General features: G+C 33.0%; 59 protein-coding genes and 2 pseudogenes (2 of these 61 running past the window's edge). 41 read left to right on the top strand and 20 right to left on the bottom strand.

Annotation, left to right across the window (positions count from 1 at the left end):
- The 5 genes from ACFO3N_RS10445 to ACFO3N_RS10425 form a co-directional block, all read right to left on the bottom strand.
- On the bottom strand, position 1 holds a 1-nt sliver of the coding sequence (locus ACFO3N_RS10445; RefSeq protein ID WP_379797646.1) for a cupin domain-containing protein. Its footprint begins 350 nt before the window's first position; only 1 of the gene's 351 nt is visible here; the start codon is cut by the window's left edge — 1 of its three bases falls inside, at position 1; its stop codon lies beyond the left edge, outside the window.
- 10 nt (positions 2-11) lie between these two features.
- A complete protein-coding gene (locus ACFO3N_RS10440; protein ID WP_379797514.1) occupies positions 12-917 on the bottom strand; it encodes an archaemetzincin family Zn-dependent metalloprotease in 906 nt (301 codons plus the stop codon).
- Between the two features lie 11 nt (positions 918-928).
- Positions 929-1,801, bottom strand: a complete 873-nt coding sequence (locus ACFO3N_RS10435; RefSeq protein WP_379797513.1) for a sugar phosphate isomerase/epimerase family protein — start codon at positions 1,799-1,801, stop codon at positions 929-931.
- Between the two features lie 31 nt (positions 1,802-1,832).
- The gene (locus ACFO3N_RS10430) at positions 1,833-2,369 is read right to left on the bottom strand and encodes an NADPH-dependent FMN reductase (protein ID WP_379797511.1); all 537 of its coding nucleotides are present in this window, start codon (positions 2,367-2,369) and stop codon (positions 1,833-1,835) included.
- Positions 2,370-2,437: 68 nt separating this feature from the next.
- Positions 2,438-2,776: a hypothetical protein gene (locus ACFO3N_RS10425; protein ID WP_379797509.1), complete on the bottom strand. Its 339-nt coding sequence runs from the start codon at positions 2,774-2,776 to the stop codon at positions 2,438-2,440.
- A 197-nt stretch (positions 2,777-2,973) separates the two neighbouring features.
- Here ACFO3N_RS10425 and trmD point away from each other — a divergent pair, with 197 nt between their 5' ends.
- Complete coding sequence (trmD, locus tag ACFO3N_RS10420; RefSeq protein ID WP_095931371.1) at positions 2,974-3,654, top strand: tRNA (guanosine(37)-N1)-methyltransferase TrmD; 681 nt, start codon at positions 2,974-2,976, stop codon at positions 3,652-3,654.
- Between the two features lie 77 nt (positions 3,655-3,731).
- On the opposite strand, the gene ACFO3N_RS10415 is transcribed toward trmD, so the two are convergent.
- Positions 3,732-4,469: a hypothetical protein gene (locus ACFO3N_RS10415; RefSeq protein ID WP_379797507.1), complete on the bottom strand. Its 738-nt coding sequence runs from the start codon at positions 4,467-4,469 to the stop codon at positions 3,732-3,734.
- Between the two features lie 261 nt (positions 4,470-4,730).
- Here ACFO3N_RS10415 and rplS point away from each other — a divergent pair, with 261 nt between their 5' ends.
- From rplS to ACFO3N_RS10335, 16 genes are all read left to right on the top strand, one after another.
- A complete protein-coding gene (rplS, locus tag ACFO3N_RS10410; protein WP_144214894.1) occupies positions 4,731-5,081 on the top strand; it encodes a 50S ribosomal protein L19 in 351 nt (116 codons plus the stop codon).
- A 280-nt stretch (positions 5,082-5,361) separates the two neighbouring features.
- Positions 5,362-7,581: an NADP-dependent isocitrate dehydrogenase gene (locus ACFO3N_RS10405; protein WP_379797505.1), complete on the top strand. Its 2,220-nt coding sequence runs from the start codon at positions 5,362-5,364 to the stop codon at positions 7,579-7,581.
- A 142-nt stretch (positions 7,582-7,723) separates the two neighbouring features.
- Entirely contained in the window at positions 7,724-10,105 is a 2,382-nt protein-coding gene (locus ACFO3N_RS10400) for a TonB-dependent receptor (protein WP_379797503.1), read from the top strand.
- Between the two features lie 31 nt (positions 10,106-10,136).
- On the top strand, positions 10,137-10,958 hold the full coding sequence (locus ACFO3N_RS10395; protein ID WP_379797501.1) for a DUF4249 domain-containing protein: 822 nt from the start codon (positions 10,137-10,139) through the stop codon (positions 10,956-10,958).
- A gap of 2 nt (positions 10,959-10,960) precedes the next feature.
- Complete coding sequence (locus tag ACFO3N_RS10390) at positions 10,961-11,443, top strand: GyrI-like domain-containing protein (RefSeq protein WP_379797499.1); 483 nt, start codon at positions 10,961-10,963, stop codon at positions 11,441-11,443.
- Between the two features lies 1 nt (position 11,444).
- The gene (locus tag ACFO3N_RS10385) at positions 11,445-11,891 is read left to right on the top strand and encodes a DinB family protein (protein WP_379797497.1); all 447 of its coding nucleotides are present in this window, start codon (positions 11,445-11,447) and stop codon (positions 11,889-11,891) included.
- A 117-nt stretch (positions 11,892-12,008) separates the two neighbouring features.
- Entirely contained in the window at positions 12,009-12,671 is a 663-nt protein-coding gene (locus ACFO3N_RS10380; RefSeq protein ID WP_379797494.1) for a thiamine diphosphokinase, read from the top strand.
- A 213-nt stretch (positions 12,672-12,884) separates the two neighbouring features.
- The gene (rlmF, locus tag ACFO3N_RS10375) at positions 12,885-13,838 is read left to right on the top strand and encodes a 23S rRNA (adenine(1618)-N(6))-methyltransferase RlmF (protein ID WP_379797492.1); all 954 of its coding nucleotides are present in this window, start codon (positions 12,885-12,887) and stop codon (positions 13,836-13,838) included.
- Positions 13,839-13,924: 86 nt separating this feature from the next.
- On the top strand, positions 13,925-14,548 hold the full coding sequence (locus tag ACFO3N_RS10370; protein ID WP_379797490.1) for a hypothetical protein: 624 nt from the start codon (positions 13,925-13,927) through the stop codon (positions 14,546-14,548).
- A gap of 110 nt (positions 14,549-14,658) precedes the next feature.
- On the top strand, positions 14,659-14,895 hold the full coding sequence (locus ACFO3N_RS10365) for a uroporphyrinogen decarboxylase (protein ID WP_111365373.1): 237 nt from the start codon (positions 14,659-14,661) through the stop codon (positions 14,893-14,895).
- 82 nt (positions 14,896-14,977) lie between these two features.
- Positions 14,978-15,919, top strand: coding sequence for an alpha/beta fold hydrolase (locus tag ACFO3N_RS10360; RefSeq protein ID WP_379797488.1), 942 nt, complete (start codon positions 14,978-14,980; stop codon positions 15,917-15,919).
- Positions 15,920-16,044: 125 nt separating this feature from the next.
- A complete protein-coding gene (gene uvrB, locus ACFO3N_RS10355; protein ID WP_250835195.1) occupies positions 16,045-18,036 on the top strand; it encodes an excinuclease ABC subunit UvrB in 1,992 nt (663 codons plus the stop codon).
- A 114-nt stretch (positions 18,037-18,150) separates the two neighbouring features.
- Positions 18,151-19,380: a hypothetical protein gene (locus ACFO3N_RS10350; protein ID WP_379797486.1), complete on the top strand. Its 1,230-nt coding sequence runs from the start codon at positions 18,151-18,153 to the stop codon at positions 19,378-19,380.
- A 41-nt stretch (positions 19,381-19,421) separates the two neighbouring features.
- Positions 19,422-20,432, top strand: coding sequence for a dipeptide epimerase (locus ACFO3N_RS10345; protein ID WP_379797484.1), 1,011 nt, complete (start codon positions 19,422-19,424; stop codon positions 20,430-20,432).
- A 1-nt stretch (position 20,433) separates the two neighbouring features.
- Positions 20,434-21,468 (top strand): aminotransferase class I/II-fold pyridoxal phosphate-dependent enzyme, encoded by a 1,035-nt coding sequence (locus tag ACFO3N_RS10340; RefSeq protein ID WP_379797482.1) that lies wholly within the window; start codon positions 20,434-20,436, stop codon positions 21,466-21,468.
- A gap of 104 nt (positions 21,469-21,572) precedes the next feature.
- Positions 21,573-22,040, top strand: coding sequence for a DUF1456 family protein (locus ACFO3N_RS10335; protein WP_379797479.1), 468 nt, complete (start codon positions 21,573-21,575; stop codon positions 22,038-22,040).
- 305 nt (positions 22,041-22,345) lie between these two features.
- Here ACFO3N_RS10335 and ACFO3N_RS10330 read toward each other — a convergent pair whose 3' ends face one another.
- Together ACFO3N_RS10330 and ACFO3N_RS10325 are read right to left on the bottom strand one after the other, a co-directional pair.
- A complete protein-coding gene (locus ACFO3N_RS10330; protein ID WP_379797477.1) occupies positions 22,346-23,059 on the bottom strand; it encodes a LytR/AlgR family response regulator transcription factor in 714 nt (237 codons plus the stop codon).
- Positions 23,060-23,062: 3 nt separating this feature from the next.
- Positions 23,063-24,103 (bottom strand): sensor histidine kinase, encoded by a 1,041-nt coding sequence (locus ACFO3N_RS10325; RefSeq protein ID WP_379797475.1) that lies wholly within the window; start codon positions 24,101-24,103, stop codon positions 23,063-23,065.
- 221 nt (positions 24,104-24,324) lie between these two features.
- On the opposite strand from ACFO3N_RS10325, the gene ACFO3N_RS10320 reads away from it, so the two are divergent.
- Positions 24,325-25,122: a DUF5694 domain-containing protein gene (locus ACFO3N_RS10320; protein WP_379797473.1), complete on the top strand. Its 798-nt coding sequence runs from the start codon at positions 24,325-24,327 to the stop codon at positions 25,120-25,122.
- An 81-nt stretch (positions 25,123-25,203) separates the two neighbouring features.
- Positions 25,204-26,001, top strand: a complete 798-nt coding sequence (locus tag ACFO3N_RS10315; RefSeq protein WP_379797471.1) for a DUF5694 domain-containing protein — start codon at positions 25,204-25,206, stop codon at positions 25,999-26,001.
- A 270-nt stretch (positions 26,002-26,271) separates the two neighbouring features.
- Here the strand turns inward: ACFO3N_RS10315 and sucC are convergent, their stop codons facing one another.
- Positions 26,272-27,465, bottom strand: a complete 1,194-nt coding sequence (sucC, locus tag ACFO3N_RS10310; protein ID WP_379797469.1) for an ADP-forming succinate--CoA ligase subunit beta — start codon at positions 27,463-27,465, stop codon at positions 26,272-26,274.
- Between the two features lie 416 nt (positions 27,466-27,881).
- On the opposite strand from sucC, the gene gltB reads away from it, so the two are divergent.
- The 20 genes and pseudogenes from gltB (at position 27,882) to ACFO3N_RS10210 (ending at position 47,816) form a co-directional block, all read left to right on the top strand.
- A complete protein-coding gene (gene gltB, locus ACFO3N_RS10305) occupies positions 27,882-32,399 on the top strand; it encodes a glutamate synthase large subunit (RefSeq protein WP_379797467.1) in 4,518 nt (1,505 codons plus the stop codon).
- A 123-nt stretch (positions 32,400-32,522) separates the two neighbouring features.
- A complete protein-coding gene (locus tag ACFO3N_RS10300; protein WP_012024227.1) occupies positions 32,523-33,977 on the top strand; it encodes a glutamate synthase subunit beta in 1,455 nt (484 codons plus the stop codon).
- A gap of 659 nt (positions 33,978-34,636) precedes the next feature.
- Positions 34,637-35,863, top strand: a pseudogene (gene lysA, locus ACFO3N_RS10295) (diaminopimelate decarboxylase); the annotation flags it as partial.
- A 179-nt stretch (positions 35,864-36,042) separates the two neighbouring features.
- Positions 36,043-36,516 carry a DUF6934 family protein gene (locus tag ACFO3N_RS10290; RefSeq protein ID WP_379797465.1) on the top strand — a complete coding sequence of 158 codons (474 nt, stop codon included), beginning with the start codon at positions 36,043-36,045 and terminating at the stop codon, positions 36,514-36,516.
- A complete protein-coding gene (locus ACFO3N_RS10285; RefSeq protein WP_379797463.1) occupies positions 36,513-36,668 on the top strand; it encodes a hypothetical protein in 156 nt (51 codons plus the stop codon). Before ACFO3N_RS10290 ends, ACFO3N_RS10285 begins: the two co-directional genes overlap by 4 nt.
- A gap of 220 nt (positions 36,669-36,888) precedes the next feature.
- Positions 36,889-37,428 (top strand): hypothetical protein, encoded by a 540-nt coding sequence (locus tag ACFO3N_RS10280; RefSeq protein WP_379797461.1) that lies wholly within the window; start codon positions 36,889-36,891, stop codon positions 37,426-37,428.
- A 65-nt stretch (positions 37,429-37,493) separates the two neighbouring features.
- On the top strand, positions 37,494-37,649 hold the full coding sequence (locus ACFO3N_RS10275) for a hypothetical protein (protein ID WP_379797459.1): 156 nt from the start codon (positions 37,494-37,496) through the stop codon (positions 37,647-37,649).
- Positions 37,650-37,885: 236 nt separating this feature from the next.
- Complete coding sequence (locus tag ACFO3N_RS10270; protein ID WP_379797457.1) at positions 37,886-38,419, top strand: hypothetical protein; 534 nt, start codon at positions 37,886-37,888, stop codon at positions 38,417-38,419.
- Positions 38,420-38,508: 89 nt separating this feature from the next.
- The gene (locus ACFO3N_RS10265) at positions 38,509-38,901 is read left to right on the top strand and encodes a helix-turn-helix domain-containing protein (RefSeq protein ID WP_250835182.1); all 393 of its coding nucleotides are present in this window, start codon (positions 38,509-38,511) and stop codon (positions 38,899-38,901) included.
- 915 nt (positions 38,902-39,816) lie between these two features.
- Positions 39,817-40,269 (top strand): hypothetical protein, encoded by a 453-nt coding sequence (locus ACFO3N_RS10260; protein ID WP_379797454.1) that lies wholly within the window; start codon positions 39,817-39,819, stop codon positions 40,267-40,269.
- A gap of 266 nt (positions 40,270-40,535) precedes the next feature.
- Positions 40,536-40,901: a hypothetical protein gene (locus ACFO3N_RS10255; protein WP_095931341.1), complete on the top strand. Its 366-nt coding sequence runs from the start codon at positions 40,536-40,538 to the stop codon at positions 40,899-40,901.
- 218 nt (positions 40,902-41,119) lie between these two features.
- Positions 41,120-42,280, top strand: coding sequence for an acetyltransferase domain-containing protein (locus tag ACFO3N_RS10250; protein ID WP_379797452.1), 1,161 nt, complete (start codon positions 41,120-41,122; stop codon positions 42,278-42,280).
- 124 nt (positions 42,281-42,404) lie between these two features.
- Positions 42,405-42,968, top strand: a complete 564-nt coding sequence (locus ACFO3N_RS10245) for a hypothetical protein (protein ID WP_379797450.1) — start codon at positions 42,405-42,407, stop codon at positions 42,966-42,968.
- A gap of 32 nt (positions 42,969-43,000) precedes the next feature.
- The gene (locus tag ACFO3N_RS10240; protein ID WP_379797448.1) at positions 43,001-43,474 is read left to right on the top strand and encodes a DUF1572 domain-containing protein; all 474 of its coding nucleotides are present in this window, start codon (positions 43,001-43,003) and stop codon (positions 43,472-43,474) included.
- Between the two features lie 59 nt (positions 43,475-43,533).
- Positions 43,534-43,899: a hypothetical protein gene (locus ACFO3N_RS10235; RefSeq protein ID WP_379797446.1), complete on the top strand. Its 366-nt coding sequence runs from the start codon at positions 43,534-43,536 to the stop codon at positions 43,897-43,899.
- Positions 43,900-44,142: 243 nt separating this feature from the next.
- On the top strand, positions 44,143-45,330 hold the full coding sequence (locus ACFO3N_RS10230) for a hypothetical protein (RefSeq protein WP_379797444.1): 1,188 nt from the start codon (positions 44,143-44,145) through the stop codon (positions 45,328-45,330).
- A gap of 155 nt (positions 45,331-45,485) precedes the next feature.
- Positions 45,486-45,812 carry an ArsR/SmtB family transcription factor gene (locus tag ACFO3N_RS10225; RefSeq protein WP_095931335.1) on the top strand — a complete coding sequence of 109 codons (327 nt, stop codon included), beginning with the start codon at positions 45,486-45,488 and terminating at the stop codon, positions 45,810-45,812.
- A complete protein-coding gene (locus tag ACFO3N_RS10220) occupies positions 45,802-46,299 on the top strand; it encodes an SRPBCC family protein (RefSeq protein WP_379797442.1) in 498 nt (165 codons plus the stop codon). Before ACFO3N_RS10225 ends, ACFO3N_RS10220 begins: the two co-directional genes overlap by 11 nt.
- A gap of 47 nt (positions 46,300-46,346) precedes the next feature.
- On the top strand, positions 46,347-46,850 hold the full coding sequence (locus ACFO3N_RS10215; protein WP_379797440.1) for an SRPBCC family protein: 504 nt from the start codon (positions 46,347-46,349) through the stop codon (positions 46,848-46,850).
- Between the two features lie 96 nt (positions 46,851-46,946).
- Positions 46,947-47,816 (top strand): alpha/beta hydrolase, encoded by an 870-nt coding sequence (locus ACFO3N_RS10210; protein WP_379797438.1) that lies wholly within the window; start codon positions 46,947-46,949, stop codon positions 47,814-47,816.
- A 105-nt stretch (positions 47,817-47,921) separates the two neighbouring features.
- Here ACFO3N_RS10210 and ACFO3N_RS10205 read toward each other — a convergent pair.
- Positions 47,922-48,635: pseudogene (locus ACFO3N_RS10205) on the bottom strand (YifB family Mg chelatase-like AAA ATPase); the annotation flags it as partial.
- 78 nt (positions 48,636-48,713) lie between these two features.
- Here ACFO3N_RS10205 and ACFO3N_RS10200 point away from each other — a divergent pair.
- Positions 48,714-48,914 carry a hypothetical protein gene (locus tag ACFO3N_RS10200; protein ID WP_379797436.1) on the top strand — a complete coding sequence of 67 codons (201 nt, stop codon included), beginning with the start codon at positions 48,714-48,716 and terminating at the stop codon, positions 48,912-48,914.
- Positions 48,915-48,947: 33 nt separating this feature from the next.
- Positions 48,948-49,700 carry a hypothetical protein gene (locus ACFO3N_RS10195; RefSeq protein ID WP_379797434.1) on the top strand — a complete coding sequence of 251 codons (753 nt, stop codon included), beginning with the start codon at positions 48,948-48,950 and terminating at the stop codon, positions 49,698-49,700.
- Here ACFO3N_RS10195 and ACFO3N_RS10190 read toward each other — a convergent pair.
- From ACFO3N_RS10190 to ACFO3N_RS10145, 10 genes are all read right to left on the bottom strand, one after another.
- On the bottom strand, positions 49,697-50,194 hold the full coding sequence (locus ACFO3N_RS10190; RefSeq protein WP_379797432.1) for a M15 family metallopeptidase: 498 nt from the start codon (positions 50,192-50,194) through the stop codon (positions 49,697-49,699). The genes ACFO3N_RS10195 and ACFO3N_RS10190 overlap by 4 nt on opposite strands.
- A 30-nt stretch (positions 50,195-50,224) precedes the next feature.
- A complete protein-coding gene (locus tag ACFO3N_RS10185; protein ID WP_379797430.1) occupies positions 50,225-50,878 on the bottom strand; it encodes a hypothetical protein in 654 nt (217 codons plus the stop codon).
- Between the two features lie 76 nt (positions 50,879-50,954).
- On the bottom strand, positions 50,955-51,173 hold the full coding sequence (locus ACFO3N_RS10180) for a hypothetical protein (RefSeq protein ID WP_379797428.1): 219 nt from the start codon (positions 51,171-51,173) through the stop codon (positions 50,955-50,957).
- Positions 51,166-51,597, bottom strand: a complete 432-nt coding sequence (locus tag ACFO3N_RS10175; RefSeq protein ID WP_379797426.1) for a phage holin family protein — start codon at positions 51,595-51,597, stop codon at positions 51,166-51,168. The genes ACFO3N_RS10180 and ACFO3N_RS10175 overlap by 8 nt, the downstream gene beginning before the upstream one ends.
- A 17-nt stretch (positions 51,598-51,614) precedes the next feature.
- Positions 51,615-54,887, bottom strand: coding sequence for a hypothetical protein (locus ACFO3N_RS10170; RefSeq protein ID WP_379797424.1), 3,273 nt, complete (start codon positions 54,885-54,887; stop codon positions 51,615-51,617).
- A 14-nt stretch (positions 54,888-54,901) separates the two neighbouring features.
- Complete coding sequence (locus ACFO3N_RS10165) at positions 54,902-55,387, bottom strand: DUF6712 family protein (RefSeq protein ID WP_379797422.1); 486 nt, start codon at positions 55,385-55,387, stop codon at positions 54,902-54,904.
- Positions 55,387-56,499: a hypothetical protein gene (locus ACFO3N_RS10160; RefSeq protein ID WP_379797420.1), complete on the bottom strand. Its 1,113-nt coding sequence runs from the start codon at positions 56,497-56,499 to the stop codon at positions 55,387-55,389. The genes ACFO3N_RS10165 and ACFO3N_RS10160 overlap by 1 nt, the downstream gene beginning before the upstream one ends.
- A gap of 17 nt (positions 56,500-56,516) precedes the next feature.
- A complete protein-coding gene (locus ACFO3N_RS10155) occupies positions 56,517-56,681 on the bottom strand; it encodes a hypothetical protein (protein ID WP_379797418.1) in 165 nt (54 codons plus the stop codon).
- Positions 56,682-56,866: 185 nt separating this feature from the next.
- Positions 56,867-57,406, bottom strand: coding sequence for a hypothetical protein (locus ACFO3N_RS10150; protein ID WP_379797416.1), 540 nt, complete (start codon positions 57,404-57,406; stop codon positions 56,867-56,869).
- A gap of 50 nt (positions 57,407-57,456) precedes the next feature.
- A protein-coding gene (locus ACFO3N_RS10145; RefSeq protein WP_379797414.1) for a hypothetical protein crosses the window boundary here: on the bottom strand, positions 57,457-57,671 show its 3' portion. The gene runs 799 nt beyond the window's last position; only the last 215 of its 1,014 coding nucleotides appear in the window; the start codon falls outside the window, past its right edge; its stop codon occupies positions 57,457-57,459.

Here is a 57,671-nt window from a genome sequence, read left to right as displayed (position 1 = left end):
TCTTTTTATTTTTATTGAATGCTTTTAAGGTCTTTTTCCATCAATTCTAAACCTTCATTTAATTTATTTCCCTTGAAGTACTTTTCTAACTCAAGTAACCTTTTTTTATTATCGTATTTTAATCCCGAATTTAGTTTTCTTTGACAAAGAGAACACAATCTAAGGGAATGTCTATCTGTTTCTACCATGCTATTTGTTCCGTTCATAACACAATTCGCTTCAATGCAATGATGCAAACCGAACATATGCCCTATTTCGTGCGAACAAATCTTCAATAATCGATCTAAACTCAAATTAAAGTCTGCTTCTTTTTGCATTCTGTACATAGAACTTACCGCAATTTTATCTCTATAAGATGCTAATCCAAAAACGTAATTCCATTCTGGCTTTGGGTACAAATCTTTTTCTGTTATCGCCATTAAAGCAACTCCTTTATCGGGCTTTTCTTTTTTTAACACATCGGTTAAAATATAACCTGCTAAAAATTGCTCCTGCCCAACATCTCCAATTCTTCTAGCATTATTCGGAATAATATCATTTGAAACCTCTTTTAAAACTTTGGTTTCTAGCTGAAAAAATATTTGCAAATATTGACGTACCAATTCAATTTGTTTGACTTGCAACGAATTAAATGTTCCTATAGGCTGCAGATAAATAATATTTTCTTCTTTGGATGGAACAACATGTTTTGTTTTAATAAACTGCTCATAAGTCTGCCCTTTTTCGTTACGAGAATACAGCCAATCGCCAAAAACTGGCTCAGCAAGCTTAACATCATTAACTTTAATATCTACAAAATAAGGCTCAGGCGGTAATATTTGCTGTAAAGTTGGTTGTGACAACGTACTTGCTTTTTCCTTTTTATCAGATTGACATGAACAAAGAATCACAAAAATCAATAAAAGAAGTTTCTTCATAAATCAATTTACTAGATTAAATTTTTCGAAATAAAATCACAACTCGTCTTAATCGATTCAAAAGAATTTGAAGCAAAATTATTCTCCTGTTCTACAAAAAAATGAACCATTCCCGATTGTTTTGCTTCTTTAAAAATAGGTTTAAAATCGATCGTTCCAGAACCAACTTCGGTATTCAGTTCATTATTTATTTTGTCTTTATCTTTTACATGCCACATTTTAAAGCGGCCGGGATTTTCTTTGAATAATTTTAAAGGATCATTTCCAGAATGAATTACCCAATACAAATCCAATTCAAAAAAGACTAAATCTTTATCGGTTTCCTTTAATAAAATTTCATAACCCGTTACGCCATCGTACTTTTGAAATTCAAAATCATGATTATGATAGGCCAGTTTCAAACCTGCATTTTTACACATTTTTGCAGCTTCATTTACACGAGCGGCTATCTTTTTATAATCTTCAATATTTCTTCTGAAAGGTTCATCAACCCATGGAACAGTTAGAAATTCGCTTTTTAGAATTTTAGCAGCTTCAATTGACGCAATTAGTTCCTCGGTGTTTCCATCGTACAAAAAGCTTCCTAAATTGTAATGTCCGCTAACGGCTTTCAATCCATTATCATCTAAAATCTTTTTAAGTTCTTTTGGCGTTAATCCCCAAAACTGATCTTTTATCGAAAAACCGTATGTTTCGACATTGGTAAAACCTGCTTGGGCAACTTTTTCTAAAGTTCCTTTTACATCTTTCGGAAGTTCTTCACGAAGCGTATACAGTTGTAAGCCTATTTCTTTTTTATTCATAGAAAATGCAAATGATGGTGAAGCCAAAACAGCTGTTGTAGCAAGACCTGTGGTTACGATAAAATTTCTTCTGCTAATCATTTTATGATATAAATTTCAGAAAGTAAATATATTATAAAAATTGATTCTTAAAGTTTTCTGCAAAATTTTGAAGTGCTTCTGCAGTTTGTTCTGATATGATTTCGCCTTCAGCACTAACTTTTCCGCGAACTCCCTGAATTAAAAGCTGTGTCGCATCATCAAATTTTGCTTCAAGCGTTTTCATTATCAGCAAAAGCTGTTCGTGTCCCATTTCTCCAGAAGCTGAAGCTGTAATTAGTCCTGTTATTTTGTTTGAAAAGACAGTTGTTGAAACACACCATTCTAAAGCATTTTTTAAACTTCCCGGAAGGCTAAACACGTATTCGGGCGTGCAAATAATAACGCCATCAGCATCTCTTATTTTATTTCTAAATGAAGTGATTTCTTGCGGAGGATTATCTGTATCTAAATCGGGATTAAAATGAGGAAGGCTTTCTAAATCTTCGAAAATTTTTATTTCAAAATTAGGTTTTAAGTAATTTGAAATGTATTTCAGAATTTTGAAATTACTGGAATTACTTCTCGTACTTCCAGATATGGGAAGGATTTTTATTTTGAGTGAAGTCATTAAATAAACAATTCGTATTTCTAAATGAATCTAAAAATACGAATTGTTCAAAAATATTTCGGATAAACTTATTTAGATGTCAATAAATTTAATCCTTCCATTTTTGCAGAATCAATTGCTTGAGGCGGATAATTCTGTTTCTCTTGTCGTGTTGATGTAACTTTACCTTCTTTACTTATGTATACATAATTGTAACGCCAGTAGTTTGATCCCGCCAATGATGTTGTTCCATCTTGAGTAAAAACTTGATCTGCGTAAACAAGAATTTCACCATTTTGATTATTATCTAAAGTTCTTACTGGATTCCCTAATGTTTTTAGCACTTTCGATTTAGCTTCTCCCACAACGACCGTAGCTGAGCTCGTACTTGCACAAGAGAACACAAAGAGTGCAAGCAGTGGGAACATTAATATTGTTTTTTTCATAATAAGTATTTGAATTTACGTTTGGATTTGGCCGCTATACCATTGATAATTAAGAATGTAATGATAAATAAAGTTACAACATTAACTTTTACACAATTTAATAAGTATGTTATATAATTATTACCAAAAGACTCCATGCAATATTTGTATCTTTGCCGGCAAGAAATTATCGATTAAAGATGCGAATTGACATTATTACACTTTTACCCGAATTATTAAGAAGTCCGTTTGAGGCTTCAATTATGAAACGCGCCATTGATAAAGGTTTGGTCGAAGTGCATTTTCACAATCTTCGTGATTACAGCACAAATAGACAGAAAAGTGTAGATGATTATCCTTTTGGCGGCGGAGCGGGTATGGTAATGACAATTCAGCCCATTGATGATTGCATTACGCATTTGAAAAGTCAGCGAGAATATGACGAAGTAATTTATATGTCTCCTGACGGCGAGACTTTAGACCAAAAAATGGCAAATAAGATGTCAATGTATGAAAACATTATCATTTTATGCGGACATTATAAAGGTGTTGATCAAAGAGTTAGAGATCATTTTATTACAAAAGAAATCTCAATTGGCGATTATGTTTTGTCAGGAGGAGAATTGGGCGCGATAGTTTTATCTGATGCTTTAATTCGATTAATTCCTGGTGTTTTAAGTGACGAAACCTCAGCCTTGACAGATAGTTTTCAGGACAATTTGCTTTCAGGACCAATATATACAAGACCTGCAGATTATAAAGGATGGAAAGTTCCAGAAGTTTTAACCAGCGGACACGCAGCCAAAATCGATAAATGGCGAGAAGACATGGCGTATGAACATACTAAAAATAGACGACCAGATTTATTGGAAGATAAATAGTAAGCAGTGTTCAGTGTTCAGTTTTTAGTGTTCAGTTTTTAGTGACTGAGACCAAAAACTGTGACTGAGACTTAAATCTATCCGTTATAATTCATAGACGTAATTTGATTGCCAGATAGTTCTATGTCCAGCAAATGATCTCGGTAAAAATCATCTCCAGCAGTAACAGATGTGAAAGTACCGTCATCATTAATAATTATTAAAACTCGATATAATTCTAAAGTATCATACCAATCAAGATCTGCCCTAATTTGCGAATCATATTGTTCTTTGTTATAAAAATCAATTAATTCGTTTTTACAATTTGAAAGCCAATTAATGTGCTCAACTATTTTATCAAAATACGCTTCAATATGATTATTTGGTAAGTAAATTGAAAATTTATCTTTTTCAAGAACCTTATTAAATACAACAATATTTTTGTTTTTAATTTTAAATTTCTTTTCGTCTTTTTTTGACTGTGAAAAATCATTCAGAACTAATTGCACTTTTTCTTTTTTCCCTCTAAGTTTCCTAAGATCCTTTATAATAAAATTGTTTTCATGCGATTTCGCTTTCTGCTCCAAAACATACAGTTTAGAAGTATCCTTTGTATTTTTTGAATCTGCAACTTCTTTAAAAGTTTCAAAAGCTGATCTATGAAAACCCAAAAGAATATAAACATTTGAAAGAACTAAACTTTCCTGTTTGTTTTTCTCAATGCTTTCTAATTCATACAAAAGGTCATACATTTTCTCAACACTTTCTTTTGAACCATTCGATTTTCTAAACTCATTAGAAAACTCGATATATTCTTTCATATAATTTTTATCCATCGTATTTTAATCAAAACCTATGCAAATGTAAGATTTCACCTTAAATAACATAACAAAAATACAATTCTCCTGTTCAAACATTCATAACAACAAAAAACCATAAATTAGAACCATAAAACACATTTTATCAAACAGTTAAAATAATTTACAATTTATAATTCATAATTTATAATTATTTTCTACATTTGCACCCGAATTTGACCAACCTCTGGCGAGATCCGTGAATGTTGCTCTAATATAAAAACCATAATTTAAATTATCATGGCAGATTTATTAAAATTCGTTCAAGACGAATTCGTTGCTAAAAAAGATTTCCCAGATTTCGGAGCTGGAGACACAATTACTGTTTTCTACGAAATTAAAGAGGGTGAAAAAACAAGAACTCAGTTTTTTAAAGGAGTTGTAATTCAAAGAAGAGGTTCTGGTAACACAGAAACTTTTACTATCCGTAAAATGTCTGGATCTGTTGGTGTTGAGCGTATCTTCCCAGTAAACTTACCAGCTTTACAAAAAATCGAAGTTAACAAGAAAGGTGCTGTACGTAGAGCTAGAATTTTCTACTTCAGACAACTTACTGGTAAAAAAGCTAAGATTAAAGATAAAAGAAGATAATCATTTATCAAAATGTTATAAAAAACTCGTTTCATATTCTTTGAAACGAGTTTTTTTTATGTTCTATTTCTACCACTAACAAAACCGTAATTTTTTAATACCAAAATCATCGATTTAGCAATTTAACGAGCTCGAAATAACAATCTGTTAATTTCGTCTTTTCTCATCAAAACTCAACCGTTTTCGTTGTGATTTTATTATATTTGCTCCGCTCATTTTGAGCCGAATATATCTTTTACATCGTTAACTCCTGACGATACGATTATAAAAAAAAAAGAAAATGAATAAATCAAAAATTTTTTACACCTTAACTGATGAGGCGCCGTTATTGGCAACTTACTCTTTGTTACCAATTGTTCAAGCTTTTACAGCAACAGCTGGAATTGAAATCGAAACCAGAGATATTTCGCTGGCAGGAAGAATTTTATCAAATTTCCCAGATTCTTTGACAGATGCTCAAAAAACTGGAGATGCATTGGCAGAATTAGGCCAATTAGCAACTCAGCCAGAAGCAAACATTATCAAATTACCAAACATTTCAGCATCTGTACCGCAATTAAAAGCGGCTATTGCTGAATTACAATCGCACGGATACAACGTACCAAATTTCCCAGAAGATCCACAAAACGATACTGAAAAGGAAATTAAAGCTAAATATGCAAAAGTATTAGGTTCTGCTGTAAACCCAGTTTTACGTGAAGGAAACTCTGACCGTAGAGCTCCAAGAGCAGTTAAAAACTTTGCAAAAGCAAACCCGCACTCAATGGGCGCTTGGTCTGCTGACTCAAAAACTAAAGTGGCTTCTATGTCAGGTGGTGATTTTTACGGAAGTGAAAAATCATTAACTGTAAATGAAGCTAATGATGTAAAAATCGAATTTGTTGCTAAAGACGGAACTACAACTATTCTTAAAGCAAGTACTCCATTAAAAGCTGGAGAAATTATTGACAGCTCTGTTTTAAGCGTAAGCAAATTAAAAGCTTTTGCTGCTGATGTAATTGCTGAAGCTAAAGCTGCAGGAGTGTTACTTTCTGTACACTTAAAAGCAACAATGATGAAAGTTTCTGATCCAATTATCTTTGGCGCTATCGTTGAAGTATATTTTGCAGATGTTTTCAAAAAATACGCTTCTTTATTTGCTGAATTAAACGTTGATACAAGAAACGGTTTAGGCGATATCTACGCTAAAATTGCTGGAAGACCTGAGCAAGCAGAAGTTGAAGCTGCTATCGATCAGGCAATCGCAAACGGACCAGCTTTGGCAATGGTTAATTCTGATAAAGGAATTACAAACTTACACGTTCCATCTGACGTAATTGTTGATGCTTCTATGCCAGCAATGATCCGTACTTCTGGACAAATGTGGAACAAAGAAGGTAAAGCACAAGATACATTTGCTGTTATTCCAGATAGATCTTATGCTGGAGTTTATACTGCAACTATCGATTTCTGTAAAAAACATGGTGCTTTTGACCCGAAAACAATGGGAAGTGTTCCTAACGTTGGATTAATGGCTCAAAAAGCTGAAGAATACGGATCTCACGATAAAACTTTCCAAATTAAAGGTGACGGTGTTGTACGTGTGGTTGACCAAAACGGAAATGTTTTAATGGAGCAAAATGTTGAAGCAAATGACATTTTCAGAATGTGTCAGGCAAAAGACGCTCCTATTCAAGACTGGGTTAAATTGGCTGTAAACAGAGCTCGTTTATCTAGTACTCCTGCTGTTTTCTGGTTAGACGAAAACAGAGCACACGATAGAGAATTGATCGTAAAAGTTCAAAAATACCTTAAAGACTACGATACTACAAACTTAGATATTCGTATTTTAAACCCAATTTCTGCTACAGAATTTACTTTAGACAGAATCATTAAAGGTTTAGATACGATCTCTGTGACTGGAAACGTTTTACGTGACTACTTAACAGATTTATTCCCAATCTTAGAGTTAGGAACTTCTGCTAAAATGCTTTCTATCGTTCCTTTAATGAACGGTGGTGGATTGTTTGAAACTGGTGCTGGAGGTTCTGCTCCTAAACACGTTGAGCAATTTACAGAAGAAGGATACTTACGTTGGGATTCATTAGGAGAATTTTTAGCTCTTGGCGCTTCTTTAGAGCATTTAGGACAAACTTTAGACAACTCTAAAGCAATTGTTTTATCTGAAACTTTAGATCAAGCTAATGATAAATTCTTAGCTAACGATAAATCTCCAGCTCGTAAAGTAGGTCAAATTGACAACCGTGGTTCTCACTTCTATTTAGCATTCTATTGGGCTCAAGCTTTGGCTGCTCAAACTAAAGATGCTGAATTGCAAGCTATCTTTACTCCAATTGCTGCTGAATTTGAAGCTAACGAAGCTAAAATCGATGCAGAATTAATTGGTGCTCAAGGAAAAGCTCAGAACATTGGAGGTTACTACCAACCAACTCCTGAGTTAGTAAGCAAAGCAATGCGTCCTAGTGAAACTTTCAACGCTATTGTTGCTAAAATCAAATAATTCAGAATACATCTGTATTTCGAAATAACAAAAAGGACAACCCACAAAGGTTGTCCTTTTTTTATCTTAACTTATGTTTAACAAAAGTTCCGTAAGAATATTTAGTAAGAATTCATTATCTATGTAAATCAAAATCAATATAATGATTACAAAAAATACCTGCACATTTCTTCTTTTCATTTTAACGATCTTTACCTCATTTGCGCAGGAAAAATTTACTTTAAGCGGAACTATCAGCGACAGCAAAAACAACGAAACTTTAATTGGAGTTAATATCTTTATTCCAGCTTTAAAAATTGGAACCACAACCAACGAATACGGCTTTTATTCTCTTTCTGCACCAAAAGGCGAATATGAAATCGAAATTAGCTACGTTGGCTATCAAACCATTCAAAAAAATATTGTTTTAGATCAGAATATAAAAAGCAATTTCTCGATCAAAGAAGGTGGCGAAGAACTTCAAGAAGTCATCATTACAGAAAACAAAAGCAAAGCCAATATCAAATCGCCAGAAATGAGCGTGAACAAACTCTCTATTTCGACCATAAAAAAAATGCCTGTTGTTTTAGGAGAAGTAGACGTCTTGAAATCTATTTTATTACTTCCTGGCGTTACCAATGCAGGCGAAGGAGCTTCCGGATTTAATGTCCGCGGAGGCGGTGCAGACCAAAATCTTATTCTTTTAGATGAAGCAACTATTTTTAATTCATCTCACGTTTTCGGATTCTTTTCTGTTTTTAATCCTGATGCTATCAAAGATTTAAAACTGTATAAAGGGGGAATTCCGGCACGCTATGGCGGAAGAGCTTCTTCGGTTTTAGAAATTTATCAAAAAGACGGGAGCAGTAAAGATTTTCATATGAATGGCGGAATCGGATTAATTTCGAGCCGTTTACTGGCAGAAGGTCCAATAGTAAAAGACAAAGGTTCTTTCTTAATTGGCGGAAGAGCTTCTTATGCGCATCTTTTTCTTAAACTTTCTGAAGACAATAAAGACAATGCTGCTTATTTTTATGATTTAAATACCAAATTAAATTATAAACTTAATGATAATAACAGTTTGTATTTATCTGGATATTTTGGCCGAGACGTTTTCAGACTAAATAAAAGTTTTACCAATACGTACGGAAATTCGACTTTAAATCTGAGATGGAATCATTTGTATTATGATAAATTATTCTCCAATCTATCCTTAATTTACAGTGATTACTATTACGGATTGGATCTTGATTTTGTAGGTTTCAATTGGGATTCAGGAATCAAAAACTATAACATCAAATACGATTTCAAACATTATCTTTCAGACAAATTAAAACTGAATTATGGCGTTAACGGAATTTATTACAACTTTAATCCTGGAACCATAAAGCCAACTGGTGAAGATTCTGGTATTAATCCAGATCAATTGGATAGAAAATATGCTTTTGAACCTTCTATTTATTTAGATGCTGAAAGTCAAATTTCTAAAAGACTTACTGTCGCTTATGGATTGCGTTACAGCTTATTTTACAGATTAGGCGCTTCTACTATTAATTACTACGATAACAATGAAGCCGTAGTTTTTAATACAGACATGCAGATTTACGAAAAAGGCACGCCAACTTCAACACAATATTTTGGCAAAAACAAAGTCATTAAGAGTTACAACAATCTTGAACCACGCTTTTCTATTTCGTACCAATTAAACGAAGAACAAGCTCTAAAAGCGAGTTACAATAGAATGGCGCAATATCTTCAATTAATTTCTAATACCTCATCTCCTACTCCGCTAGATGTCTGGATGCCGAGCGATAATTACATTAAACCTCAACTTGCAGATCAGGTGGCGTTAGGTTATTTTAGAAATATTTATAATGACGCTTATTCGCTAGAAGTAGAAACCTATTACAAAAAAATACAAAACAGACTAGATTATATAGACGGAGCCGATTTAATTGCTAACAATGCCATAGAACAGGTTATTTTAAATGGTCAGATGCGTGCATATGGCTTAGAACTGATGATAAAGAAAAACAAAGGCCGCTTTAATGGCTGGATTTCGTACACACTCTCAAGATCAGAACAACAGACTCCAGGAAGAACTCCAGAAGAAATTGGCATTAACGATGGCAAATGGTACGCATCTGCATATGACAAAACGCATAATTTAGCGATTACATCTGCATACAATTTAAACGAAAAATGGTCATTTGGTGCTAACTTTGCATTGCAGTCAGGACAGCCAGTAACATATCCGAATGGACAATATCAATATCTAGGCATTATAGTTCCAAGTTATGGTTTACGAAACGAAAATCGACTTCCTTCTTATAATCATTTGGATATTTCTGCAACTTTAACGCCACGCAACAACAAAAATAGAAACTGGAAAGGCGAATGGGTTTTCAGTATTTACAATCTTTATAATCGAATGAATGCCGCTTCAATCAACTTTAGGCAAAATGTTGATACAGGAGCAAATGAAGCAGTGAGATTATCCATTTTCGGAATTGTTCCTGCAGTAAGTTATAATTTCAAATTCTAAAAAAATCAGTTCAAAAACTAAAAATAAACTTATGAGAAAATTAGTTTTTTTAATCGTATTTTTTACATCATTGTTTTTCACTAGTTGCGAAGAAGTCGTTGATGTTGACTTAGATACCGCTCCTCCAAAACTGGTGATCGAAGCCGCTATAACTTGGGAAAAGGGTACTTCTGGAAAACAGCAAGTTATCAGATTAACCTCGACAACGGGTTATTTTGAGGATGTAATTCCAGCAGTATCAAACGCTGTTATTTATGTGACAAACAGCAAAAATCAGAAATTTAATTTTATCGAATTTAATAATACAGGGCGTTATATCTGCCCTAATTTCAGACCTGAAATTAATGAAGAATATACCTTAACCGTTATAGACAAAGAAAGCACTTATACAGCATCTGAAGTTTTAAAATCGGTAGCGCCAATTACTCGAATCGAACAAAAAAATGACAGCGGTTTTACAGGAGAAGATATCGAAATAAAAGCTTATTTTACAGATCCTGCAGAAGAAGACAATTTTTATTTATTTAAATATGTTTATTCGAATAAAGTAACTTCAAATTATTATGTTTCTGAAGATAAATTCTATCAGGGAAATGAAATTTTCAGCAGCGCCATTGATGAAGATTTAAAAGCAGGAGATGAAGTCGAGGTAACGCATTACGGGATTTCTAAGCAATATTATAATTACATGAACATCTTGGTAAGTATAGCAGGAAGTAATGTTGGAGGTCCGTTTCAATCGCCGCCAGCCACCGTAAAAGGAAACATCATCAATACAACAGACAAAAATAATTATCCGCTTGGGTATTTCTCTCTAAGCGAAACCAGTACACAGAAATACAAAATTGAGTAATTATGCTACCCATCATCAAAAAATTAACCGAGAAAAAACTCGTTGGACATTCTATCGAAATGTCATTTATCGAGAATAAAACTTTTCAATTATGGAGTGGTTTTATGCCCAATCGAAAAGAAATAAAAAATGCTATTGATGCCAATTTATATTCTCTAGAAGTTTATGCAGAAAACCATTTTGATAATTTTGATCCTAATGACAGTTTCCAGAAATGGGCCGCAGTAGAAGTTTCAGATTATCAAACTATTCCAGAAGGAATGAAAACCTTAATTGTTCCAGATGGTTTATATGCCGTTTTTCTTCATTTAGGCCCAGCAACAGAAGCTCATAAAACATATCATTACATTTTTGCAGAATGGCTCCCAAATTCGGAATACACGGTAGATGACAGACCGCATTTTGCCGTAATGGATCATAAATACAAAAAAGACGATCCAACTTCTGAAGAAGAAATTTGGATACCGATAAAAAACAGAAATTAAAATGGTTATAGAATCACTAAAAATTCTTTTTAATAGAGATCTTAACAAACTAAAATTTGAAATCGAATCTTACGAATTCGAAAAACAAATTTGGGTAATAGATAAAAACATTTCCAATTCAGCAGGAAATTTATGTCTGCATTTAATTGGAAATCTTAATACTTACATTGGCGCAGAAATAGGCAAAACAGGCTATGTGCGAAATCGTCCATTGGAGTTTTCTTTAAAAGATATTCCAAAAGCAGAATTGATTTCTAAAATCGAAGACACGATTGAAGTGATCAATAAAAGTTTAGATTCCCTAACTGAAAAAGATTTAGAACAGATTTATCCCCAGATTGTTTTTGAAAAAGAAATGACAACCGGATTCTTTCTGGTTCATCTTTCAACACATTTAGCGTATCATTTAGGACAAATCAATTACCACAGAAGACTTTTGGATTTCTGATTGCATATTGTAGATTGCAGATTTTAGATTTTACTAAGATTCCAAAAAAATCATAAATCTAAAATCATAAATCTAAAATTCTACCCGTACCTTTACACCACATTCAAAAAAACGCTTATGTCATCACACCATATAGTCCGCGACGATCAAGAACCTGCTTTAATAATTGCAAATGGCGCAGCCTGCGATCCCGAATTATTAGGACAATTATTAGAATGGTCGCCACTGGTTATCGTTTTAGATTCGGCTATTGAAAGAGTGATTGAATTAGGCATAAAAGTCGACGTGCTTTTGGGTGATTTTGACCGTGGTTTTGATCCTGAAATTTATAAAACTTCGCAATTTCCAATCGAAATCGTTCATACGCCAGATCAAGATAAAACAGATTTAGAAAAGGCTTTTGATTATCTTATCGAAAGAAAAATTCCTGCCGTAAATGTGGTTTGGGCAACGGGAAAACGCGCCGATCATACTATTACAAACCTTACACAGATTGTTCGCTACAGAGATTTACTTAAAATTGTAATTCTCGACGATCATTCAAAAATATTTTTGCTTCCAACAAAATTTGAGAAATGGTATACCGCTAAAACACCAATTTCACTTATTCCAATTGGTGTTGTAAACGGAATTTCTTCAGCCAATTTAAAGTACGAATTAAACAACGATACGCTAACAATGGGCTACAGAACCGGAAGCAGCAATTCTGTCGAAAAAGATGGCATTGTAACCATTACACATCGAGAAGGCGATTTGCTTTTAATGGAGTGTTTTGATTAGAAGCATTAGAGAATGAAAAGTCCCAGAGGGACGAAATATTTATAGATCAAAATATCGTGCTCTAATTGAAGCCCCAGCGGGGCGACACACTACACATATGTCGCTCCGCTGGAGCTTTTTATTTAATCTTAAATTGACTGGCTATAAATATTAAGCTCCTCTGGAGCTTTCTTAAAAAAAGGAATATCTATCTTTGCTCTGAAATCAACAAAAATGAAAGTAGAAAACAATTCACAAAAAGACAATTTACACCCAAGAAATCTTCATCGAAACCGATATGATTTTGAAAAACTGATTTCAAATTGCCCAGAATTGAAAGCTTTTATTTCTATAAATAAATACGGAATCGAAACTATTGATTTCAGCAATCCGTCTGCTGTAAAAACATTAAACAAGGCTTTACTTAAAACCTATTACGGCATTCAAAACTGGGATATTCCTAAAAATTATCTTTGCCCGCCAATTCCAGGACGCGCGGATTACATTCATTATATTGCCGATCTATTGGCAGAAAGCAACAATAATCAGATTCCAGAAACTTCGCATGTTTTAGGATTAGATATCGGTACAGGTTCCAATTTAATCTATCCGATATTAGGGAATTCAATTTATAACTGGAGTTTTGTTGGAACAGATATTGACCAAAAAGCAATCGAAAATTGCAGTAAAATTATCGAAGCCAATCCAGAATTAATCGATTCTATCAGTTTGCAACAACAGACTGAAGCGCGATTTATTTTTAAAAATATTATCACGCCCGAAGACCGTTTTACATTCACGATGTGTAATCCGCCTTTTCATGCATCTGCTGAGGAAGCGAATAAAAGTACTTCCCGAAAAGTTTCCAATCTTAATCCGAAAGAAAAAAGAAATACAAATCCCATTTTGAATTTTGGCGGACAAAATGCCGAATTATGGTGCAACGGCGGAGAAATCGGATTCATCACGCAAATGATTTACGAAAGCGCTAAATATCCTTCGCAGGTTTTATGGTTCACAACTTTAGTTTCTAAAAAAGAAAATCTTTCTTCGATCTACAAAACATTGAAAAAAGTAAACGCCGTTTCTGTCCAAACAATCGAAATGTCGCAAGGACAAAAAAATAGCCGAATTGTAGCTTGGAGTTTTACAAAGAAATCACTATCAAATTTCCTTAATAATAAATAAGAAAAATATTATATTTTAGCATTTGGAATTTTTAAAAAATTGATTCTGTTTTACAAGAGTAATTTAAATTTATTAAGAATAGAAAAATGTTTAGAATTAAAAACAAACTGTTTGAAATTAAATACGCTTATTTAGATGCATATATTAGCAATGATAATCACTTAGTATTTGGTTTGCAGATAAAAGCTACAGGTACAGATAAATATCCGCAAGAAGAGAATTATAATAGTGAAGGTATGTTTTTCCCTGACGATGAATTATTCTTTAATTCGGAAATACTTCTAAAAATTAAACCAAATGAAATAAAAAACTGGAATGATATTGTTGGAAAAACTATTGAATGGGATAATTATCCTGAAAATGAAGAAGAACCTCATGCCCTTTTCTATGTTTACGAACATGAACAAATAAGTACTGCAAAAATCGAATTTAAAAATAGAGATAATAAAGTATATGTAACAATAAATGCTCTCTGTAATATTTATGCAGGTGAAAATTTTTCTAGTGATTTACCTTTGCAAATTGATACTGAAATTGATTTTTTTGGAATTCTATGTGGCAAAATTAGTAAAGAGGAGTGTATAAAAGAGATAAAGCCTTTTTTGGATCTTAATAATCTAAAGTATTTCCAAAATAAATATGGTGTTTCTATAATGGCACCTTTAAATACAAACATAAAAACTAATTTATTGATATTAGGAGAATATTAATTTTCAAAATTAGAAATTAGAATTAACTAAAAACTTCAATTTTTAATTCTACCCTTGATTTTATAATTAGCTTTTGCTACATTTATTGTAAACTATTTAAAATCAAGATTATGGCAGAATACATTGGTTATCTCGCGTCTGTATTTATCGTTGGAGGTTTTTTGCTAAAAAACCTTAGAGCAATCCGATTTATTAATATGTTTGGCTGTATCTGTTTTGTCATTTACGGCATTTTTTTAAATGATTATAGAGATTTCAATCAATGGCTTTGGCCTGTAATTATTCCAAACGCTATTTTAGCTTTTGTACAGATTTATTATTTGACCTCCAAAAACGATAAATCTTAAAATTATGATATATTAAAATAAAATTCTGATACCCTTTTCACGTACTCTAATCGTAACTTTAAGCTGAAATTTGAATTTTATTATGATATTAAAACTATATTCCCGCTTAGCAATTGTACTTTTTTTAGTGACAAGTTGTGCCTCAAAAAAAACAAAATTTGACGATTACGTTTTTAAAACCAAAGCCGAAGAAGCAAAATACCAAACTGCTTACGACAAAGCTTTAAAACTTTGGAACATTCCATACACCGAAGAAGACGTAAAAACAAGTTTTGGAACGGCGCACATTGTAATCGCAGGGCCAAGAAACGGGAAAAGCTTAGTCTTACTTCACGGAATGGACGCCAGTTCTACCATGTGGTATCCAAACATTAAAATTCTAGCCAAAAACCGTCGCATTTACGCCATCGATTTTATCATGGAACCCAACAAATCCCATCTAACCGCAAAACCGCTTTCATCTGATGATATTGTTGTTTTCTATAACGAAATTTTCACTCATTATAAATTAAAGAAATTTGATCTAATCGGGGCTTCACGAGGCGGATGGATTGCTACATTATTAGCTACTCAAAAGCCAAATTCGATCGACAAGATTGTTTTATTAAGTCCTGCGCAGACTTTTAAATTTCTTGATAAACCTAGAAAAACGACTTCTGCATTGATGCTAAAACTTTTTCCGAGCGAAAAGAAATTCAGTAAAACATTAAACACCTTTTCAACTCATCCAGAAAACATAAGCCGTATTTACAAAAGACAGTTTTATTTAGCCAATAAATATGCAAAATCCAATTCTAGCATGCTTAAAATGATGCCTTTTTCAGATAAAGAATTAGAATCGATTCAAAATCCTGTTTTGGTTTTAATTGGAGATAAAGACGTTATTAATTCAGAAGAAAGTCTAGAAAGGGCGAAGAAACATTTGTCAAAAAGCGAAACTAGAATCATCAAAGACGCAGGGCATTTTCTAACTATTGATCAGCCTAAGATTGTAAATGACGCTGTTATTAGTTTTTTAGATTAAGCTTTGCATTTACATTGGTTTCATAAACAAAATTAGTGCAAATTAGTACAATTCGGGACAGACATTAAACTGCTTACTTACACAAACTTCGTATCTTTACAAAACCAAATTTTCAGTATACGCAAATGAAATTTCAAGTTTCTTCAGAATATAGTCCAAAAGGAGATCAGCCACAAGCCATACAAAAATTGGCGCAAGGCGTGGTTGACGGAGATAAATACCAAACATTATTAGGAGTTACCGGTTCCGGAAAAACGTTTACTGTTGCCAATGTTATTCAGGAAGTGCAAAGACCCACTTTGGTTTTGGCGCACAACAAAACTTTAGCAGCGCAATTGTATTCGGAGTTCAAACAGTTTTTTCCAAACAATGCGGTCGAGTACTTCGTTTCTTATTACGACTATTATCAGCCAGAAGCTTTTATGCCCGTAACGGGAGTTTTCATTGAAAAAGATTTATCTATCAATGAAGAATTGGAGAAAATGCGTTTAAGCACCACTTCTTCCCTACTTTCAGGAAGACGTGACGTTTTGGTTGTAGCTTCTGTTTCTTGTCTATATGGTATCGGAAACCCTGTTGAATTTCAGAAAAACGTAATTGAAATTAAACGTGATCAGGTTATTTCGAGAACTAAATTATTGCATAGTTTAGTTCAGAGTTTATATGCCAGAACTGAAGCCGATTTTAATCCTGGAACTTTTAGAATTAAAGGAGATACAGTAGAAGTTTATCCAAGTTATGCAGATGATGCGTATCGAATTCATTTCTTTGGAGATGAAATTGAAGAAATCGAGGCATTTGATGCGAAAACTTCTCAAGTTATAGAAAAATTCCAAAGATTAACGATTTATCCTGCCAATATGTTTGTGACTTCTCCAGAAGTTTTACAAGGCGCAATTTGGCAGATTCAGCAGGATTTGGTCAAACAAGTAGATTATTTTAAAGAAATTGGAAAACATCTTGAAGCGAAACGTTTGGAAGAAAGAACCAATTTCGATTTAGAAATGATTCGCGAATTAGGATATTGTTCTGGAATTGAAAATTACTCAAGATATCTTGACGGACGTGAAGCGGGAACGAGACCTTTCTGCTTGTTAGATTATTTTCCAAGTGATTATTTAATGGTTGTTGATGAGAGTCACGTAACCGTTTCGCAAGTTCACGCCATGTATGGAGGTGATCGAAGCCGAAAAGAAAACTTGGTAGAATATGGTTTCCGTCTGCCTGCAGCAATGGACAACCGACCTTTGAAATTTGAAGAATTTGAAGCCTTGCAAAATCAGGTGATTTATGTTTCTGCAACTCCTGCAGATTACGAATTGCAAAAATCGGATGGTATTTATGTTGAGCAAATTATTCGCCCGACCGGATTATTAGACCCCGAAATTGAAGTTCGCCCAAGCTTAAATCAGATTGATGACTTAATTGAAGAAATTCAGGTTCGTTGTGAATTAGACGAAAGAGTTCTCGTTACGACTTTAACCAAAAGAATGGCCGAAGAATTGGCCAAATACTTAACAAAAGTAAGCATTCGATGCCGTTACATACATTCTGAAGTTGATACTTTAGAACGTATCGAAATCATGCAAGACTTGCGAAAAGGTATTTTTGATGTTCTTATTGGAGTAAACTTACTTCGTGAAGGTTTAGATTTACCAGAGGTTTCTCTTGTTGCCATTTTAGATGCCGATAAAGAAGGTTTCTTGCGTAATCATAGATCTTTGACACAAACTATCGGTCGTGCAGCGAGAAACTTAAATGGTAAGGCCATTATGTATGCTGATAAAATTACAGCCAGTATGCAGCGAACAATTGACGAAACCAATTACAGAAGAACCAAACAGATCAATTACAACGTAGAAAATAATATAACTCCTCAAGCTCTTAATAAGAAAATCGAAAGCGCTTTCACCAAAAACCCATTGGTTGAATATGAATTAGGTCATCCAATTCCTGTTGCAGCTGAACCAGAAACTGCCTATTTATCTAAAGCTGAATTGGAAAAAATGATTCGTGAAAAGCGTAAAACAATGGAAAAAGCAGCAAAAGAACTAGACTTTTTGCAAGCTGCTAAGCTACGTGACGAAATTAAAAAATTACAGGAACAGCTGCCTTAAAAAACTTTATTTCAAAACAATTAAAACCATAATAAAGAAATTCATTTTTTAAAAATTAACCAATCTAATCTTTTTAAAATTCATTAGATTTATCAAAATTTTTTAAATTCTAGAATGAAATATTATATACTCTTTTTTGTTTTTTTAATTTTTAGCCGCGTATCAACAGCCCAATCAAATAAAAGTGATTTTTGGAATGAAGAATTAGAAAATTCATCCGACATCATAAAACCTAATACTCTTTCGACTCATCCATTTGGTATCTATATATCAAGACTAAACCATAATTTCAACGTTCGCTCGACCGACAAATATTCATTCGCATTTGAAGTTTCAAGTGGAAACGTGGTGCTTCCTTATGTAAAATCATACGAACTAACTGATCCGAATGACCGCGAAATTTCTAAAAACCAACCTTGGCATACGCGCGAATTTGGATTTGATTTAGACAAAGTACCATCCAAAATTAAGGAATTTGAGGCCGATGGCGTTATTCGATCATATCGCTTTAATTTTACCTTACCGCTTACTGTTAATCACGAACTAAATTTCAGCCTTCGAGCTAACTCGCTCGATCGGGGTAAATATCCGTATTCTATTTTTACTTCAGATGAATCAATCGAATGGTTTCATCGCAATATTGCTGGCGGAAAAGATCCGTTTTCAAGATATCATTACGGAATAAACAAAGCCGGAATCGCTTATAAAGATGAGAATAATAAGGTCTTAACAATGGACAATAACGACTTTCTAATTTCTGGGCTTGATATAAATTATACGTATTACCCTAAACTAGAAATGAATGAAAAACATCATATTTACTTAAATTTTGGCGCTCAGCTGGGTATCAATACTTCAAAATATAATCCTGCTTCAGATTTCGGAATTTCTTCTTCCATCTTAAAAAAAATGATCATTAAGGATAAAAACATTTTAAGTTTTGGATTAAGTTTAGGTGTTTTACGTCAGCACATTTTTGAATATGGATATGGCGTAAATCTTAGCAATCAAGATTTTTTATGCAGTTTTGAAGGTCTTATTAATTACAAAGTAAAACTTAAAAATAACAATCGCATTTCATACGGCATCAATTATAATTTCCAGAATTCTTACAACAAGAAAAAAGATATGGATTATATTGTTCTAACGGGCCAAAGAATAAATACGCACTGGCAAAAGACCATATCTCATTTGTATGAAGATTTAGAAGAATGGAGTGCAATTTGTACTTATTCTATGAAGCGATTTTCTTATTTTGTGTATCTTCGGGAAGATTTAAATCTAGATAATGCACCAGATTTACAAACAGGCATTGGCATAAAAATGTCAATCAAAAAGAGTTAGAATTCTATTTTTTAAACAGAAACACAAAACAAGGATTAGCCATGAAACTAATTTTAAGAGAATACAATCTAAAACTAAAACACACTTTTACGATTTCTAGAGAATCTATAGATTTTCAGCCTTCCTTAATTGTAGAATTACAAAGTGATGGTTTTTCTGGTTTTGGAGAAGCTACTTCAAATCCATATTATCATATTACGGTTCCAATGATGATCACTGATTTGGAGAAAATTAGATCGATAATTGAAAACACAGAAAATGAAACTCCAGAAGCGTTTTGGTCAAAAATTCATCCGTATTTAAAAGAGGATATGTTTGCTTTATGCGCTTTAGATTTAGCTTATAATGATCTATATGCTCGTAAAAAAGGAAAGAAATTATACGAATTATGGAATTACAAAACCGATCATAATCCGTTGACTGATTATACGATTGGAATTGATACGATTGAAAAAATGGTTTTTAAAATGCAAGAACTGCCGTGGCCCATTTATAAAATTAAATTAGGAACAAAGGAAGATATTGCTATTGTAAAAGAACTTAGAAAACATACCAATGCCATTTTTAGAATTGATGCCAATTGTGGATGGACGGTTGACGAAACCATCAATAATGCGGCCGAATTAAAAAAATTGGGTGTTGAATTTCTAGAACAGCCTATGAAAGCAGATAATTGGGAAGGCCACAAAGAAGTTTTCAAACATTCTGTCCTTCCTGTAATTGCTGACGAAAGCTGTATTATTGAAGAAGATGTGGCGAAATGTTTTAACCATTTTCATGGCGTAAATGTAAAACTCGTAAAATGTGGAGGCTTAACTCCAGGAAAACGCATGATCGAAGAAGCCAAAAAACTAGGTTTAAAAACAATGGTGGGCTGTATGACCGAATCTACTGTCGGAATTTCTGCTATTGCACATTTGCTTCCTCAATTGGATTATGTTGATATGGACGGCGCCTTGCTTTTGTCTGAAGACATTGCGACTGGTGTAACAATTGAAGACGGTGTGGTCAATTATTCAAATCTTAACGGAACAGGAGTTACATTACTGTAAAATGATAGTCGAAAAATTTCCAGATCGAATCATTGAAATTGACCAAAAACAATATCTGTATTTTGGGGGAACTGCCTATTTGGGACTTCCAACAAACAAGAAATTTCAAGATTTAGTAGTTCAGAACATTTTAAAATGGGGAACTACTTACGGAAGCTCGAGAACTGCAAACATTCAATTGAGCGCTTATACTGCGGGCGAAAATTTTTTAATTCAACATATTGGTTCTGAAGATGCTGTAACCGTTTCTTCTGGAATGTTGGCTGGAAAATTGGTTCTAGAAAAATTAAAAAAGCAAACCGATTGTTTTTATCATTTGAACGAAATTCATTCGGCTATTCAAATTGAGAATAGTTTTCCTGTTTTTATAAATGAAAAATTGAATGAACGTTTATTAGATCCTAAATCAGAAAAAATAACCATTTTGACCGATGGCGTTCCTTCCTTCCAAACCAAGCCTGTTGATTTATCTTTTTTAAAAGAAATTTCAAATCAAAAAGAAATTACCTTGGTTGTTGATGAATCGCATTCGTTGGGAATTATGGGCAAAAATGGTTCTGGAATCTATTCCTCAATTGATTTTCCAATTAAAAGAAAAATCCTAGTTTCGTCACTAGGAAAAGCTTTCGGATTAACTGGCGGAGTGATTGCTTCAGATTCTGAATTCATCAAAGAAATAAAAGAAATTGAAACTTTTACAAGCGCCGCAGGAATGAATCCCGCTTTTGTACAAACGCTTTCTGATGCTTCTGAAATTTATAAAATACAGCATCAAAAACTGAAAGATAATTTGAGTTATATCGATTCTATTTTAATAAGAAACAGCAATATACTATTTGATAAAAATTATCCTTTAATTTATCTTTTATCGAATGAATTAGTTGAAAAACTAAAACAAGAAAAGATCATTATTGCGAGTTTTAGATATACAAAAGAATCCGAGCCATTAAATCGAATTGTAGTTACAGCAAATCATTTAAAAGAAGATTTAGACAAACTTGTAAACGTTTTAAATGATTATAATTCTCGTTTTTAATCATTTTAAAAAACTACCTTTGCAAAAAAGCAATAAGTTCTTAACTTCAAGTAAAGATTAGAAAAACTTGAAACCTGAAACAAAAAAAACTTTAAACAAAAATCATGACAAATAACGATATACTTAAAAAACTTCGCGTGGCTTTGATGCTCCGTGATGACCAAATAATTGAAATTTTAGAATTAGTAGATTTTAGAATTTCAAAATCAGAATTGGGCGCTTTTTTTAGAGCAGAAGATCATCCAAATTACATGGAATGTGGCGATCAGGTTTTAAGAAACTTCCTAAACGGATTGGTTATTCATTTAAGAGGAACTAAAGAAAATCCTAAAAATCCTAATGATGTTTTAGCAAAACATAAATCTGAAATTCCGAAGAAGGAAACTTCTAAAGAAAGACCAGAATTTAAAGCAGCTCCAAAAGATTCAGAAAAATATAGAGGAGATCAAAGTTCTGCAAAGTCAGGTTCATCAGCTGGAAAACCTAAAAAGAAAGCATTCCCAAAAGGAAATGGAAAACCAGTTGTGGTAGAAAAAGTAGTTTTCAAAAACGGCAATAAGAAAAAATCGTAATTGAGGATTTAACCGCAAAGAACGCTAAGATTTACGCAAAGTTCGCAAAGTTTTATTCACAAAGCTTTGCGAACTTTGCGTTTGAAAAAAAATCTAATTACGGTCTGACTCTCAAATATACCCAGCGGTTTCAACCGCTGAAACGCCCAGAAATACATTTTGTGATATACGTTGCGTCCCCGTGGTTGAAACCACAGGCTATGCTGAAATAAAACTCGTAAAATTTTATTCACAAAGCTTTGCGAACTTTGCGTTTGTATTCTCAATCCTAAGTAAAAATCTTTGCGTGCTTTGCGGTTAAAAATCTATATCTTATTCTCTTCTATTTTATCAAAAAAAGCATCTTTAAAAGTAGCTCCAATTGGCAATTCTTTTCCATTTATAAAAACCGAAAAATTATCTGTCGATTCTATATGCTGCAATGAAACCACATACGATTTGTGTATTTGAATAAAATCTTTTTCTGGAAGAGATTCAATTACATTTTTCAAAGATGAATGTGTAATAATCTGCTGCTTTACAGTATGAATGCAAACATAATTCTGTAAACTTTCTACGTACAAAACTTCGTTCAAAAATACTTTCTGAAATTTATTTTTCCCATCTGTTTTTATAAATAAAAAATCTGGCGCATTATTATTATTGACACTCGAAACTTCTATTTTTGGTTCAGAATTGAGTTTAGAAACGGCCTGATAAAAACGTTCAAACGCAATTGGTTTTAATAAATAATCGACTGCATTTAATTCAAATCCTTCTAAAGCAAAATCTGGATAAGCTGTTGTAAAAATGACTTTTATATCTTTAGAAATAATTTTAGAAATCTGTAAACCTGTTAATTGAGGCATTTGAATATCTAGAAAAATAACATCTACAGATTGTGAGTTTAGAAATTCTAATGCTTTTAACGAATCATTAAAAACGCCAACCTTCTCCAAAAAATTTACTTTTCCGATGTAATTTTCCAATATTCGCGTTGCAGGCGGTTCGTCGTCGACAATTATGCATTTAAAAGTCATAAATTATTTCTTTAGCGGTATTTTTAAGTAAGTTTTAAAGGTATTATTTTCTTCTGTTTTTTCCAGAATAAATTGGCCTTTATAGGTGTATTCCAGCCTTTTTGTCAAATTATCAAAACCAATTCCCGTTGAAGAATAATTTTCTCCTTCAATGAAATAATTGAAAGTTGAAATTTCTAGAAAATCGTCCTTTATTCGAATTGAAATAATGGCTTTTTCGTCTTCATTATTAAATTTTCCATGCTTGAAAACATTCTCAACAAAGTGAACCAAAGCCGACGAAATGATTTTTTCGTTTGAATAATTTCCCTCAACCGAAAAATCTAAAAACAACTGATCTTCAAATCTTTTCTTTTGCAAATGAATATAGTTTTGAATGAATTGAATTTCTTTTGAAAGGATCGCTTCATCTTTGTCTGTTTCTGTAATAACATACCGAAGTAAATCAGAAAGAACCAAAATATCATCAGCCATTTCATCTTCTTTTAAAACCAACTGGCTATAAAAAGAATTCAGCGTATTAAACAAAAAATGCGGACTAACCTGTGCTTTCAGCATTTGAAACTCTGCTTTTTTATTCTCCAGAAGCAATTCCTGATTTTGATGTTGCGTAGTATGAAACTGCCAAAATAAAAAAGTCAGTGCACTTAAAAGTACAGCTGGCAATCCGAAGAAAAAATTGTCTTTTATGTAATAACCTATTTCTCTGGCTTCTTCATAGTAGTTGTGCATTCCGGTAATATTAAACATAACCACTTCTTGCAAAAAATATCGAACAGCTGCAAAAAGCAATAGCGAAACTGGAATTGTCAGAATATAAAAAACTAATTTCTTCCTGTTTAAAAACCATTCACAGAAGTAATAAAAATTGAGAATGTAAATACAAAATATTGCTAACAAATGTGTTGGTGTAATTCCATAAGATATTGCTTTGATTACAATTTCTATTTTTTGATCATTAAGTCCAATATCCCAAAAAATGTACGTTAGAAATAATAATAAGAAAAAAACAATGTGATAGTAAAAAGGGATTCTTGATTTCATAGTTTTATGATAATTAGCTCAAAAATACAATTAAGCCTTTAATCGAAAATGACATTTATTTAAAACATGCTTTTTTAGGGATGAACTGTCAAAAACTTTACATGAAATTATTACACTGCAAATTTCATGTGTTTATTAAATGAAATCCTATGTTCATCAAAAACAAAAAATAGAGCTCAAAAGACGAAATACATTTGTCATGAATTTAAAAACAAAACCTCATGCACAAAATCATTTTATTACTCGCAATTATTACATTAAACTTAACTTCTGCTCAAACTAAGAAAAAACAAATTTTATTAATTGGAACTTTTCATTACGCCAATCCCGGCCTTGATGTTGCTAAAGTAAAAACCTTTAATGTAATGTCTGAGAAAAGCCAAAAAGAGCTCGAAATTATGAGTGACAAAATCAAGAAATTTGGTCCAGATAAAATATTTGTAGAATGGAAATTTAGCAAACAAGCTGAGTTAGACAAGTATTACAATAAAAACACTGACAGTTTACTTAAAAAAGATCTAAATGAAATTACTCAATTAGCATTACGTACTGCTAAAAAACTGAATCATAAAAAGATGTATGGAATTGATTATCGTACCCGTTTTCCTTATGATAGCTTGATGATGTCAATGGAAAAAGCAAATCAGAAGGATTTAATGAAAAAAAATACGGAGTCAACAGAAAGGTTTGTAAAAGATAATAACGAAAGAATGGCTAAAAGTTCTTTAACAGATCTTATGCTTTACTACAATGAAAAAGCGTCTAATGAAGATAACATCCAATGGTATTTGGAAGTAGCAAATAGAACTGGAAATCCAGATGACTTTACTGGTGCTTCTTTAGTTTCAAATTGGTACAAAAGAAACTTATACATGTATTCTTTAGTTCAGAAATTAACCGAAAGCACAGATAATAAAATCATGGTTTTACTTGGAGCCGGGCACGCTGCAATGCTAAGAGAATTTCTAGCACATGACCCAGAATTTGAAATCGTAGAATTATCGACTGTTTTGAAATAATTCTTTTTAACCATATCATTAAACTTTGCGTAGACTGCAGTGTGCCTCTACAATATACATTATCCATAAAAACAAAAAATCATGCAAAAAATTATTCTATTACTAGCTCTTATAACATTTAACATGGCATCTGCTCAAACTAAGAAAAAGCAGATTTTATTGGTTGGAACATTTCATTACGCCAACCCTGGTCTTGACGTTGCTCAATTAAACAGTTTTGATATCTTGTCTGAAAAAAGCCAAAAAGAACTCGAAATAATGAGTGACAAAATCAAAAAATTTGGTCCAGATAAAATATTTGTAGAATGGGAATTTAACGAGCAAGCCGATTTAGATAAGTTTTACAATAAAAATACCGACAGTCTTTTTAAAACTAACAAAAACGAAATAACACAACTGGCACTCCGCACGGCTAAAAAACTGAATCATAAAAAATTATACGGAATGAATCTCTATACTTCTTTTCCATATGACAGTTTACTGATGTCAATGGAAAAAGCAAACCAACAGGATTTATTGAAAAGAAATAATGAGTGGAAAAAAAGGAATGAAAAAGATCATAATGAAAGAATAACAAAAAGCTCATTACAAGAACTCATGCTGCATTACAATAAAAAAGAAACCGAAAATAAAAACATCCAATGGTATTTGGAAGTAGCCAATAGAGCTGGAAATCCAGATGATTTTACAGGAGCGTCTTTAGTTTCAAATTGGTACAAAAGAAATTTATATATGTATTCTTTAATTCAGAAATTGACTGAAAGTACAGATAACAAAATAATGGTTTTAGTTGGCGCTGGTCATGCTGCATTGATAAGAGAATTTATAACCCATGATCCGGAATTTGAAATTGTAGAACTATCTACAGTTTTGAAATAAACTTGATGATTTAACCGCAAAGAGCGCAAAGAATTACGCAAAGTTCGCAAAGTTTTTTTTTAGCCACGAATTCACGAATTTTATTTTTTTACAATCTTTGAAAATAATTCGTGAATTCGTGGCTATTTTCAACATATAGCTTTGCGAACTTTGCGTTTGTATTCATAATCCTTGACAAAAAACCTTGCGAACTTTGCGGTTAAATAGGCTCCAAAAAAAATCCCTCCGAAGCACGGAGGGATTTTCTATATAAATTGATTTCTTATTTAATTAAGAAAGAGCAGCTTTAACTTGGTCAGCAGCTTCTTGGAATTGAACTGCAGATAAGATTGGCATACCAGAGTTGTCAATTAATTCTTTTGCAATTTCAGCATTTGTTCCTTGCAAACGAACGATAATTGGCACTTTAATTGCGTCTCCCATGTTTTTGTAAGCATCAACAACACCTTGAGCAACACGGTCACAACGAACGATACCTCCGAAGATGTTAATTAAAATAGCTTTTACGTTTGGATCTTTCAAGATAATTCTGAAAGCTGTTTCAACACGTTTAGCATCAGCAGTTCCTCCAACGTCAAGGAAGTTAGCAGGCTCAAAACCAGCGTATTTAATTAAGTCCATAGTTGCCATTGCAAGACCAGCTCCGTTTACCATACATCCTACAGTACCGTCAAGGTCAACATAGTTAAGACCAACTTCTTTAGCTTCAACTTCGATTGGATTCTCCTCACGGATATCTCTCATTTCAGCATATTTAGGTTGTCTGTATAAAGCGTTATCGTCGATGTTAACTTTAGCGTCAACAGCTAAAATTTTGTTATCAGAAGTTTTTAAAACTGGGTTGATTTCAAACATAGAAGCATCAGAACCAATGTAAGCATTGTAAAGTGCATCGATGAATTTAACCATTTCTTTGAAAGCATTTCCAGAAAGACCTAAGTTGAAGGCAACTCTTCTAGCTTGGAAACCTTGTAATCCAACAGATGGATCGATTTCTTCAGTAAAGATTAAGTGTGGAGTATGCTCAGCAACTTCTTCGATATCCATTCCACCTTCAGTAGAATACATAATCATGTTGCGTCCTGTACCTCTATTCAATAAAACAGAAACATAGAATTCAGAAGTTTCGCTTTCACCTGGATAGTAAACATCTTCTGCAACTAATATTTTGTTTACTTTTTTACCTTCAGGCGGAGTCTGAGGTGTAATCAACTGCATTCCGATGATTTGTTCTGCTAACTCTTCAACTTGTTGTAAGTTTTTTGCCAGCTTAACTCCACCACCTTTTCCACGACCACCTGCGTGAATTTGTGCTTTTATTACATGCCATCCTGTACCAGTTTCGGCAGTTAATTGTTTTGCAGCAGCTACAGCTTCAACCGCATTGTTAGCCACAATTCCGCGTTGTACGCGTACTCCGTAACTCGCTAAAATTTCTTTTCCTTGATATTCGTGTATGTTCATAATATAGAATTTGTCTGGTTCTGAATTTATTTCAGAATAAAAGTGCGACAAAAGTAACAAAATACAACTTAATAGTAAAATCTTTTTCAATTAAATAAATGTTATATATAGGTATTAGGCGTTGATAATTTTTCAAAGCAAACAAATCGTTAACGGAACAATTTGTTAATGTTAACACAATTCGCATAAAACGTTTGATATTTAACAAAAAATTCATTGGTTTTATTGGCCTACCGACGATTTTTCCTAATATATTTTAAGAGTAATTATATTTTTAGCAATTCGGGATGCTTTATATCATAATATTAATAATTAAGAATGCTTTTTCTAATATTACAGCAAAAATGAAAGCAAAAGCACTAATTCACTACATTATGTTTAACGAAATCTTTATTTTTGTAAAAAAAATATCAAGAATGAGAGTTAAAGAACAAGGGCTTTATCTGCCTGAATTTGAACACGACAATTGTGGTGCAGGATTTATTTGTAATTTGAATGGTATTAAGTCAAATGATATTATTCACAAAGCATTAGACATCTTAATTAAATTAGAACATCGTGGTGCCGTTAGTTCTGATGGAAGAACTGGTGACGGAGCCGGAATTTTATTCGACATTCCTCATGATTTTTTTAAGAAAGTTTGTGACTTTGAAATCCCAGAAGCGCGTGAGTATGCAGTAGGAATGGTTTTTTTACCAAAAAGCAAAAACCAGGTTTCTTTTTGTATTAATGCATTTGAAGCTACAATCAAAGACCAAAACTTAAAAGTTTTAGGCTGGAGAGATGTACCCGTTGACGTTGAAAATCTAGGTGAAATTGCCGCAGAAAAAGAACCAACAATTAAACAAGTTTTCGTTTCTAAAAACGGACAGGATTTAACTGAACAAGAATTTAATGCAAAACTTTTTGCAGCTAGAAAAATTGCTGAACATGCCGTAAGAGGATCAAAAACTTCTGAAAGCCACATGTTTTATTTTACTAGTTTATCGACAACTACTATAATATATAAAGGTCTATTGATGCCAGAAGACATCAGCCGTTATTATATAGATTTGAAAGATCCAGACTTGGTGACTCGTTTAGCACTTGTACACCAGCGTTTCTCTACCAATACATTCCCATCTTGGGACTTAGCTCAACCGTTTAGATACATGTGTCATAATGGTGAGATCAACACGCTTCGTGGAAACGTAAGCCGTATGCGTGCTCGTGAAGAGCTTATGCAAAGCAAGGTTTTTGGCGAAGACATTAAAAAATTATTTCCAATTATCTTAGAAGGAAAATCAGATTCTGCTTCTATGGATATGGTAATTGAACTTTTATTAATGACAGGTCGTTCATTGCCAGAAGCAATGATGATGGTTGTTCCTGAAGCTTGGGAAAAACACCAGACAATGTCCGCTGAAAAAAGAGCATTCTACGAGTTCAACGCTTGTATCATGGAGCCTTGGGATGGTCCTGCTTCTATTCCGTTTACAGATGGTAACGTAATTGGTGCTTTACTAGACAGAAATGGATTGCGTCCTTCTCGTTATACATTAACGAAAAGCGGATTCGTAATTATGTCATCTGAAATTGGTGTATTAGATATTGATCCAGAAGATGTAATTCAGCACGGACGTTTGGAGCCAGGAAAAATGTTCTTAGTTGATATGAATGAAGGACGTATCATCGAAGACGAAGAAGTTAAAAAAGCGATCGTTACAAAACGTCCATACAAACAATGGGTTGATGAAAACTTATTGCCATTGGCTAGCGTTCCTTATACCAACAACCCTACTCCTGTTGAAAAATTAGATTTCTTAACAAGACAGCGTTTGTTTGGTTATACAATTGAAGATTTAAAAACCATCATCAACCCAATGGGTAGCGACGGAGCTGAAGCAATTAGTTCTATGGGTAACGATACACCTTTGGCAGTTCTTTCAGATCAGCCTCAGTTGTTGTACAATTATTTCAAACAATTATTTGCTCAAGTTACAAACCCGCCGTTGGATGGTATTCGTGAAGAAATCATTACTGATATCAGTTTAGCGATTGGTGGAGATTTCAATATTTTCGAAATTGAATCTAAACAATGTAAAAAATTAAAAATCCAAAATCCAGTTGTTTCTAACGAGGATTTGGATAAAATTAGAAATATCGATCACCCAGATTTCAAATCGGCTACTATTTCTACTTTATACAAAATAGAAAAAGGAGTTAACGGTTTAGAGCGTGCGCTTGAAAAATGTGTTCAGGCAACCTTTAAAGCGGTTGAAGAAGGATGCAACATCATTATCTTATCGGATAGAGGTGTAAGCGAAGAATTGGCTCCAATTCCAATGTTATTGGCTTGTTCTTACATTCACCATTCATTAAACATTTTACAGGTTCGTTCTAAATTCGGAATCATCATCGAATCTGCTGAACCTAGAGAACCTCATCACTTTGCTTTATTGTTCGGATATGGTGCAAGCGCCATCAACCCTTACATGGTAAACGAAATCATTCACGATCAAGTTGAAAAAGGTTTCATCACAAAAGTAAAAGCTGATTATGCTGTTGTAAATTACAACAAAGCGATTGCAAAAGGAATCGTGAAAATCATGAACAAAATTGGTATCTCTACTTTACATTCATACAGAGCTGCTCAGATTTTCGAGATTTTAGGATTAAACAAAACATTTACTTCGAAATACTTCCCTTACACACCATCAAGAATTGAAGGAATTGGTTTAATGGAAGTTGAAAAAGAGGTTAAAAAACGTTTCCAAAAAGCTTTCCCAAATTCAAAAGTTGCAAGTTTGCTTTCTCTTGAAATTGGAGGTATTTACAGATGGAGACGTGGTGGAGAAAAACACATGTTTAACCCAACCACTATTTCTAAATTACAACAAGCGGTTCGTTTAAACAGCCCAGAAAGTTATAAAGAATACTCAAATGCCGTTAACGAGCAAAGCTCAAACTTAATGACCATAAGAGGTTTATTTGAATTCAACAACTTAGATCCAATTTCTATTGATGAAGTAGAGCCTTGGACAGAAATTGTAAAGAAATTCAAAACGGGTGCCATGTCTTACGGATCTATCTCTAGAGAAGCACACGAGAATTTAGCGATTGCTATGAACAGAATCGGTGGAAAAAGTAACTCTGGAGAGGGTGGAGAAGATCCAAAACGTTTCCAGAAAGAAATTAACGGAGATTCTAGAAACTCTGCAATTAAGCAAGTTGCATCAGGACGTTTTGGTGTTTCGATCAACTATTTGACAAACGCTAAAGAAATCCAGATTAAAATGGCTCAAGGTGCTAAACCTGGTGAAGGTGGACAGTTACCTGGAGAAAAAGTTGTGCCTTGGATTGCTGAAACTAGAAACTCTACACCTTATGTAGGTTTGATTTCACCTCCTCCTCACCACGATATTTACTCAATTGAGGATTTATCTCAGTTGATTTACGATTTGAAAAATGCAAACCGTGAAGCTCGTATTAACGTAAAATTAGTTTCTGAAGTTGGAGTTGGAACCATCGCTGCCGGTGTTGCCAAAGCAAAAGCTGACGTAATCTTGATTTCTGGTTATGACGGAGGAACGGGAGCTGCACCATTAACATCTTTACAACACACAGGTATTCCGTGGGAACTTGGTTTGGCTGAAGCCCAGCAAACCTTGATCTTAAACGACTTAAGAAGCCGTGTAGTTTTAGAGTGTGACGGACAGTTGAAAACAGGTCGTGACGTTGCCATCGCAGCTTTATTAGGAGCTGAAGAATTCGGTTTTGCAACGGCTCCGCTTGTAGCTTCTGGATGTATCATGATGAGAGCTTGTCACTTAAATACTTGCCCAGTTGGTATTGCCACTCAGGATCCTGAATTGAGAAAAAATTTCAAAGGAACTCCAGAGCACGTAATCAACTTCATGTATTTCATCGCTGAAGAGTTAAGAGAAATAATGGCACAGTTAGGTTTCAGAACCTTAAAAGAAATGGTTGGTCAGTCACAAAAATTAAATGTGAACAAAGCCATCAAACATTATAAAGCAAATGGTTTAGACTTGTCATCAATTCTATACAAACCGGAAAAAGCGAAAACAGAGCCAAATCATAATACAACGACTCAAGATCACCAACTTGAAAATGTATTGGATTTTGATATTATCAAAGAAGCTATTCCGTCTATCTATAGAAAAGAAAAAACAAGAGTAACCTTTAAAATTAAAAATACAGACCGTTCTGTAGGTGCTATTTTGAGTAACGAAATCTCAAAAATCTACGGCGCACAAGGATTACCTGATGACACTATTTTAGTTGATTTTGAAGGTTCTGCTGGACAAAGTTTTGGTGCATTCGCAACAAACGGATTGTCATTTAAAATTCACGGAAACTGTAATGATTATTTAGGAAAAGGTCTTTCTGGAGGAAAATTAATTGTAAAAGTACCTCCTACTGCGACTTTCAACCCTGAAGACAATATCATTATCGGAAACGTTGCCCTTTACGGAGCTATTACCGGAGAGGCTTATATTAATGGAATGGCCGGAGAGCGTTTCTGTGTTAGAAATTCTGGAGCAACAGCAGTTGTTGAAGGAATTGGAGATCACGGATGCGAGTACATGACCGGTGGTACAGTAGTAGTTTTAGGAAAAACAGGAAGAAACTTCGCAGCTGGTATGAGTGGTGGTGTGGCTTATGTTTACGATCCAAATAAGAAATTCGATTCTACAGTTTGTAACATGGAAATGGTTGCATTCGACCCAATGGAAGAAGAAGATCTTACGAAACTAAGAAAACTGATCAAAAATCATTCATTGTACACAAGCAGTCCATTAGCAAAAAGAATTTTAGCAGACTGGGAAAATCAACAACAGCACTTCGTAAAAGTAATGCCAACTGATTACAAAAAAGCATTACAAAGAATTGCAGAAGAGAAAAAAATAGAAGAATTAATAGCGGGATAAAAATCAATTTCAAAAAATAAAATTCCAAATTCCAATGTCAATATCAATGACAATGTCGTCCTGAGCGAAGTCGAAGGATTGGAATTTGGAATTTAAAGAAATTGGAATTTAATTTAAAAAGTCATGGGTAAAATAGGCGGATTTAAAGAATATAACAGAGCCGATGAAAGTAATTTAGCAGTAGCAGAACGTGTTTCTAACTACAACGAATTCACTATTCCGGTACCAAAAGATAAATTAAAAGAACAAGGATCAAGATGTATGGACTGTGGAATTCCATTTTGCCACAGTGGTTGTCCGTTAGGAAATTTAATTCCTGACTTCAACGACATGGTGCATCAGGAAGAATGGCAGAGTGCATTAGAAATTTTACAATCTACTAATAACTTTCCTGAATTTACAGGACGCTTATGCCCTGCTCCATGTGAGAAATCATGTGTATTAGGAATCATCAAAGATCCGGTTTCTATCGAAAACATCGAAAAAAGCATTGTCGAAAGAGGTTTTGCTGAAGGATGGATTAAACCACAAGCACCAAAAACAAGAACTGGAAAAACAGTTGCTGTTATCGGTTCTGGACCTGCAGGTCTTGCAGCGGCTCAGCAATTAAACAGAGCGGGTCATACCGTTACTGTTTTTGAAAGAGACAACGCAATTGGAGGTTTATTACGTTACGGAATTCCAAATTTCAAATTAGAAAAAGGAATTATCGATCGTCGTGTAGCTATTCTGGAAGCAGAAGGAATCACTTTCAAAACTAATGTAAACGTTGGTGTTAACTTCAGTGTTGAAGAATTAAACCAATTCGATTCTATCGTTTTATGCGGAGGAGCAACTGAAAGAAGAAGCTTGCCAACTAAAGGAATCGAAAGCAAAGGTGTTGTTCAGGCAATGGATTTCTTAACGCAGCAAACAAAAGTTTTATACGGAGAATCAATTCCTGATCAGGTTAAAGCAACTGGTAAAGATGTAATCGTTATTGGTGGTGGAGATACGGGTTCTGACTGTATTGGAACTTCAAACAGACACGGAGCAAAATCGGTAACTAACTTTGAGATTTTACCAAAACCTCCAGTTGGAAGAAGCGAGTCAACTCCTTGGCCTTTCTGGCCATTGCAGCTTAAAACATCTTCTTCTCACGAAGAAGGTTGCGACAGAAACTGGTTGATTAATACTAAAGAATTCATTTCTAACGATAAAGGCGAATTAACTGGATTAAAAACGGTTGAAGTGCAATGGAAAATGACTCCTGGTCAACGTCCTGAATTAATCGAAAAAGAAGGTTCTGAGAAAATCTGGCCTTGCGATTTAGCTTTATTGGCTCTTGGATTTACAGGTCCAGAGAAAACATTAAGCGAGCAATTGGGAATCGAAACTGATATGAGAAGCAACTACAAAGCGCATAACTATCAGACAAACGTACCTCACATTTTCACTGCTGGTGATATGAGAAGAGGACAATCATTAATCGTGTGGGCTATTTCAGAAGGTCGCGAAGCTGCAAGAGAAGTAGATTTATTCCTTATGGGATCTACAAACTTGCCTACTAAAGGAAAAGGAGATTTACCGAGTCTATAATTTTTTTTAAAGATGCTAAGATGCTAAGGCTCTAAGATACTAAGTTTTTTTCCTTGCATTTTATTAATCTTTTCCGATAAACAACATAACTACAAACAAACCCTTGAATTTATATTCAGGGGTTTTGTTTTTTTTACCCACAGACTATATAGATTAAATGGATTTTTTTTAGCCACTACCCGAGCGATAGCGAACCGCCGAAGCAATTACACAAATTTTTCTCTTCTCTTTGGCTTCTATATTCAAACATAGCCCGTGGTTTCAACCACGGGAACACAATATATGATTACGCTCAATTCTTTACGTTTCCCGTGGTTGAAACCACGGGCTATATTTTGAGCATTTTGCGAAAAATCTAAGATTAAAAATTCGTGAAAATTTGTGTAATACGTGGCAAACAAAAAATAATCTGTGCAAATCATTTTAATCAGTGGCAAAAAACAATTTCGACAGCATTTAAGAATAAGTTAATTCGCGAATTCGAGCCAAAAAAACTTAGTAACTTAGCATCTTAGAACCTTAGCACCTTTAAAAAGGTTATAAAATCTTAAAAACAGCAACTTTTTGTTTGAAATAAAACAATTTGTTATAATTTGTTATTTTTCTACAAATTATTTGCTGATAGATAAAAGTGTAATAACTTTGCCCAAAATGATTTAAAAATGCAAGCAAAAGATTTACTGCAGTTAGCAGACCAATTTGGAAGTCCATTGTATGTTTACGATGCTGAAAAAATCCAATCTCAGTACAACAGATTAACTAAAGCTTTCTCTAAGGTAGAAAACTTAAGAGTTAATTACGCCATGAAGGCATTGTCAAACGTTGCGATTCTACAGTTATTAAAGAACATGGGGTCTGGTTTAGACACTGTATCAATTCAGGAAGTTCAGTTAGGACTTCATGCTGGCTATGAACCCGAAAGAATTTTCTTTACACCAAACGGCGTTTCTCTAGAAGAAATCGAAGAAGTTGCCGCAATGGGTGTACAAATCAATATCGACAACTTATCTATTCTGGAGCAGTTCGGAACAAAACATCCACATATTCCGGTATGTATTCGTATCAATCCACACGTAATGGCAGGCGGAAACGCTAACATTTCTGTTGGACATATCGATAGTAAATTCGGAATTTCTGTGCACCAGATTCCTCATATTTTGCGAATTGTTGAGAACACAAAAATGAGCATCGTGGGAATTCACATGCACACAGGATCTGATATTTTAGATATCGAAGTATTCTTGTATGCTGCTGAAATCTTGTTTGATACGGCTAAACATTTCAAAGATTTACAATTCTTAGATTTTGGAAGCGGATTCAAAGTACCTTACAAAAAAGACGATATCGAAACAGACATCGAAGAGTTAGGTAAAAAATTATCTAAAAGATTCAACGCTTTCTGTGCTGAATATGGAAGAGACTTAACGCTTATTTTTGAGCCAGGAAAATTCCTTGTATCTGAAGCAGGTCATTTCTTAGTAAAAGTAAACGTAGTAAAACAGACAACCTCAACAGTTTTCGCTGGAGTAGATAGTGGTTTCAACCACTTAATTCGTCCAATGTTATACGGATCTTCACACCATATCGAAAACATCTCAAACCCAAAAGGAAAAGAGCGTTTTTACTCAGTTGTAGGATACATTTGCGAAACAGATACTTTTGCAAACAACCGTAGAATTCAGGAAATTACTGAAGGAGATATTTTATCTTTCAGAAATGCTGGAGCTTACTGTTTCTCAATGTCTTCAAACTACAATTCAAGATACAAACCAGCCGAAGTTCTTTGGATGAACGGACAAGGAATCTTGATTCGCCAAGCTGAAACATTCGAAGATTTACTTAAAAATCAAATTCCGTTGCCAGAAGAAGTTGCTGCTACGGTTTAACAATAGAAAAAAAGAGAATATCACTTTAATCCCGTTTATTAATTGAGGCGGGATTTTTTTATTGTAGATTTCTGAGTTTAGATTTTAGATTGGTTTACATAATTAAGTTAATCTTCGCTTTTCACACAAATAAAAAAGTCATCTTAATTCATTATATTTGTACGAAATTTTTTATTTAAATGAATTACTATAAATATGACCTTACGAAAGATGAATCATCCACAATATTTAATTTTGTAAGTGTTGGAATAAAAGGAAGTTTTAGAAAAGTGGTTGCTTACACTCCAACTAAAAACCCTTCTATCTATAATCTTTGTTTTGGAAACTTAAAATACGCCCCATCAATAAAAAAGTATATTATAGATGATCAAGTTATAAATGACAATGGAGACATTAGGATTGTTTTGGCAACTGTAGCCCAAACTGTATATGAATTTACAAAGACAAATCCAGAAATAGCAGTGTTCTTTAAAGGCAGTGATGTTAGAAGAACAAATACTTACAAAAGAGTTATAATGTTAAATCTTGAGGAATTATCAGAAACTTTTGATATATTTGGTGCCCGAATAATTGATAATGAGCAGATCATAGACGAACCATTTGATTATACAAAAGACTTTGATGGATTTTTAATTAAAAGGAAAAAAATATGAAACGTATAAAAAAAATAGTGAAGCTAAAAAGGATTACAAGTAAAAATCCAAAAATTGTAATTGACCCATCACTTAATGAACTTAAAGATATTAAGTTTAAATCTGGAAAACCAGACGAAATAAGTAAACTAGAGTTTAAATTAAGTTTTTAATCTCCTTAAAATATTATAAAAATCCCGTTTCTTAATTGAGGCGGGATTTTTTTATTTCAGATTTTTAAGTTTAGATTTTAGATTATTTACACACTTTTGTCAGGCTGAGCGAAGTCGAAGCCCACGCAAAATAATCGCTCCTTTAAGAGTTTTTAAGATTTAGAACCAACACATAAAAAGTAAGTTTATTTTTATAATTTTGTAAAATAATATATACAAAATGGAACTTAGAAAAGAAATCGAACCACAATTAGAAATTGCCGAAAAACTCTATCCGGAAATACTAAAATCTATTATGGATTATACCGATTTTGTTGATGAGAATGGCGATGAAGAAAATATTGAATACCAAAAACTAGAAAGCAAAATTCATAATTTAACTGGAAAAGATATGTCTAAATACAATCTTTGGGAATGGTGGGAAGGCGAAGGTGCAGAAGTTCTTTCTTTTAGAATTGTATTACCTAACCCTTTAAAAGTTGAAGACATTACAAAAGAAGAACTCTCAAAAATTGTTTGCAATAGACTTGAAGGATTTGATAATTGCTTGTTAAATAAAAATGAAGATAATCAAAGTTTCAAAGCACAATTTCATCCTTATCTTACAGATTATTACCATGATTTCTTAAAGTTAAATTTCAAAAAAACATATAATTATCCAAAAATATTTGGCCCACAAAATGACAAAAATAAAAGGCAATTTTGGCTATCTAACTTAGAAAAAACTGAAAAGCTTTGGAACAATGGAATATTTCAATAATTTTTTTACAAGAGCATAAATTATTAAAAAGATTTTGATGGTTTTTTAATTAAAAGGAAAGGAAGATGAAAAGTTCAAAAAAAATAATTAAGACTAAAAGATTAACTACAAAAGACTCAAAGATTATTGTTGACACATCTCTCAATAATCTTAAAAATATTGAGTTTCAATCTGGAACACAAGATGAAATTAATAAAATCGAGTTTAAACTAAGCTTTTAATCTTAAAACCAAAATATCATCGAAGTCCCGTTTCTTAATTGAGGCGGGATTTTTTTATTTTAGATTTTTGAGTTCAGATTTTTGAGTTTAGATTCTTAAACGTCTGTCAGGCTGAGCGAAGTCGAAGCCCACGCAAAGTAATTACAATATTTGTCATTTGACAAGAATAAGAGTAGACTTGATCCAAAATAAAAAATATTTAATATCTTACCTAAATACTTTCAATACTTACAAAAATGGACTTTGAAGTACTTAATATACGAAAAATAGACTCCACAACTGGAAATTTAAAATTACATGAAGATTATATTCTTTCGTATGACCAGTTTGATGGTTGGACAGAAAGATTATTAAGATTAGGAATTTATATTGATATCATTTTTGAATGTAAGATCGACATGACGTTTCGTACAAAAAAATTTGAGAAATTTGAAAAGCAATTCGAATGCGAAATACCTTCTGAAATTAAAAACATAATTTTAGAAATACAAAAACTCGATCATTTAGAATTGAAACATTATTATTCTGATATATTTATGGAGGACCAAGGCAAGGAAGATTATGTTATTAATCATTTGGGCAAATCACACAATATCAGAATAGGAAATTTGTTCAAAAAACCGCAACCTGAAAATTCATCCGAAAAATTATTTTTTGACTTAATTGAATTTTTTGAAAAATGGCGAGAAGAAATTTATCAGCAATGTTTAAACGAATTAACACCATCCAATCAAATTCCCATTAATGAAAAGCGTAAACGAAGAAGATAAAAGTTTTTAAAAGAAAAATTAAAATTCTATCAGAAAAAACATCTTTTTACTTTATTCAAATAATCAAAATTTTAAATACCTTTGAAATTATGAGCACAACATCAAAACCAAAACATATCGGCAGAAACATCAGCCGAATCAGAGAGCTTCGAGGTATGAAGCAGGAAGCGCTTGCGCAGGCAATTGGTACAAATCAGCAGGCAATTTCTGGTATTGAAGGAAGTGAAACTATTGATGATTCTAAACTTTCAAAAATTGCAGAAGCACTTGGCGTTACGGTAGAAGCGATTGAGAGTTTTTCTGAAGAAAATGTATTTAATTATTTTAATACATTTAATGATTCCGTTTCAAACAGCAATTTTGGTCATAATAATATTTGCAATTTCAATCCACTTGACAAAGTTGTAGAACTTTACGAACGTTTGGTTCAGGCTGAAAAAGACAAAGTTGAATATTTAGAAAAATTACTAAAAGGAAAATAATTCCTTAGAAATATAAATTTTACAAAAGCACAGAGATTTACTTTGTGCTTTTTTTAAGCCCAGAAACAAAATGTCATATCTTCTTCTTGCCCTTTTTATTGTCTTAGTAAATTGCTCCATTTTTTATTTTCTAAAATCTGAAAATGGACTAAAAAAAATACTTTTCTACGCATTAGTCTATTTTGTAATTGCAATAGTTTTTACCAAAATTTATACTTTACTAAACATCGAAGAAATGCCAAATGGCTTTGCGTTTTTTGTACTTGTAATGTTTAGCTGGTCAATCGTACTAATGCATTTTTTAAAAACCCTAAACAACAGAAGAGTAAATATTGCAAAACAATTACAGATAGAAAACAATAAACTTATTAATTCTTCCGCTTATCTCACACTTATTACGATATCTATAACTGCCTTTCAATTGTATTTAATTTTATCAAAAACTATTAATGTTTTTAGAAGTTAGTTAGAATTGCAAAATCAAATTCACTAAATAAAAAAACAACTCTTGGACATTAAAAAAATTTATCGAAGATTCTTTTATATCAACACAAGATCAATAAACAGTTGGCAGGCCACCACTTCGATTTCAATACACGAATCATTATTAATATTTTTAATTTCACTAATTCTTAAGAAAATTTTTCTACCTAATTTAAAAATTAGTGAGCCATTTGTTTTTATCGCTTTTCTTGTTCTCTTTTTTGTTTTTAATTATTTTAATGATCAAACTTTTAAGAAAAAAGATAAAGAATATACAGCTGAATGGCTACAAGAAACCAAAAGAAGCAGAATGCTATATAGAACTAGTAATGTTGCATTTCAAATTTTTCTTTTCTCCACATGCATTATTATTTTAATGTATTTAGATAACAAATTATAACAATATAGAAATCAAAATAATCCCCAAAAGCAATGAAACCTACACTTCTACTATCAACATTATTACTGTTATTTGCAACCAATTCATTCAGCCAAACTCTTGCTGATTTAAAACTAAAACCAAAAGAAATTCCAAAAGGCGGCTATATGGTAAGTGATGGAAATATTTGCATTACACCACAAGCTTGTACTTTTTATAATGATATTGAAACGTACAGCAATATTGTGGGAACTATAAAAAGTAAAGCGATTCAGAGTTTTAAAAGCAAAGCAGATCGCGGTTCTATTATGTATTTTGAATTTGATCATGTTTTTAAAGGCGATAGATTCTTGCAAGGTTTACTTTGGGGAAAAGCGGGTGAACCAACGCCTGAACATCCAGAAGAATATATAGCAAAAGGTAGATTTCTAGTTATTTGGAGTCTGCAGCCAGATAGTCCGTTAAAAGAAAAATCGGAAACTAAAGTCGAGGCAATTTTAGAATAAAAAAATCCCGTTTCTTTATTGAAACGGGATTTTTTAAATATATCTTAAAGTAGTGATTATACATTTTTTCGCAAAAACTTGAACAACAGATACAACAGATAAAATAAAAAGATGCAAAATGCAATAATTAAAAACTGCCAAATAAATAACCCAAACTGAAAATCATTAATTAATTTATCCATAATTTTATCTTTTTAAAGCTTTCATTTTCTGACAAGCAAATAAACAAAAAAATCTTACACTTTTAAAAATAAAAATTACAAAAAATGAAACCTCAAGTACGAATCCTGATTTACTCTATTCTTTTCTTTTTATACCTTACTTCTACCCATTTTTTTCTTGAATTAAATGAGAAATTTAAAGGTGATGGTTTTGTAACTCTTGGAGTTGGCTTTGGTATCCTGAATCTTATTTATGCTTTTACAGCTCTAAAATGGAAACCCTTGCTTAATGTACTTTGTGCTGTCGGAATTGCGGCTTTGGCTATGTTTCTAGCTTTACAGTTTACCAATTTGCATCTGCTTGTAGATTATGATCCGTATCAGGTTAAAACTGCCATATTTGCGAATGCTGTTCTTTCTATTATTTTTTGGGAAATTGTATATCAGGTAAAGATTAGAAAATCTAAATAAATATATTTTTCAATTGTCTCCAGCTTTAGCTAGAGGTTAATAATAAAATCTTTCTCATAGGGCTTTAGCCAAATCTTTTTTTGGCTAAAGCCTTTTTACTTTTATCAAATATACCTCCAGCTAAAGCTGGAGGCAATTCATTTACAATTACTAATATTGCTTAAATACTTAAAAAATAATTCATTAGATTTACTCTTAAGTATTTAAAAATCAAACCCATGAAACGACAGCCATCAATCGACATTGTCCGCGGAATTGTAATGATTATTATGGCGCTCGATCATGTTCGAGATTTGATGCATGTTGATTCTATTACGCAAAGTCCAACCGATTTAACAACTACTTCACCTTTACTGTTTTTTACGCGTTTTATAACTCATTTATGCGCGCCTACTTTTGTTTTTCTGGCCGGAACTTCGGTTTATCTTTCGCTTCAAAACAAAAATAATGTTTCCGAAACCAGAAAGTTTTTACTCAAAAGAGGAATTTGGTTAGTTGTCCTTGAATTTACAATTGTCAATTTTGGTTTATTCTTCGATATTGGTTTTCATTCTCTTTTGTTTGAAGTGATTGCAGCAATAGGTTTTGGTTTTATCATTTTAAGTGCATTACTGAAAATCCGTTCACAGACATTAGGAATTATTGGACTTCTTATACTCTTTTTTCACAATCTCACACCGCTTATTCCATTTGCAGAAAATTCGATTTTAAAAACTGCTTTAGCACCGCTATTTAGTCCAATAGTATTTCCGTTTTCAGGAAGAGCTTTTATAATGGGTTATCCGCCGATTCCGTGGCTTGGAATTATGCTTATTGGTTTTGCAACTGGTAAATTCTTTGAATGGACTGAAGAGAAAAGAAAACAACTATTTACAAAAATTGGTTTAACCGCATTAGTCTTATTTATCATAATTCGTTTTGTAAATATTTATGGAGATCCAGCTTTATGGACCACGCAAAAAAATGTCGTTTTTACTTTTTTGTCATTTATTAATGTGACAAAATATCCTCCTTCTCTCCTATTTTGTTTAGCAACTTTAGGAATTATGTTTTTGCTTCTAGCATTTGCAGAACAATTCACAAACAGCATCAAAAAAGTGTATTTGGTCTACGGAAAAGTGCCTTTGTTTTATTTTGTCGTTCATTTTTATGTTATTCATTTTCTCACACTTCTTATGCTTTTTGCTCAAGGTTTCAGCTTTTCGCAATTTGAATTTGCAACCGGAACATTTGGAAGGCCAAAAGGCATAGAAAGCGGTTTATCTCTTTGGTTAATTTATCTAATTTGGATTTTTGTTGTTGTCCTACTTTATAAACCTTGCCAATGGTTTGGAAAATATAAATCGGAACATAAATATTGGTGGCTACAATACATTTAAAATTCATCAAAAGTCAGCGCATAAAATTCATTGCGTCATTTAAGAACTACTAAAAAACACTTTAGATTCTGTACACATTTTCTTATATTAGCCTTGAATTTTTCAAAGCCAAAATAATAAAATAATGAAAATCCAAACTTTATTGCTTTTGTCCCTAATTGCAATTTCATGTAAAAATGAAACTAAAACCGAAACACCTTCAACTACCCAAAAAGATATTTTAGAAGTCGCATTAAAACCTAAAACTAATGCTGAAATTAACATTGAGGAAGCTGATACATTGGTAATTTCTAAAAAACATAAAACCAACCAAATAAGTTGCGATTTAGACGGAGACGGAAAAGACGAACTCGTAGAAATTATCAGAAGTACAAAAAATGACAAAAGTGGCCTAAAAATAACTTTTGGAAATAATAAAAGAACTGATTATTTCGGATTCGGAAATACTGTTTTAAATCAAGGTTTTGATGAAATTGACTGGGTCGGAACATTTGAGAAAGCACCAAAAGGAGAAATCGTCTGGAACAACGTAAACGATGACGGTGAAATTATGGGCGAAGAAGAAATTAAAGAAGAAGATAAAATAAAACTTCCAAATGATGGGATTTTTATTCATGCCGAAGAAAGCTGTGGAGGCGGAATTATTTATCTAAAAAACGGAAAACACGAGTGGATTCAGCAGGAATAAGTTCATAAATAAAAACTCCTAAATTATTGAATATGAAAAGTACAGTAGAAATTGCCAATCGTTTTAGAGAAGTTATTTTAAACGGAACTTGGATTGCGAACACCAATTTTAAAGATCAGCTCGAAAATCTAGATTGGAAAATTGCAGTTAGTCCCGTTCAGAACTTAAATACAATTGCGGTTTTGGCGCAGCATATTCATTACTATATAAACGGAATCAATCAGGTTTTTAAAGGAGGAACATTAGATATAAAAGACAAATTTAGTTTTGATTTTCCGTCAATTCATTCTCAAGAACAATGGAATACTTTTCTAACTCAATTCTGGAATGATGCTGAAGAATTTGCGTCTTTAGTACAACAAATGCCAGTCGAAAAACTGGATGAAGGTTTTGTAGAAGTCCAGTACGGAACTTACAAAAGAAATATCGAAGCTATGATTGAACATAGTTATTATCATTTAGGGCAAATTGTTTTGATTAAAAAACAGCTTAACAACTTAACGTAAAATTTTCTTTCAAATCATTAAAAGTCATTAAATTAGAGTTCAACTTTAAAAATTTAAAAATGAAAAAATTAATCTTAGCATTTCTGTTTTTAATTGGCTTATCTGCATCAGCGCAAACTTCTAAAGAACTTATTGGAAAATGGCAATTGGTAAAATGGACTAAAAACGGAAAAGAAAAAAGCATTGAAAAACATTTTAAAACAGATCAGGTTTTTCAGGTTTTTAAAGAAAATGGTGATTTTGAAAGCGTTATTGGCGACGAATCGCATAAAGCAAAATGGAAATTATCTAAAGACAATTCTCAATTGACCATTGTTTCTGTTATTCTGCCGGTTGTGTTTACAATAAATTCTTTTGACAGTCAGAAACGTGTTATAACCAATCCTGAAGTGGGTACTTTTGAATACAAAAAAGTGGAAGAATAAGTTAGATTTTTTCTTGTTTCCTCTGAAAAACAAAAGCTGTAATCTAGCCCCGATGGAAGCGATATCTCCCGATTTAGAAAAACAAGGCTATTTCAGCCGTAGTTTTTGTTAATCGGGAATTTAGCGGACAGCGGGAGTAAACGTTCTTATGAAAATAGCTTTTTCTGCTCCTTAAATAAATTAGAAAAAGGCATAGTTGTTGAAAGTTAAATAAAATATATTTGCAACTTCAAAAGACACACTATGCAAAAAATTACTTTTCTCGTTTCTATATTGTTTTTAGCCCTTTCTTCTTGTGGGGTAAAAACAACACAATCAATGCTTAGCGACGGAAATTACGACGGTGCAATTGATCGCGCTGTTGAAGCGCTTCGCACCAAAAAAGATTCTAAAGGAAAACAAGATTATGTTTATCTATTAGAAGAAGCCTTTGCAAAAGCCAAAGACCGCGATTTACGTAATCTAGAAATGCTGAATAAAGAAAATAATCCGGCAAATACTGAACGTATCTATAATACTTATGTACAGCTAAATAATCGTCAGGAAAAAATTAGACCTATTTTGCCTTTGCCTTTATTGAAGCTGGGAAGAAATGCAAATTTTCCGTTTGATAATTATTCGAATGAGATTGTAAACAGTAAAAATGCACTTTCGAAATATTTATATGAAAACGCATCTACTCTTTTGAAATCAAATAACAAATTGGATTTTAGAAAAGCTTACGATGATTTTGCGTATTTGGAAAGTATTAATCCTGGCTACAAAAATACCAAAAAACTGATGGACGATGCTCAGTTCAAAGGAACTGATTTTGTGGATGTTTATGCTAAAAATGAAACCGAAATGGTGATTCCGAAAATGCTTCAGGAAGATTTATTGGATTTTAAAACCTACGGATTAAACGATAAATGGACGGTTTATCATAGCACAAGACAAAAAAATGTGTCGTACGATTATAGTTTGATTCTTAATTTCAGACAAATTGCGATTTCGCCAGAACAAATTAAAGAGAAAGAATTTGTTAAAGAAAGACAAGTTAAAGATGGCGTAAAAACGCTTTTGGACAACCGCGGAAGACCTGTAAAGGATAGTTTAGGTAAGGAAATTAAAGTGGATAATTATAAAACACTTCGCGCAACGGTTTATGAATTCAGACAATTTAAGTCTTGTCTGGTAACTGCAAAAGTGGACTATGTAGATTTAAAAAGCAATCAGCTAGTTCAGACTTTCCCGATAAGCAGCGAATATGTTTTTGAAAATGTGTATTCGAATTACAAAGGGAACAGAAACGCTTGCGATGATAATTATTTAGGGTATTTTGACAAACGCGCTATTGCTTTTCCGAACAACGAACAGATGGTGTATGATACAGGTGAAGACCTGAAAGCCAAACTAAAAGACATCATTGTAAAGAATAAATTTAGAAGGTAATTATATAACACAATTATAAAGAAAAAGGTGCATTTTTGATGCGCCTTTTTTTTGCTTTAAACTTTTTCAATAAAAAAAAATGTCTTTTTGAATTGCGCAACCAAAAAGTTGCGTATATTTGCAACTGATTAGTTGCGAATAAATATTCATAGAAAATGAAAAGAGATATTTTTCAAGCTATTGCCGATCCGACAAGAAGAGCAATATTGGTTTTGATTTCCTCAACTGCATTAACGCCAAATGCTATTGCAGAGCAGTTTCAAACTACAAGACAAGCAGTTTCTAAACACATTAAAATATTGAATGAATGTGATTTATTGGAAGAAAAGAAATTGGGCAGAGAAATTTATTATCAGCTGAAAATTGATAAAATGAAAGAAATTGATCAATGGCTGGAGCAATTTAAGGCAATTTGGGAACAGCGTTTTAGTCAATTGGATCAAGTATTACTTAACTTAAAATCTAAAGAAAATGAAGACTGATTTATTAATGAATTTTTCTGTAGACAAGGAAAATAAAAGAGTGAGCGTAAAACGCGAATTCGATGCTCCGTTATCAAATGTTTGGTCTGCATGGACAGAACCTGAAATTCTTGATTTATGGTGGGCGCCAGCTCCGTTTAAATCTGAAACCAAAAACATGGAGTTTAAAGAAGGCGGTAGAAGATTATATGCCATGGTTGGTCCCGACGGTGCTGAGCGCTGGAGTTATTTTGAATATTCTTCAATTTCTCCTAAAACAAATTTTAAACATTCTGCTACTTTTTCTGATTCCGAAGGAAATCCGAATTCTGAATTTGGAAGTTCGTTTTGGGATATTACTTTTTCTGAACAGGGAACTTCTACAATTGTTGATATTGTGATAAAACGTGACAGTTTTGAAGAACTGCAAAAAATAATTGAAATGGGCTTTAAAGAAGGATTTACTTCTGCAATGCAAGGTTTGGACAAAATCTTAGCAGAAAAATAAAGTCAATTCAGCCGAATTATTATTAACGAATTAAAAATATTAAGAAAATGAAATCAAATCTTTTAATGAATTTTACTGTTGATAAGGAAACTAATACTGTCAATGTAAAACGTGAATTAAATGCTTCGCTTCCTCAAGTTTGGTCTGCTTGGACTGAACCTCAGATTCTAGATTTATGGTGGGCGCCAGCTCCGTGGAAATCTGAAACAAAGAGTATGGAATTTAAAGAAGGCGGACGCAGATTGTATGCCATGGTTGGACCAGAAGGCGAAAAGCATTGGGCCATTGCTGATTTTACTTCAATTAGTCCGAAAACTAATTTTAAATATTTAGATGCTTTTAGCGATAGCGAAGGAAATTTAAACAAAGAATTTCCGCGTTCTGACTGGGATGTGACTTTTTCTGAAAAAGACGGTTCTACTTTTGTAGATGTTGTTATTAAACATGAAAAACTATCTGATTTGGAAATGATTATCCAAATGGGCTTCAAAGAAGGTTTTACTATTGCAATGGAAGGTTTGGATGCTATTTTTGCAGAAAAAGCAAAATAATCATCCAATTACATACAAAAGGTCAAAACAAAAGAAGAATTTACTGATATTAAAATTGTAATTTCGTTTTACATAAACATTTTTACTTTACTAGCAATGAACAAATTTTTTGCTCTGGCCTTTTTGCTTTTTTCTTCTACTTTAGCATTCAGCCAAAAGAATAAAACTAAAACCATAGAAACTTCAAAGCCTTTTGTTTTAGGCGTTATCGACGAAATTCAATCGAAAGAATTAAACGAAAAAAGAATTCTAAACATTTATCTTCCCGAAGGCTATAATCCAGCTGAAGCTATAAAATACCCTGTAATTTATTTACTTGACGGTTCTGCCGAAGAAGATTTTATTCATATTTCTGGATTGGTTCAGTTTAATAGTTTTGAATGGATCAATCAAGTTCCAAAATCAATTGTAGTGGGAATTGCAACTGTTGACAGAAGACGCGATTTTACTTTTCCTACTACTGTTGAAAATGATAAAACGAGATTTCCAACAACAGGACATTCTGATCAGTTTATTGCTTTTATTGAAAAAGAACTTCAACCTTTTATTGAAAAAAAATACAAGACAAACGATTCTAAAACCATCATCGGCCAATCTCTTGGCGGATTATTAGGAACCGAAATCTTGCTTAAAAAACCAGCTCTTTTTAATAAATACGTTATTGTAAGTCCGAGTTTATGGTGGAATAACGGTTCATTACTCGATTTGGATTCTGAAATGCTGAAAGAAAATTTTAAACAGTCAATCGAAATTTATATTGCTGTCGGCAAAGAAGGATTGGCTCCAACAGCAATTCCGCATGTTATGGAAGTTGACGCCAATTTACTGGCAGAAAAATTAAAAGCATCTAAAAGTAAAAACGTGAAAACTTACTTCGACTATTTCCCCGAAGAAAACCACGGATCGATTCTGCATACAGCTGTTTTTAATTCTTTCAAATTCTTTTATCCGAAAAATAAAGAATAGACTTTGTCATATTGTAAAATGTGAAATGTGAGATGCTAAAGTCTTCATTTCACATTTCACATTTCACATTTCACATTTCACATTTCACATTTCACAATCAACAATTTATCCCAACCATCCTTCTCTATCCAAACTTCGATATTGAATCGCTTCGGCAATATGTGAAGAAACAATATTTTCTGAATGATCTAAATCGGCTATGGTTCTCGAAACTTTTAAAATTCTATCGTAAGCTCTAGCAGAAAGGTTTAATCTTTCCATGGCTGTTTTCAGTAATTCTTTTGAAGCTTCATCTAAAACACAATACTCTCGAATCAATTTACTGCTCATTTGCGCGTTGTAATGAACATTTTCTACCGTTTCAAATCGTTTGGTTTGTATTTCTCGTGCTGCTGTAACTCGTTTGCGAATTTCTACACTGCTTTCTGCTTTTCGTTCATCTGATAGTTTATCAAAAGGAACTGGAGTAACTTCTATATGAATATCAATTCTATCTAATAAAGGCCCTGAAATTTTACTCATATAACGTTGCATTTCGTGTGGTGAAGAAGTATTGGGCATACTTGGATCATTAAAGAATCCGCTTGGGCTTGGATTCATGCTTGCCACTAACATAAAAGACGACGGATAGGTTATGGTAAATTTTGCGCGCGAAATAGTCACCTCTCTATCTTCCAAAGGTTGACGCATTACTTCTAAGACATCACGTTTGAATTCTGGCAATTCATCTAAAAATAAAACACCGTTATGCGCCATCGAAATTTCTCCTGGTTGCGGATAACTTCCACCGCCAACCAAAGCTACATTACTTGTAGTATTAAACTATGAGATTAATATTTTTCACAAAACAAGAATATAATTTCTTACATTTATCATCATATTTTAAAACTATAAACAATGTTCGAATATTACATTACTATCCCTGATGATAAAGAAGAATTTACTTTAAGCATTAAATTGAATTTGAAAAATAAGGGAATCCAATACAAAGAAATATCAACGAAAGATGCTAAGATATTAATTGCAATATTTAATTCTGAAATAGTTAAAGAAGAATTTGAACTAGAATTTAGAACACAATTTCCCTTCCTCTTCTAATTTTTTATCACTCTGTAATTCTATAAAATATCAATGCAAAAATATATTACAACTGCTGTTTTTTCAATCTTACTATTTACCACTATTATATTAACAGCCATTAATTATCATAATAATGATGTGCTTGAAAGTCGGATTAATACAATTAATAAGTATAATGAAAAAACAGTAAAAAAAGATTTGGATTCCGAAAAAGGTTTTAAGGAAGATTACTATATTCTACAACAGTCTCATGATACAAACTTAATTTTAGTTGTCTTTGGTTTGGTTGTAGCAGTAATTGGTTTTTTCACTTATCAAAATGTTGTTGCAAAATTTGATATAAAGTCCAGCGAACTCAGAAATGAAATTTTAAATTATAAAAATGAAATCGAAAATTATAAAAAAGATGGGCAGATAATAATTGATGAACTTGCCGACTTACAAAGAGAGTTTTATTTACAGAGTGCAGAACTTAATAGTGAAATTGCCGAATTCAATTTACAAAAAGGGGACAAATCATCATTTATACAATATAGATTTGCCTCTATCTCTAAGTTAGCAGATTTATGTCTGTGGCATATAAATAATAAAAGTGAAAAAGATGAAATTGAGGATTTAGAAGAATCCATTGTTGGATTCTTAGAAATATTAAATAAGAAAGTGTCAAATATTGAAAATGTAGACAGTGAAAACTTTGTTGTCATTGAAAATTATATAAGTAATATTAGGGAAATTAAAAACGTAAAAATTGACAAGGCACTATCACACATTCAAGTAAAAATAAAAGAGAATAAAAGCACTTAAATATTTACATAAGTAGTTCCTGTTATAAACTCTTTATTGTTATGTTTTTTCAATAAATCACGCCATTTATAGCCAGTTTTCTCAAAGTGGGGCGCATCGTGAAATTTCCAATCGCCGCCCCACGTATACCCAATTGATTTCAAATATTTGGCGACTTCCAGCCAATCAGCCATACCATCTTTGTCAAAATCTTCGACTAAAGACCAGCTTAATGATTCGAATGTTCCATTGTTATCACGATCATAAAATAAGGCAAAATCGAATGCCAAACCGAAATTGTGAATTGACTGACCGCCTTTTGCGTTTGTTACTTTTGGCTTTTTCTTGAATAGTTCATCCTGCTCTTTAAAGGTTCTTAAAGCTTGTGTAATGCACATCTTAATTCCTTTTCCAAGAATATTTTTATTGATATGTAAATAGGCTGTCTTTACTTCTTCCCTGATGAATGGGTGCAATGTTTGAATTCGTTCTAGTGAGATTTTTTCGATGTCCATTTAATAATTATAGTTTACCTATATATTAAATCACGCACGACCTTTTATTTCATTATAACTTAAAACACCATCAACTTCTTTAAACTCGTACTTAACAAACTCATTTACTTTATGCAAACCGAAATATTCAGGAACATAAACATCATAGCTGTAAACTTTACCGCCGTACTCTTTAATATCATCAACAAAGTCATCTTTCAGTCTTAAATGCCCAGAAACACGACCACCTTCACCACAATTTAGACTTAAATGATATTGCTTTTCTCTAATTAATTGAACCAAATCACCCGGCTTGATAATAAAAACATTATCATATTTATAAAGTGGTAACCAATAGAAAAAGTAATCAGCTTTACTTGCAAACACACCGCTGTCAGTTCCTTTGCACGTTCTTTCAAAAAATACGTTCGGTGTTTTTGCTTTGTCAGTCTTAATTTCGAATGTGATGGTCTTTAATAATTTATCATCATTATTAAATATTCCAAATTTCAAGTCCCACCCTTTTAACACAGCAACATCTTCTGCCTTGTTATCACAAATGAATTTTAAATACCTTCCAGATTTTTGAAGTGCAATTGAAAATAAATCTTCTATGTAAGTTATCGCTTCGGCTTCATAATAGTCGCCAAAAATCTTATTGCTTCTATAAAGTGGTGTGTCGGTTGTCTTAAATTGTTCTAACATATTCTGTATTTTTATTTTATACATTATATATTTTACCAAAACTCAACTTTTTAGAAAGAATGGATTTTTTATACAATCACTTTCGGCTTTCAATCTCATCACGGATAATTACACAGTATTCATACAATTCATTAGCCAGAAAATAATCCATCATATTACTTAATAATATGTCAGTAAATTGTCTATAGGGTTCGAGTTCTAATAATGCGCCAAGTTGCCAAGGCTTTAAAAGCCTAACCACTTCACTCATTGGCAGTGTATACAAATCAAGATTGCTTACTTTTCGTTTACTCATCTTTTTTAATTTCGTTTACATCAGCTTTTAATGATTTCAATTTTCCAATAAATTCTTTTACAATTACAAAGAATGATCTGTTACCAAGTTTCATTGATGTTTCATCCATTGATTTGATTTCGATGTACAACCAAACAGCTGTGATTATCTTTGGCAGAAAATCAGTTATTCCAAAAAGTACTTTTTCAAAAAAAGCGATAGAAACACCATGTGATAGCATAATCGTTGAAAGATAAAAAGCTAACTTAATAACAATATTGAAAAGTAAATGACTTTTAAATGATCCTTTACCATTGACTTTAATGGTCGTATATATTCCAAGCATAGTGTCAATTAAAACTGCAGAAAGCATTACAGCTAGTAATGGTACAATAGGTGTTACGAACGAAGCAAAAATGATAGATATGGGTATTAAGAATTTCAATTTGGTTAAAGTTATTTTTAGTAGTAAACTCGGATTTCAATATCAGTAGTTAAGATTCCGTCAGTCGGGGATAATCCGTTCAAAGTTTTAATGTCAATTGTACTTGATGTATTCCATTGGGCTGCGTTTACGTTTCCAGTTCCAAAGGCGGGATTTAAGAATACCGTTGTTTTGCCAGTTGTAAAAGCACCCGAAAGCGTACCGCGGTATGACCCTGTACCTGTACGTGTCCAAGAAATAGAACCAACTGTATTTTCCAAAATTGTTGCTGATGGTGCGTTAGTGCCACTTTGATACATTGTGGCTACATAAGATTTATATGCTTTAGGTTGAAAGTTAGAATCAACATAATTTTTTGGAACTGCGTTGTAGGCATTCACAGGATCTGGAACGACCAACGTACCCCCCATATAGTTTGAAGTGCCTGTGAAAGTATTTGACCCGCTTAACGAAGCTTTGCCGTTTAAAGATGAATTTACAAATGCATTTGTTGCCAATTTTTGCCAAGTACTCCAGTTGGCATTATCGGTAAACACACGTATATATGTTGTCGCACCCTCGATTGTATTCGCCCCACCTCCGTAAGAAGTTGCGGTCTGTTTTAACCATCCGCTACCATGGTTTTCATTTGTTACGTAAAACCAGCCATTGTTATTTTCGGGTGCGTTTATTAGTGAGTTACCTTTGAACCAACCAACGCTAGTTAATGAGTTTAGGTCTTGCGCTTGAATATCAACCGATGTGCTTAATTCCAGCGACCCAGTTTTTACATAACCATTTGGGTACACACTCATTGCATTAAATGAATTATTTGAATCAAAGTAAATAACACCGCTGTTATCTTGATAAATATTTGCACCATCGCCACCGTTGTATGCACTTCTGAATTTTATAAGCCCAGCTTTGTTAGCTGCATTATCACCAATAAGTAAGTTTGTGTAACCGCCAATTGCGCCAGCTGTTGAAGAACCAATAGCTACATTACCAGCAGAATTGACAACCATTTTTGTAGTACCGTTATTAGTTTTTAAAACAATATTCTTAGCATTTAATGACAAATCTTTATAATCACCGTTCGCCTCGTTTACGGTTGCTAACTCACCACTTCCTGAACTTTCAATCACTCGCATAACTATATCATTACCTAAGGCAACATCTAGTTTACCAATTGGAACAATACCAATACCTACTTTACCATTAGCATCGATTCTCATTCTTTCAGTTGCACTTGTACCTAAAACCAAATTACTTGTTTGTTCATTCATTAGTGTCATTGCTCCGCCAGATTGAGCTTGCAAATACCCGCTTCTTGCATTACCACTTGAGTTGAAAAATGATAAATAAGCCGTATCGTGTTGAAGTCTTACAGCCTCAGAACCGCCAGCAACTTGAAACCTTGCTTGCGGGTTTGTAATACCAACACCAACGTTACCACCATTTGGATTGAGCACTAAACCAAATGCTTGATTGTCTGATCGTCTTATCGATTGCAACCAAGAATGATACCCGCCTCCAGCACCAAATTGACCAAATGCGACACCAACATCAACACCTTTGATGTACGCACTTGCTTTTGAAATGCTTGGCGAATCTGTTTGCTCACTGTTTTCAATATCTAGCTTAGAAATTGGTGAACTAACCCCAATCCCGACGTTACCAGCCGATGAAATTGTCATACCTAATTTTGATTGGTTGTAACCAAACTCAGTATAAAAATTTAATGAACTTTTGTTTGTTGCTTCTTTCTCTGCAGAAATCTTCACCCCGATATGATCGGCATAGCCCAAAGCAATACTTGAACTACCCGTTGGACTTGCTGAGTTATATGATTGATTGTAAATCCCTAATCCCGCCGTTTCTTGTGAAGCTTTTAGAATACCAATTGTGCTACTATAATTATATAAATCACCATTTATTAGACTTCCCGAACCATTGAATACAGGATAGTAACCAGCTGTTCCGATACCTATTAAAGGATTTGTTAGCTTTAGCTGAAAGTTAGAATCAACATAATTCTTTGTTGTAGCTTGATAAGGCGCTGCAGGATCATTGATAACAATAATACCCCCTGAAAAGTTATTTGTTCCTGTGAAAGTATTTGAACTTGCAAGTCCTGCTTTACCATTTAAAGCTGTTTGAGTTGCTGTGCTGATGGGCTTGTTTAAATCGCTTGTGTTATCGGAATTAGATAAGCCAACTACAGTTTTATCAAGTGTTTGCCAAGTCTTATCACCTCTATAATATTGAGAAGTATTACCCGCTGCAATTATTGGTTCTTTAGTTGAATCGGTTGTTGGAATAGTAATATTTGATGATCCGTCAAAAGCAACGCCATTAATATTTCTAGCTGTCATTAGTCGTGAAGCGGATAAGACATTCTTAGCTGAGTCAGCTGTATTATCTGCATTTCCTAAACCAACATCGGCTTTATTTAAAGTAACAATTCCTGTTTTTCCAGCAACTGAATCCACCGCCCCACTTGTGATATATACATAAGTACTGCCACTCCATCTATAACATTTATTGTCATTAAGAGAAATGTAAATTTTACCACTTTCACCAACTGTCGGAAAAGTTGAAAGGTTTGGAAATTCTAAAACATCATCAACGTAACTAGGCAGTTGTGATGTTAAAATGATACCACTTGCATCTAAAGTTGCGACACCATTTGCAACACCCTTTTCAGATGTTGGAATTCGAGGTGTTGAATCAACTGCATTAATTGTTATGTTTGAACTTCCATCAAAAGAAACACCATTAATCAATCTTGCGTTTTGCAAAACAGTTGCTGATGAAGCATTTCCAGTTAACGAACCTACAATTGATGGTGCAGTTACAACGCCTGTAAAGGTTGGCGAAGCAATTGGTGCTTTGAGATTTAATGCAATCTGTTGAGCGGTTGAAATTGGCTTATTTGCATCCGAGGTGTTATCTGCATTCGATAAGCCAACATCATTCTTATCAATCAAAACAACGCCAGTTTTACCGTTAACAGAATCAACCGTTCCCGAAATCAAAATATAATTAGTTCCTGACCAATAATAAAGTTTACTCGTAAATCTATTCAAATAAATATAACCTGACTCACCAACTAATGGGAATTCAGCCATCGTCAAATAGTCACGCACATAGGGCGGTAATTCTAAAAGTGAAAGTTTCCCGTTTATTAGATTAGCCTTAATACCATACAGATCAGAAAAATTTGCATTTACATTCTGAAAGGCATTTCTTAATTTTTCACCTGTGCCATCATTCGGAAAATTTCCGACATTAAATATATGTTGTGCCATTAAATTATCTTTTTTTAGAATACCCAATTGAAATTGAAACCACCGTCAATGCTAGGCTTATTGATATATTCGGGTATATTCACACCCTGCATGAATTTGTAGAAATCCTGCTCGCAGTGTGCAGCCATATCTCGATAATATTTAGAAATTCTTTCCGTTTCTTTTGAATCTGCCACAACTGCGTTAGTAGCCTGATGTTTGAAGTTTCCACCGTTGGAAATCATTATTGAATTTTTCATAATGAAATCACCGACAGCAGCAAATATTAAAATCTTGGTGACGTGGTTTGAATAGATTTCTTGATATATACCTGAAAGAGAATCATTTGAAAAATCATTTAAAATTCTCTCGTAAAGATTTTTTCCTAGTATTCGTGAAATTTCGAAATTCTGTGCCACCCAGATTGATGGACGGATTTTGTCAAAATCGGTAGTGCCAACTAGTGACGTAATTTGAAATAATGTATTATCAGCATCATTGATTAAAAGTATATCGTTCATTACATATCAAGATCATTTTTAACTTCATCTAAGTCATCGAAATCTTTGAACTTTAATGAAATAGTAGGTTCGGCAATCTTTAAAACCGATTCCAACCCATCAATAATTTCCTCACGTGCAGGATTGATTTTATTCTGCATCAAATGAGCAATTGAAACAACACGATCTTCAGACTGAGAATTGAAACCACTTGGAACGGGAACTCCCATTATCATCGGATTTGTAATGCCATGTCCCACTAAAAGCATTTGCAATGCCTGAGTAGAATAGTAAACGAGCGTTTGGTCAAGATTTGAAATCTCGACATTTTCAACTTCAATTTTATTTCCGTCTAGTGAATCTGAAAAATTGATGATGATTTTATTGTTGTTTGAAGATCCGGTAAGGTTATCAATGATCTTCTGTTTAATTGCCTGCTGAGCTTCGACCGTTGGAATCTTCCCTCCTATACAGTTTATTATTTTACCCGCTGAGAAATTATTTTTAATATAATTTATGCTTGAATTAGTAAGTTCTTCGTCAACTTCTGCCCAGGATAAAACACTTACGAAATCGGGATTTGGGAAATAATCATTTGGTGAAATACGATTTACTGTTAAGATTTCAACAGGGTGATTCTCATCATATTTTCCATCAAATTTTTTGTAATAAACAGGTTTATAAAGTCGGGTGTTATTCCAATCTTTTGAGAACCAATAGCCGTCAACTTCACAATCATCATCAAGATTTAAAGCAAATTTGGCTGTGCTTTTCCATTTGATTTTTATTGGTTTTGGCTCAACATTTAAAAGTTTAGAGCCTTGACTCCAATGTATTTCAATGGTGTATTGTCCGTACATTTTGAAATCTTGACATATTAAGCGAAGATCAGTTTTAGAAATATATTTTTTAAGGTCGATGCCATTTGCATCAACCAAACCATCGCCATAGATATATTTTACAAAGCTGTTGATTATAGCTGAATTAATTGCCGATCCTGTGTAGCGGTCATAGATATATTTAAAGAAGCTGTTTTTATCACCATTACATAGCCACTCCTGACCGATTTTAGGCTGAACTTTCGGAATTACATAATTGGAAAATTTAGCATCAATTATAATTAAATCATTCAAAGATTTTTAAGTTATTTTTATTGCAGATAAGAAACCTGCCCCTGCCAGATGATTTCATTTTCATCTGTTATAATGAGTTCGAAAAGTGCATTTTCTTTTGGCTGAAAGCCGGGCAGTTCGATATTCATTACATTATTTTTATAAGTTGTGTTGAAAATAAAATCTTCATTTTTCCCGCTCATTTTACTTCTAAATTTCGCATTAACTATTGGCGAGAATGAGCGGGTAACTATACTTACACTATATATATTATTTTCATTTTTTGTAATTATCTGCATACTTATATAATTAGCTTTTTTGCTTATGATTGGCAATAAAAAAACCTATCCATCTAAGAATAGGTTTTAAATTATAGGTTATATTTTAATTATACATCCAAGTAAACATCGGATAATGCTGTTTTGTATGCCGTTACCGCCGTTGCTTCTAAATACGGAAATAAGACATTTTCTCTAGTTGTAAATGTTACTTTGAATCCACTAAGGTCATTTCTCTTCGCACCCGTTAAGATTTCCAATTTACTTTTAAAGCATCCAAATTCAGCACCTGCCAAAACTACTGAACCATCATATAATTCGATGTAAATATGAGGACGACCGTTTGACATTAAAACCATTTGGTCACGCAATAGTTTAGCTAATTTCGGGATATCAAATGTAATTGTTCCGTTTATAATTGAAGTTCCTGTCTCTTCTGAATTTTCCTCAGTTTCTGTGTAACTTGCTGTATCATTAACGCCCATGTTGTAATGAAATATTGTAGATGCCGTAATTCCTGCCGCATTTACACTTCCTGTTGGTGTTAAAGTGATTTCTTTGTTGAATTCAGCAATACCAAATGCTTTAATACCACTTACTGAACCCTTGCAAACACCATTATAACCTGCTGTGATTGTTTCACATGCCATAATTTTTATTAGTTATTTTTAGAAAGGGTGAACAAGTCACCCTTATTTTTTTACCCGTTATAAAGAACACCTTTTGCAGCTCTTCCAACGTTTGCTACTAATGTGTAAATGCTTCTAACGAATTGAACATCAGCATCTGCTTGCAATTTATTTACTTCGAATTTGTTAATATCATCAACTAAATCCGTATTCCAAGAAATAGCATCTTTTTTCTGAACGTAAACGTATCTTTCAGGCATTGGAACGAAAGCAATCTCAACACCAT

It is taken from the genome of Flavobacterium chungangensis (genome assembly GCF_042654045.1).
GTDB lineage: Bacteria > Bacteroidota > Bacteroidia > Flavobacteriales > Flavobacteriaceae > Flavobacterium > Flavobacterium chungangensis.
Note: the sequence above shows the minus strand (reverse complement) of the source record. Positions and strands in the feature narration are given on the sequence as shown.

Bases quoted from the DNA above. Each gene is read 5' to 3' on its own strand.
- ACFO3N_RS10440 (WP_379797514.1), bottom strand. From the start codon at position 917: ATGAAGAAACTTCTTTTATTGATTTTTGTGATTCTTTGTTCATGTCAA.
- ACFO3N_RS10435 (WP_379797513.1), bottom strand. From the start codon at position 1,801: ATGATTAGCAGAAGAAATTTTATCGTAACCACAGGTCTTGCTACAACA.
- ACFO3N_RS10430 (WP_379797511.1), bottom strand. From the start codon at position 2,369: ATGACTTCACTCAAAATAAAAATCCTTCCCATATCTGGAAGTACGAGA.
- ACFO3N_RS10425 (WP_379797509.1), bottom strand. From the start codon at position 2,776: ATGTTCCCACTGCTTGCACTCTTTGTGTTCTCTTGTGCAAGTACGAGC.
- trmD (WP_095931371.1), top strand. From the start codon at position 2,974: ATGCGAATTGACATTATTACACTTTTACCCGAATTATTAAGAAGTCCG.
- ACFO3N_RS10415 (WP_379797507.1), bottom strand. From the start codon at position 4,469: ATGGATAAAAATTATATGAAAGAATATATCGAGTTTTCTAATGAGTTT.
- rplS (WP_144214894.1), top strand. From the start codon at position 4,731: ATGGCAGATTTATTAAAATTCGTTCAAGACGAATTCGTTGCTAAAAAA.
- ACFO3N_RS10405 (WP_379797505.1), top strand. From the start codon at position 5,362: ATGAATAAATCAAAAATTTTTTACACCTTAACTGATGAGGCGCCGTTA.
- ACFO3N_RS10400 (WP_379797503.1), top strand. From the start codon at position 7,724: ATGATTACAAAAAATACCTGCACATTTCTTCTTTTCATTTTAACGATC.
- ACFO3N_RS10395 (WP_379797501.1), top strand. From the start codon at position 10,137: ATGAGAAAATTAGTTTTTTTAATCGTATTTTTTACATCATTGTTTTTC.
- ACFO3N_RS10390 (WP_379797499.1), top strand. From the start codon at position 10,961: ATGCTACCCATCATCAAAAAATTAACCGAGAAAAAACTCGTTGGACAT.
- ACFO3N_RS10385 (WP_379797497.1), top strand. From the start codon at position 11,445: ATGGTTATAGAATCACTAAAAATTCTTTTTAATAGAGATCTTAACAAA.
- ACFO3N_RS10380 (WP_379797494.1), top strand. From the start codon at position 12,009: ATGTCATCACACCATATAGTCCGCGACGATCAAGAACCTGCTTTAATA.
- rlmF (WP_379797492.1), top strand. From the start codon at position 12,885: ATGAAAGTAGAAAACAATTCACAAAAAGACAATTTACACCCAAGAAAT.
- ACFO3N_RS10370 (WP_379797490.1), top strand. From the start codon at position 13,925: ATGTTTAGAATTAAAAACAAACTGTTTGAAATTAAATACGCTTATTTA.
- ACFO3N_RS10365 (WP_111365373.1), top strand. From the start codon at position 14,659: ATGGCAGAATACATTGGTTATCTCGCGTCTGTATTTATCGTTGGAGGT.
- ACFO3N_RS10360 (WP_379797488.1), top strand. From the start codon at position 14,978: ATGATATTAAAACTATATTCCCGCTTAGCAATTGTACTTTTTTTAGTG.
- uvrB (WP_250835195.1), top strand. From the start codon at position 16,045: ATGAAATTTCAAGTTTCTTCAGAATATAGTCCAAAAGGAGATCAGCCA.
- ACFO3N_RS10350 (WP_379797486.1), top strand. From the start codon at position 18,151: ATGAAATATTATATACTCTTTTTTGTTTTTTTAATTTTTAGCCGCGTA.
- ACFO3N_RS10345 (WP_379797484.1), top strand. From the start codon at position 19,422: ATGAAACTAATTTTAAGAGAATACAATCTAAAACTAAAACACACTTTT.
- ACFO3N_RS10340 (WP_379797482.1), top strand. From the start codon at position 20,434: ATGATAGTCGAAAAATTTCCAGATCGAATCATTGAAATTGACCAAAAA.
- ACFO3N_RS10335 (WP_379797479.1), top strand. From the start codon at position 21,573: ATGACAAATAACGATATACTTAAAAAACTTCGCGTGGCTTTGATGCTC.
- ACFO3N_RS10330 (WP_379797477.1), bottom strand. From the start codon at position 23,059: ATGACTTTTAAATGCATAATTGTCGACGACGAACCGCCTGCAACGCGA.
- ACFO3N_RS10325 (WP_379797475.1), bottom strand. From the start codon at position 24,103: ATGAAATCAAGAATCCCTTTTTACTATCACATTGTTTTTTTCTTATTA.
- ACFO3N_RS10320 (WP_379797473.1), top strand. From the start codon at position 24,325: ATGCACAAAATCATTTTATTACTCGCAATTATTACATTAAACTTAACT.
- ACFO3N_RS10315 (WP_379797471.1), top strand. From the start codon at position 25,204: ATGCAAAAAATTATTCTATTACTAGCTCTTATAACATTTAACATGGCA.
- sucC (WP_379797469.1), bottom strand. From the start codon at position 27,465: ATGAACATACACGAATATCAAGGAAAAGAAATTTTAGCGAGTTACGGA.
- gltB (WP_379797467.1), top strand. From the start codon at position 27,882: ATGAGAGTTAAAGAACAAGGGCTTTATCTGCCTGAATTTGAACACGAC.
- ACFO3N_RS10300 (WP_012024227.1), top strand. From the start codon at position 32,523: ATGGGTAAAATAGGCGGATTTAAAGAATATAACAGAGCCGATGAAAGT.
- ACFO3N_RS10290 (WP_379797465.1), top strand. From the start codon at position 36,043: ATGAATTACTATAAATATGACCTTACGAAAGATGAATCATCCACAATA.
- ACFO3N_RS10285 (WP_379797463.1), top strand. From the start codon at position 36,513: ATGAAACGTATAAAAAAAATAGTGAAGCTAAAAAGGATTACAAGTAAA.
- ACFO3N_RS10280 (WP_379797461.1), top strand. From the start codon at position 36,889: ATGGAACTTAGAAAAGAAATCGAACCACAATTAGAAATTGCCGAAAAA.
- ACFO3N_RS10275 (WP_379797459.1), top strand. From the start codon at position 37,494: ATGAAAAGTTCAAAAAAAATAATTAAGACTAAAAGATTAACTACAAAA.
- ACFO3N_RS10270 (WP_379797457.1), top strand. From the start codon at position 37,886: ATGGACTTTGAAGTACTTAATATACGAAAAATAGACTCCACAACTGGA.
- ACFO3N_RS10265 (WP_250835182.1), top strand. From the start codon at position 38,509: ATGAGCACAACATCAAAACCAAAACATATCGGCAGAAACATCAGCCGA.
- ACFO3N_RS10260 (WP_379797454.1), top strand. From the start codon at position 39,817: ATGAAACCTACACTTCTACTATCAACATTATTACTGTTATTTGCAACC.
- ACFO3N_RS10255 (WP_095931341.1), top strand. From the start codon at position 40,536: ATGAAACCTCAAGTACGAATCCTGATTTACTCTATTCTTTTCTTTTTA.
- ACFO3N_RS10250 (WP_379797452.1), top strand. From the start codon at position 41,120: ATGAAACGACAGCCATCAATCGACATTGTCCGCGGAATTGTAATGATT.
- ACFO3N_RS10245 (WP_379797450.1), top strand. From the start codon at position 42,405: ATGAAAATCCAAACTTTATTGCTTTTGTCCCTAATTGCAATTTCATGT.
- ACFO3N_RS10240 (WP_379797448.1), top strand. From the start codon at position 43,001: ATGAAAAGTACAGTAGAAATTGCCAATCGTTTTAGAGAAGTTATTTTA.
- ACFO3N_RS10235 (WP_379797446.1), top strand. From the start codon at position 43,534: ATGAAAAAATTAATCTTAGCATTTCTGTTTTTAATTGGCTTATCTGCA.
- ACFO3N_RS10230 (WP_379797444.1), top strand. From the start codon at position 44,143: ATGCAAAAAATTACTTTTCTCGTTTCTATATTGTTTTTAGCCCTTTCT.
- ACFO3N_RS10225 (WP_095931335.1), top strand. From the start codon at position 45,486: ATGAAAAGAGATATTTTTCAAGCTATTGCCGATCCGACAAGAAGAGCA.
- ACFO3N_RS10220 (WP_379797442.1), top strand. From the start codon at position 45,802: ATGAAGACTGATTTATTAATGAATTTTTCTGTAGACAAGGAAAATAAA.
- ACFO3N_RS10215 (WP_379797440.1), top strand. From the start codon at position 46,347: ATGAAATCAAATCTTTTAATGAATTTTACTGTTGATAAGGAAACTAAT.
- ACFO3N_RS10210 (WP_379797438.1), top strand. From the start codon at position 46,947: ATGAACAAATTTTTTGCTCTGGCCTTTTTGCTTTTTTCTTCTACTTTA.
- ACFO3N_RS10200 (WP_379797436.1), top strand. From the start codon at position 48,714: ATGTTCGAATATTACATTACTATCCCTGATGATAAAGAAGAATTTACT.
- ACFO3N_RS10195 (WP_379797434.1), top strand. From the start codon at position 48,948: ATGCAAAAATATATTACAACTGCTGTTTTTTCAATCTTACTATTTACC.
- ACFO3N_RS10190 (WP_379797432.1), bottom strand. From the start codon at position 50,194: ATGGACATCGAAAAAATCTCACTAGAACGAATTCAAACATTGCACCCA.
- ACFO3N_RS10185 (WP_379797430.1), bottom strand. From the start codon at position 50,878: ATGTTAGAACAATTTAAGACAACCGACACACCACTTTATAGAAGCAAT.
- ACFO3N_RS10180 (WP_379797428.1), bottom strand. From the start codon at position 51,173: ATGAGTAAACGAAAAGTAAGCAATCTTGATTTGTATACACTGCCAATG.
- ACFO3N_RS10170 (WP_379797424.1), bottom strand. From the start codon at position 54,887: ATGGCACAACATATATTTAATGTCGGAAATTTTCCGAATGATGGCACA.
- ACFO3N_RS10165 (WP_379797422.1), bottom strand. From the start codon at position 55,387: ATGAACGATATACTTTTAATCAATGATGCTGATAATACATTATTTCAA.
- ACFO3N_RS10155 (WP_379797418.1), bottom strand. From the start codon at position 56,681: ATGAGCGGGAAAAATGAAGATTTTATTTTCAACACAACTTATAAAAAT.
- ACFO3N_RS10150 (WP_379797416.1), bottom strand. From the start codon at position 57,406: ATGGCATGTGAAACAATCACAGCAGGTTATAATGGTGTTTGCAAGGGT.